Below are 57,671 nucleotides of genomic sequence, written 5' to 3'. Positions count from 1 at the left end.
CCATCACACGCACTGCATCACCATCCGTGGCGGTGACGACACCGCTCGTTTCGGCCGGTTGTCCGTCAACGGGCTCACCGCAGACCGAGGATGCTTCCAGACCGGATCCGTGGCCCGATGTGCAGGATCCACAGCCAGCTCCCGCCTATATGGACTTCGTTCGGACCGGCGTCGTTCCTAGCGAAGTCATTGACGATGTCGATCACGCCGATGCCGCAGGTGCCGATATCGTGTCTGTCACCGGCATCTCCGACGGCATACCGGCAACGGTGCCAGGCAACAGTATGCTTGCCCGCTTGGGCGTTCCTCCGATTGACGATCAGGCATCAACAACTACCGGCATTGCAAAACGACGATTGTCCGTGTTCGCGGTGATCGCGCTCATGCTGGGTATTCTGTGTTCCGTATCGTTCGGCTTCATGGGGTTGATGGCCTCATATCTCCTTGGTATCGGGCACAAGGGCACCGTAAGTCTGTTCGCCCTGTCGACGATCGCATCCACGACATCATCGCTGATCATCCGACCGAGTGGCATCGGTGCGCTGATCGCGGGAGTCGCGGGCATTCTCGAATGCGCCATTCCCCATCCCCGTACCAAACAGCGGGCCCATGGATGGTGGCTGGGCCTCATAGGGATGGTGATCAGCGTGATGCCGATGCTCGCTCTGGCCTTGCTGAACTCTCTGGCGCTGATCTGACCGGCTCCGCCATCACGACTGATCCGTACGATCCTCGTGACGGGTGCGCAGCACATCGAGCGCGTGCTGCAGATCGGCCGGATAATGTGAGGCCACATGCGTCCAGATACGGGTGCGGGGATGCCGGAAATCGAGTTCCATGGCGTGCAGCCACTGGCGTTCGAGTCCCAGTTCTTCGGCAAGTTTCGGATTGGCGCCATACATGTGGTCACCCACCAGCGGGTGCCCGATCGATGAGAAGTGCACACGGATCTGATGGGTGCGGCCCGTTTCAAGATTGATCTTGGCCAGCGTGGCCTCACCGAATCGTTCCAGTACATCCCAGTGTGTGACGGCCGCCTTGCCGCTCGGTGTGACCGTGAACCGGAAGTCGGATACCTTGGCCCGGCCGATCGGCGCCTCAATGGTGGCCTTGTCCTGGGCGAGATCGCCCTGTGCCACCGCGTGATATGTCTTGACGACCTCGTGTTCGGAGAACTGTCGGCGCATCTCCTTGTAGGCGAGTTCGGATTTGCACACCAGCATCAGGCCGCTGGTGCCGACATCAAGACGGCTGACGATGCCCTGACGCCCGGCGGCTCCGTAATCCGTGATGTGCACACCGCGATGCAGCAGACTGCCCAGCACGGTCGGGCCCGTCCATCCCACGGAGGCATGGGCGGCAACGCCCACCGGCTTGTCGACGATCACCACGTCGTCGTCCTCGTAGACGATGGCCATGTCGTCGGCAATCGGCTCGGGCTTGGTCTCCTCCTTGACGAGGTCGAACTCGACCATGTCTCCGGCAAGCAACGTGGTGGAACGGTCGCAGGAGCGGCCGAGCAGTTTCACTTGTCCGGATGTGATCAGATCGCTGGCCTTGGAACGGGACTCCCCCGTCATCTTGGCCACGGCCACGTCGAAACGCTTGCCGATGAGAGCGTCGGGTGCTGGAACGATGGGCATCAGCGTGTCTCCGTCATATCGTCATTGGATGTGGTGTCGGTCGCTCCTTCCCGTGTCGGCCGGAACGGCACGGAAAGCACGATGAGCAGCACGAGTCCGATACCTGCCACCATCAGCCAGATATCGGCCACGTTGCCCACGGACCATCCATAGTTGAGAAAATCGACCACTCTGCCGTCAAGGAATCCTGTGGCATACATGAAACGGTCGATAAGATTGCCCACGGCTCCGCCGAACGCCAGTCCAAGACATACCGCCCAACGCCAGTCCGTGGTGATGACACCGGCAACGAACAGGGCGATCGACGCGACGATGGCCAACAGCGAAATCAGCCACGTGGTGGAGGATCCCATACCCAGCGAGGCACCGGGGTTGTGCAGGAGACGCAACGACAGCAGTCCGGGAATCACACTGATATCGTGATCGGTGGTCAGCGAGGAAAGCGCCATGTTCTTGGTAATGCGATCCAGCACCAGTGCGACAAGGGCCACGCATGCGAAGACGGCCACGCACATACGCGGCCGTCTTGCGACAGTATTCTCAGTCATACAGTCGGAATGATCAGCGGCTGCCGCCGTTGAAGTCCTGCATGGACTGGTAGTTGTTCGTGTCCGAGATCTGCGTGGTCAGCTGGCCGAGGAACTCGGTCAGGCGGCTACGGTACTCGGCCTCGAACTGCTTGAGGCCTTCGATGTTGCCCTCGATGACCTTGGAGTCGGTGTACAGCTTGTCCTTGACCTGCTGAGCGTAATCGTCGGCGGCGCTGCGGGTACGGTGATCGTACTCGTCAGCCACGTCGCGGATCTTCTTGGCCTCGGCCTCGGTGTCCTTGCGCACCTGGGCATCGTACTGCTCGGCGGCGGCACGGGTCTGCTTGCTGTAGGCATCCGCCTCGGAGTGCGTCTTCTTGGAGTATTCGTCGGCCTGCTTGCGGGTCTTGGCGGAGTAGTCGTCAGCCTCGTTACGGGTCTTGGCCTGATAGACATCGGCGTCGTTACGGGTCTTCTTGCCGTAGGAGTCGGCCTCGGTGTGCACACGCTGCGAGTAGGCGTCGGCATCCTGGTGGATACGCTTGGAGTAGGCGTCGGCCTTCTGGATGACGTCCTCGTGCTTGGCCTGACCGTCTGCGATGAGCTGATCACGCTGGGCCTTGCCCTTGTCCACATACTGATCGTGCAGCTGCATGGCCAGCGCCAGCATGGCGGTGGCGCGCTCGGGCTCGGTGGTGGCACCGGCACCGGCACCGGCGATCTTGCGCAGGCTACCGGTCTCGGTGGACGGCTCGACCTTGGCGAGCTGCTGACGCAGCTGCTCCTCGCGGGCCTTGGATGCCTCCAGTTCGCGGCTCAGGGCGGCGATCTGATCATTGCTCTGGCCGTTGGCAGTGTTCTGCGCCTGCTGGAGGGCGGCGATCTGCTGCTTGGCGGCCTGCAGCTGGCCGTTCAGGGTCTGCAGCTGACCATTGGCGGCCTGCAGCTGGTTGGAGACCTCGGCGGTACGACGGCGCTCGGCATCAAGCTGGCTGGCGGCACCATCGCTCTTGGCCGACTGGGCGGTCAGCTGATCGATCTGAGCGTTGAGCTGATCCACCTGGCTCTTCAGCTGGGCATTCTGGTTGGCCAGCGCCTGCACCTGCTCGGAATCATTCGTCTTCGCTTCCGGAGCCGTCTGCTGGGCCTGAACAAGCTGGTCCTTCAGCTGGCTGTTCTCATTGGTCAGCTGGGAGATCTTCTCATTCAATGCGGCCACATCGGGACCCAGCGACTGGGTGGAACCGGACTGAGCGGCCTGACTGCCCAGTGCCTCCACCGTTTCGGTAACTTCATCGAGGAAGTCATCGACCTCGTCGATGTCGTAGCCTTCCTTGAAACGTACCGTCTGGAAAATATGGTTACGAATATCATTCGGTGTCAACAGGGCCATTGCAGATCCCAACCTCACTCTCAGCTCGTAGGGAGCTTATGAAATTACGTATCGGAACCATGCTAGCACGTAGCCCGTGACTGTCTAGGCGCTACGCCGACGACACGCAGTGTTCGGGGGTGTTCATCGGTGCCATATTGCATCGAATTCATACGACAGGCGTTTCGGTCTATTCCCCGCTCTGAATTCGCGCTAAATCCGCAGGCGCTAAATCAGCATTTGCAGCACGACCAGCGCGAAATACAGCACGATAAAACTCACATCAAGGTAGATCGCGCCCAGCGGCAGTGGCTTGATATACCGTCGCAGCCATCTGAGCGGCGGCTCAGTGAGACGATATACCACGTCGATCAGGGAATACACCACGCCCCGGGGATACCATCGGGGTGCCAATACGCGTACCCAATCAAGAATCATCCGCACGAACAGTACGAATATATAGGCATCGATCAGCAGACTCAGCAACAACCGCAGCAGATAAATGAAAGTCATGCATTCACCGTATCAGGGAAGACGTAATACCAGCTGATCGTTCGCTCAATGGGAACGATCAGCAATGGTCTTCGACAACAAAACTCAGGCACCGAAAATATCGGAATTCGATGAGGACGGAGACTCCTCCACCTTGATATTCACCTGAGCGGGGCTGAGCAGGAACACGCGAGGCGTCACACGTTCGATGGATCCTCGCACACCAAATACCACACCGGCGGAGAAATCCACGATGCGGTATGCGGTGCTTTCCTCCACACCGGTGAGGTTGAGTACCACTGGCACGCCATCGCGAATGGCGCGCCCCACCAGCTGGGCCTCCTCATAGGACTTCGGATGGATCGTGGTGATCCGATTGAGCTGCCCCTTGAACGGTGTGGTACGGGAACGGCTGGGTGCCGCCGCCGGCGTGGGCGTGGGAGCGGCGGCCGGCGTCACGCTGCGATCCGAATCAAACGACGGCGACTCGTCCGCGACGGTGTCCTCGGGCACGACCTCGTCATCGTCGTCAACGACATCGGCCATGCCAAGATATGTCATCGCGTTCTTCATGAAACCGGCCATGATAACCCTCCAGTACTATCGATCAGCGCAGGAAGTCGGGGATGTCCAGATCGCCCAGCTCGGAGTCAGGGATCCTGGGAGTGCGCGGGACGGCGGCATGCTCGTTCGTGGCATCGTCATACGACGGAACTGCGGGCATGGACGTGGACGACTGCGTTGCCGTGGGGTTCGTCGATGCGGGATACTGAACCTGCGGCTGCGGCGTGGGATTCACCGGAGTCACGGCCGGTGCCGCCGGCTGTGCCGCCGTCGGAGCGGTGGTCTGATGGGTTGCCGTGGGCTTGCTCGCCGGCTGGGACGGGGTGTCGTCGGTGGCGGGCTGCTGCGCGTACTGCACGGCACCGTTGGTCAGGTGCAGCTCGGGAAGCTGGGGAACCTTCACATCGGAACGATCGGCCGGACGGTAGCTTTCCACACCCTTCTTGGCATCGAAGCCAGCCGCGATGACGGTGACACGCACCTCGTCGCCGTAGGAGTCGTCGAGGGCAAGACCCCAAATGATCTGGGCTTCGGGGTGGATGGCCTGACGCACCAGCTCGGCGGCCTCGTTCGCCTCCTGCAGGGTGAGGTCGGTCGGACCGGCGATGTTGAGCAGGGCACCGTGGGCGCCCTCGATGCTGGCCTCGAGCAGCGGGGAGCTGATGGCGATCTCCGCGGCCTGGCTGGCGCGGTCCTCTCCCCGAGCGGAACCGATGCCGAACAGCGCGGTACCAGCATCCTTAAGAATCGCCGTGACATCGGAGAAGTCCACATGGATGTAGGAGTTCATGGTGATCAGATCGGTGATGCCCTGCACGCCGGCGAGCAGTGCCGAATCAGCAGTCTTGAAGGCATCGATCACGCTGACGGAACGATCGGAAAGGTCAAGCAGACGATCATTCGGGATGATGATCAGGGCATCGACCTCCTTGCGCAGGTTCTCGATGCCGGAGTCGGCCGACGCGGAACGACGCGGGCCTTCGAAGCTGAACGGACGAGTGACCACGGCGATGGTGAGCGCACCCTGCTGACGTGCGGCACGGGCCACGAGCGGGCTGGCACCGGTACCGGTGCCACCACCCTCGCCACAGGTGACGAAGACCATATCGGCGCCCTTGAGCGCCTCCTCGATGTCGGACTGGTGGTCCTGGGCGGCCTTGGCGCCCTTCTCCGGGTCGGCACCGGCACCGAGACCACGGCTGGACGCATCGGAAAGGGAGATCTTGACATCGGCATCGGAGCGTAACAGATCCTTGGCATCCGTATTGATGGCAACGAACTCCACATTCTGCAGGCCCTCGGCGATCATGCGGTTCACCGCGTTGCCGCCGGCCCCGCCCACACCAACAACCTTGATGAGGGTCTTATCGCTGAAGTTCTCAGCCTGGGCAATGTCGCTCACTGTATGCTCCTGTCACTCACGGTTATGTCTAACTCTATCGCAGTATTACCGTCTAAACGTGTTTATTTTATAGCGTGTACGCAGTTTTGATCAGTACGAGGCATCCAACGGGTCCGCACTGATCACATCCCGTCGCTGTTCCTCGGTCAGCTCCTGGGAATCCAGCCATCCGTAGGGAAGATGGACCTTTTTCGCGTAGCGGACCCGGCCTCGAGGCTTGCCTTCCGCGGACTCCGGGAACGGAATGCTCGGATCAAGCTCATCGATTCGTCGACGAACATCCTCCAAGTTTTCACATTCCATGAACGCGCGGCGCGTGCCGCCCCCCACCGGGAACCCTTTGAGGTACCAGGCCACATGCTTGCGCAGATCATGCACGGCCATGACCTCGTCGCCATCGTAGAACTCGGTAAGCAGCTGCGCGTGACGCATCATCACCTGTCCCACTTCGCCCAAGGTGGGATTCACCCGTTCAGGGGAACCGGCGAATGCGTTCTTCAGATCGGCGAACAGCCACGGACGCCCCTGACACCCCCTACCGATGGCCACGCCGGCGCATCCAGTCTGGCGGACCATGGCCAGCGCATCCTCGGCACTCCAGATATCACCGTTGCCAAATACGGGAATATCCAGTTCATCCACCAGTTCGCCGATGCGACTCCAATCGGAGTGCCCGCCATAGTATTCCGCCGTGGTACGCGCATGCAGCGTCACCGCGGCGCACCCCTCCTCCTGGGCGATACGCCCGGCCTCAAGGAACGTCTCATGGTCGTGGTCGATACCCACGCGAATCTTCGCCGTCACCGGAATGTTCTCCGGAGCGCACACCCGCACCACGCGACGGATGATCTCCCGGAACAGCTCGGTCTTCCACGGCAGCGCCGAGCCACCGCCCCGACGGGTCACCTTGGGCACCGGGCAGCCGAAGTTCAGATCCACATGATCGGCCATATGCTCGTCCACCACGATGCGGGCGGCCATCTCCACGATCGCCGGACTCACACCATACAACTGCAGCGAGCGGATCCGCTCACTCGGCGCGAAGCGACACAGTCGCAATGCCTTGGGATTCCGTGCCACCAATGCCCTGGCCGTGATCATCTCGGCCACATACAGGCCGTCGGGACCGTATTCCTCACACAGCACGCGGAACGGCCAGTTCGTCACCCCCGCCATGGGCGACAACACCACCGGCGTCGTCACATGAACGGGCCCGAGATCCACCGGCGGCATGGTCACAGATGGTGCGGACGATGGCATGATGCTGGCGTTTGCTTCCATGGTTCCTTTTCTTGATGATCCCTTGGTAATCCTGATGATCCTGTGGCGTCTCCGACCGCCGAAGCGGCTCCGTCGGGAACTGCCGGTGAAACAAACTGGCGGGAAGCGTCTCAAGGCGCATCCCACCAGTCGAATGTCATAAATGTCATATCCATCGGATTTCATTCCAGACGTTCCAGATGTTTCGGCAACGTCGCAGCGAAATCAGACGGAATCAGGTCATGCCCGTGACCGTAACGACATCAGCCGGGCATGACGGCGTGAGCGATCAGTACAGACCGCCGGCCTCCTGAATACGAACGCTGTCCGGCCATGCCTCGCCGCCCATGGCGACGGGCTTGAGCGGCACATGCGTGCGGTGCTCGCCGATGCGGGCGGCCACGTAGTCGGCCACCTTGTCAAGAGCCACGCGCTCCTGGTTCATGGTGTCGCGGTCACGAATCGTCACGGCCTGATCGTCGAGGGTGTCGAAGTCGACCGTCACGCACAGCGGGGTGCCGATCTCGTCCTCGCGACGGTAACGACGGCCGATGGCGCCGGACTCGTCGTAGTCGATCATCCATTCGTTCTGGCGCAGATCGTTCGCCAGGTTCTGGGCCACGTTCTGCAGTTCGGGCTTCTTGCTGAGCGGCAGCACGGCGGCCTTGACCGGAGCCAGACGCGGGTCGAGGCGCAGCACGGTGCGCTTGTCCACGCCGCCCTTGGTGTTCGGAGCCTCGTCCACATCGTAGGCGTCCACAAGGAAGCACATCAGGGAGCGGGTCAAGCCGGCCGCAGGCTCGATCACGTACGGCACGTAGCGCTCGCCGGTGGCCTGGTTGAAGTAGCTGAGGTCCTCGCCGGAGTGCTTGGCGTGGGCGGAAAGATCGAAGTCGGTGCGGTTGGCCACGCCCTCGAGCTCGCCCCAGTCGGATCCCTGGAAGCCGAACTTGTATTCGATGTCCACGGTGCGCTTGGAGTAGTGGGCGAGCTTCTCCTTCGGATGCTCGTAGTGACGCAGGTTCTCCGGCTTGACGCCGAGGTCGAGGTACCACTGGGTACGGGCGTCGATCCAGTACTGGTGCCAATCCTCATCGGTGCCGGGCTCCACGAAGAACTCCATCTCCATCTGCTCGAACTCACGGGTGCGGAAGATGAAGTTGCCGGGAGTGATCTCGTTGCGGAAGGACTTGCCCATATTGGCGATGCCGAACGGCGGCTTGGAACGCGAGGAGGTCATCACGTTCTTGAAGTCCACGAAGATGCCCTGCGCGGTCTCCGGACGCAGGTAGTGCAGGCTGTTCTCGTCCTCCACCGGGCCGAGATGGGTGCGCAGCATCATGTTGAAGTCGCGCGGTTCGGTCCACTTGCCACGGGTGCCGCAGTCGGGGCACACGATGTCGGCCATGCCGTTCTCCGGCAGCTGGTCATGGTGCTTCTCGGCGTAGGATTCCTGCAGCTTGTCGGCGCGGTTGCGCTTGTGGCAGTTCAGGCATTCGACCAGCGGGTCGTTGAACACGGCGACGTGACCGGAAGCGACCCACACCGGGGTGGGCAGGATGATGGACGTATCAACGCCCACGACGTCGGGACGGGTGACAACCATCGAACGCCACCACTCGCGCTTGATATTGTCCTTGAGCGCCACGCCGAGCGGGCCGTAATCCCATGCGGAACGGGTGCCGCCATAGATCTCACCGGCGGGGAATACGAAACCGCGACGCTTCGCGAGGGATACGACTTCATCAAGTTTGGACTGAGCCACAATGCACCTTCTGGTTTGAACGGTTTGGGGTCTTGTTTTGCGCCCCTGAGTCTATCCGTACACGCTGACAGTCAACGCCAACGACGGAACGACCGGAACACACCATCGAATCGCCGTGCACATGACGACAGCGCAACGACGATGCGACGCAAGTACAAGACGCACAATACGCGCATAGCACTTGAAGTCGCCGAAGTTGTCCGAACGGCGGCATAGCGTCAATGGCACAATGCAGGGGAACCCGTACGACGTACGGCACGATGGTTCGGCCAAGACTCGACCATGATTTCGAGGCGCAACACCATCGGATCGACGCGTAACGGGTTGAGAAAGGCGCCGGCCTGACCCTTGGAACCTGTTGGTCAACACCATCGTAGGGAGGCATTCTTCATATGAGTTCCGATTCCGAAAACCTCGAATCCGGCAACCTCACCGTCGGTGATCCGCTGCGCGCCGAGATCGCGCAGGCCGTGGACGCCGTACGCGAGACCACGCCACTCGCCCAGTCGCTGACGAACTTCGTCACCATCAATTTCGTCGCCAACGCCCAGCTTGCCGTAGGGGGCACGGCGGCCATGCACTACAGCGGCGAAGAAGCCGAGGCTCTGGATTCCGCCGGAGCCTCCAAGGCCACCTACATCAATATGGGCACATTGCTCGCGGAATTCCGCAACGAGTATCCTGCCGCCGCGCGCGATGCCGTGGACCGCGGTCTGCCGTGGGTGCTTGATCCCGTGGGAGCAGGAGCGGGCGAGCTGCGCGGCGAGATTCTTCGCGCCTTTCGGAAGACCCCGCCCACGATCATCCGCTGCAACGCGTCCGAGGCGATTGCGCTGGCCGGGATCTGGGGGCTGGAGGGAGCCGATTCCAAATCACGCGCCGGCGTGGAGGCTCATGATGAAATCGATGCGGCAATCCCCGCGGCCCATGCCCTCGCTCGGTTCACCAAGGGTGTGGTGTCGGTATCGGGGGCCATGGATCTGGTCACCGACGGCGAGCGCGACTTCCGTCTGCCCGGCGGCAGCGTGTGGATGACGAAGATCACGGGCGCGGGCTGTTCCCTGGGCGGCGTCACGGCGACGTACGCCTGTGTGGCCCGCCCGCTGGTCGCCGCGCTGACTGCGGCATTGCATTACAACCGTGCGGCGGATGCCGCCGAACGTGTGGCCGAGGGTCCTGGCTCGTTCCAAGTGGCGTTCCTCGATGCGCTGTGGAACACCACGTCCGATGAGATCGCCCAGTCGCCGATCTACGCCTGATTCCCTGATTCCCTGATTCATTGTCGATTCATTGTTCATACTGCAAGGAGCGAATCATGACCAACCGTTTCCCGTACGCGTCGATGCGCGACATTCTCGATGTATCCGCCTATCTGGTGCTCGGCCCGGATGATACGCACGGCCGCCCGGTCACCGATGTGGTGGCACAGGCCCTGCGTGGCGGCGTAACCATCGTGCAGCTGCGCGCCAAGCATTCCGATGCCGGCGAGATCATCGCCATGGCCAAGGATATCGCGCAGGTGATCGCGGATGCCGGAAAAAGCGATACCGTGCCGCTGCTGATCGACGATCGTCTGGACGTGGTGCTCGCCGCCCGCGATATGGGCATCAAGGTGGACGGCGTGCACGTGGGCCAGACCGATGTTCCCGCCACCGCATGCCGCAGGCTGCTCGGCCCGGACGCGATCGTGGGTCTGTCGGCCAACACCACCGAATTGTTCGACATCATCGAGGAGCTGCCGGCCGGTGTGGTGGATTACATCGGCGCAGGTGCCGTGCATCCGACGACCACCAAGCCGGAGGCCACGCTGATCGAGAAGGCCGCGGATGATTCGGATTCGATTGCGGCGATCGGTCGCCTGTGCGCAATCAGCGATTATCCGGTGGTGGCCGGCGGCGGTGTGAAGCTTGCCGATGTGGCGCCGCTGGCCCGTGCGGGTGCCGCCGGCTGGTTCGTGGTGTCGGCAATCGCAGGCGCCGACGACCCACAGGCGGCGACCAGCGAACTGGTCAAGGCGTGGAAGGATGTGAAGGGGGATGCCGTGCACGCCCCGGCTCCGCATCCGCAGGGCGGGATCCTGACCGGTCCGGACTCCCCTGACTATGTCAATACGATGGCCCAGTTGACGATCTGGCCGACGGGCGTGGGCGAGGAGCTGAGCGAGTATGTGGCGCAGGTGATCCGCGTGATCCGCGAATCCGGTCTGGACAACAGCACCCATGCCATGAGCACCGATATCGAGGGCGACTATGACGATGTGCTTGCCATGGTCAAGCGTGCCGCGTTCGTGCTGTATGACCATGGGTACCGCACCCAGGTGAGTCTGCAGATGGATATGCGGCCGGGGTTCAGCGGACAGATCCGTAAAAAAGTGGAGCTTGTGGACCATATTCTGGACGAAGAGCGGGATTAAGTCCATACCTCGCTACCGAACCCTCGTGCGATGCGGTATAACGTAGTAATTATGACTACGATGAAGGAGATTGCCGAACGTACGGGGGTTTCGGTATCGACGGTCTCTTTGGTACTGAACGATCGCGATGCCGGAAGAGTCAAGCCTGAGATCGCGCAGCGGGTTCGCGCGGAGGCGAAGGCGTCGGGTTACAAGCCCAATCCTTTGGCGAGAAGCCTGAGGACCAGTAAGACGCGGATCATCGGATTCGTCAGTGACGAGATCGCCACCACGCCCTATGCCGGACGATTGATTCTTGGTGCGCAGGATGCCGCACGAGCCATGGGATACATGCTGCTCACCGTCAACACGAACGGCGACAGCGATCTTGAGGAACGGGAGATCGCCACGCTTCGCCAGTACGGCGTGGACGGTTTCATGTACGCACGCATGTACGATCAGCACACGACGGTTCCGGAAAGCCTGCTGAAGCTGCCCACCGTGCTGCTGGACGGCATCGACGACACCGGTCGCGTGCCGTATATCGTGCCCGACGAGGAGTCCATCGGATATGACGCCACGCGGCATCTCATCGACGCAGGCTGCCGTCGCATCGCCTACATCGGTGCGTCGGATCGTGTGTACGTGGCCGATCTGGGACGTCGCGCCGGGTATCGTCGCGCGCTTGCGGAAGCCAACATCGACTATGACGAGGCGCTTGACATCGGTGTGACGTTCAACCGTCCGGCGCTCGACGCCGTGGATGCGATGTTCGATCGTGCCCATCCGGATGGCATCTTCTGCTTCAACGATGCCCGCGCCTGGTACGTCTATCAGTGTGCGGCCAAGCGGGGTCTTGCCATCGGCCGGGACATCAGCGTGGTCGGCGTGGACAATCATCGCGTGTTCGCCGAAACGCTGGCGCCGTTGCTGACCACTGTGGATCTCCCACATTATGAGATGGGATATTGGGGCACGCTCAAGCTGGTATCGATGATCGAGGGGCACGCCCCCAAGCCTGAAGCCATGACCCCAGCCGGAGGTCGTTCTCCCCTGCCGCCGTTGGACGCATCGCCCGCACAGATCCATTGCACGCTGATCAGCAAGGAATCCGTGGCGGTCAAGGGCTGAGCCTACCGACTGGGATTTTATCCAGTCGTCCATCCGCCGTGTTCGTGACACAGTACGTTGTCGTCATGGACACGGCTGCTTCATAAACCACACATAATCGAACAATACTGAATAATCACTGGCCGCCTTGATGTCGTCCACTATAATCGTAAATCGTTTGACGATTGCAGAGAGAAAGGCATTCAACGATGAATGACATCAATCGCGAATTTGTATCCCACGACGAGGCGCTCGCCAGGGCCGAGGCCGGTGTGGCCAAGCTGGCCGCCACGCGCAACGACCGCTGGTACCCCAAGTTCCACATCGCCTCGAACGGCGGATGGATCAACGACCCCAACGGCCTGTGCTACTACCGGGGACGCTGGCACGTCTACTACCAGCTCCACCCCTACAGCACCCAGTGGGGCTCCTGCCATTGGGGGCACGTCTCCAGCGACGACATGATCACCTGGAAGCGCGAACCCATCGCCTTCGCCCCCAGCCTCGAGGCCGACCGGGATGGTGTGTTCTCCGGTTCGGCCGTCACAGGTGACGACGGTCGGCTCTGGGTGTTCTACACCGGCCACCGCTGGGCCAACGGCGTGGACGATGCGGATGACAACCTTGAGGTGCAGTGCGCGGCGGTGAGCGACGATGGCGTGCACTTTGAGAAGCTGGGCGTGATCATAGACAACCCCAAAGGTTTCCGTCACTTCCGCGACCCCAAGGTGTGGAAGCAGGACGGCATGTGGTACATGGTCTTCGGCATGAGCACCGCCGATGCCCGTGGCGAGGTGCTGCTCTATTCCTCCGAGAACATGCGCATCTGGCATTTCGAACAGGTGCTGTTCCGCCATCCGAACCCCGGTGTCTACATGCTCGAGTGCCCCGACTTCTTCCCCGTCACCGACAAGGACGGTAACGAGAAGTGGGTCATCGGCTTCTCCGCCATGGGATCGAAGCCGAGCGGCTTCATGAACCGCAACGCGAACAACGCCGGCTACATGATCGGCACGTGGGAGCCGGGTGGCCAGTTCACGCCGGAGACCGAATTCCGTCTGTGGGACTGCGGCCACAACTTCTACGCCCCGCAGTCGTTCAACACCGTCGCCGGCGACACCGACGACAACACCGACGGCCGTCAGATCATGTACGGCTGGTACAGCCCGTTCGTGCAGCCCATCCCGCTGGACGACGAGGGCTGGTGCGGCCAGCTGACCCTGCCCCGTGAGGTGTTCCTTGGCGAGGATGGCGACATCCACACCGTGCCGGCGGCTGAAATGGCCGGTCTGCGCGAGGATTCCACCGATCTGGGCGTTGTGGAGGTCAAGTCCGGCACCGAAACCGTGGTGGCCGAGAACGCGGAGGCCATGGAGATCGAGATGACGATCGACCTGAAGAACACCACCGCCGATCGTGCCGGCATCAAGGTGCACGCCACCCCCGACGGCTCCTACACCTACGTGGCCTATGATGATCAGATCGGCGGCATCGTGCTCGACCGTCAGGCCAATGCCTTCGGCGATCGCGGCTACCGCGTGGCCCCGCTTACGGCGGACGAGCTGGCGGCCGACCAGCTCACGCTGCGCATCTACGTGGACCGTGGTTCCGTGGAGGTGTACGTGAACGACGGCCATCAGACGATGAGCTCCTACAGCTATGCCGCCGACGGTCCGCGCGCGGTGAAGCTGGTCGCTGAATCCGGTGATCTCACGGTCGCGTCCCTGACCCTGCACAATCTCAAGTCCATCGGTCTGGAGTAGTGGAAGTAGTGGAGTAACGGCGGACCGCTGATATTCCGATCGCGGATATCCGTCACCGTGAATATCAGTTACTCATCATCAGGGCCTCGGTGCATGAATGCGCCGAGGCCCTGTCATTCACATGGAATTCCCGTACTGTAACTACGTACCTTGCGTTTTTATGGACAAACGCCGCATAACCCCTATGAATCAGACGGCATGATCATCTGACGACGCAGCAAAAGCCATTGTCATGAATAAAATGTCCGTTCCCGATACCCCCTAGTGATTACGGGGGTGGTTTATGCACGATAACCGTTGGAATTACGTAGTTTCCTTGGACCTTGTACTGCCCTTTCAACGACAGTAGGATGGGGGGTGGTTGTGGGATTTATCGGTGTGTTGTGTGACGGATAATACCGCGACGCCGCTCGCGAGGTTTGAGAGCGGCCACCCCATCCATAGAGATACAAGGAAGTTCATCACCATGACATTCATGGGATCAAAGACGGGTCTGATCGGCAAGCTGGCCGCAGGCGCGCTTGCATTGGCAACAATCGTCGGCATGGCCGGCTTTGTGGGCCCGACCGCATCGGCGGCGGAGCCCGACACCTACACCTTCGACCTGTCCAAGGTTCCGGCCGAAGCCCGTTCCGGTTTGAGCGGCAGCCTCGGCATCGTGGCCGTCAACGACCCCAAGGACACTCCGAAGGCCGTGAACCCGACCGACTACAACCAGCCGTACACTGTCGAAACCCAGTACGTAGGCGTCAAGCCCGGCAAGTACACCATCACCTACGAAGCTCCGGAGAACAGCAATTACCGTAGGGCCGCCAACGGTGGCTTCTACGCTACGTCCGAAACTGACAAGAACGGCATTTTCCAGCCCGGTCTCAATCACAATTACGAGCCCATCTCCATCTACGCCTCGTGGGCAACGCCGATTGACAACAAGCCTCTCGACAAGAGCAAGGACGTAACACTGCCCGCGGGAGCATTCCTGACCTTCACCGGCGGCCTACCGAACGACACCCTCAAGGCAGGTACCCTCAAGCTGGTCCGCACTGACGGCGGCGACACGCCCAATCCCCCGGCTCCGACCAAGTCGCTGAACATCGTAGGCGCCGATAACAAGGCCTTCGACAACAACGCCACCACGCTGAAGCTGAACGACGAGCTCAAGCTCAACGCCAAGGCCGAGAACCTCGCCAGCAAGGATCTCAAGTGGACCATCACCTCCGAGGGAGCCGACAAGGTGATTGAGCCCGTCGATCAGGGAGCCAACCCGACCGCCGACTACCAGGTGAAGGCGATGAAGGCCGGCAAGGCCACTGTCACGGTGACCGCCGACGGACTTACCGCCACGCTGACCGTCACGGTCCCCGCCAATGAGCAGACCAAGCCGAACGACACCAACAAGCCCGGCACCAATGACAACGGCAACAAGCCCAACAACGGCAACAACAACGGTGCCGTCAAGCCGAACGACACCAACACCAACAAGCCGAACACGAACAAGCCTGCCGCCAGCACGCCGAACACGGCCACCAAGGACGTGAAGAGCAACGCCAAGCAGGACACGAAGAAGTCGCACCTCGCCACGACCGGCGTCAACATCGCCGTGGGCGTGGTCGTGATGCTCGCGCTGTTCGGTGCGGGTGCCGCTCTGGTGCTCCGCAAGCGGGCACAGCGCTGATCGGGCGATAACCCGATACAGCCGCTAGCACGATAGCCCAGATAACCAAAGGACTCCGGTGGGATGCATTCCCACCGGAGTCCTTTATTTGTTCCGCTGCTGCCGCTATCGTTGTTCCGCGACCGTTCCTGACATCAACGATGGCAACGACATCAACGCAAACCCAGCGCGGTGCAGGAGCGCCGGATCGCGGACACGGTACGGTCGATGTCGTCATCGGACAACGGCCGCCGGAACGTCAACCGCAGAGCCGACTTGGCGATGGACGGTTCCAATCCCATGGCCAGCAGCGTCGGAGGAATCTCATGCCGTCCCACCGCGCAGGCCGAACCGGACGAGCATTCGATGCCGCGCGCATCCAGATCCACCAGCAGGGCCTCCCCCGTCACTCCGGGGAAGATGAACGACGCGTGCCCGGGCAGGCGATTCCGCGGATCCCCCGTAAGACGGGCCTGCGGTACGGCGTCCAGCACCGCCTGAATCAGGCGGTCACGCGAGGCGACGAGTTCGGCAGCATGTTCGCGCATGAACGCGATCGACTCATCCAATGCGATCGCCAGTCCCACGGCCCCGGCCACGTTCTGCGTACCCGAGCGCAGTCCGCGTTCCTGCCCGCCGCCGCTGAGCAACGGCTCGATCGGGGTACTGCCACGCACCAGCAGAGCGCCAAGTCCCTTGGGGGTGCCGAACTTGTGTCCGGAAACACTGAGCGCATCCACACCCCATTCCCGCATGCGGATGGGCACCTGTCCTGCCGCCTGTACGGCGTCCACATGCGCAGGCACCCCGGCCGCGTGGGCGATGCGCACCACGTCCTCGACCGGCTGGATGGTACCCACCTCGTTGTTGGCCAGCATGACCGACACCAGCGCCGTACGCTCGGGAGCGACATCCACTGCGCGTTTCAGGGCGTCCAGATCGATACGGGCCGCGTCATCCACGGGAACGCGGACCACGTCGAACCCGAAGAACCGTTCCAACCATGCCGCCGATTCGGCGACGGCCGGATGCTCCACCGCAGAGATCACGATTCGCGGACGACGGCCCGATGCGACGGATTCCGCATACGACGTGTCAAGGAGGAGGTCAGACACCACCCCATCCCGCCGCATGCGTTCCATCCGGGCGAGTGCTATGCCTTTGACGGCCAGATTGTCCGATTCGGTGCCGCCGGACGTGAAGATCACATCATCCGGCCGCGCACCCAGATTCGCGGCGAACGACCGGCGTGCCGCATCCAGCGCCTGTGCGGCGGTCTTTCCCGCCCGGTGCACGCTGGCCGGATTCGCGTACGCGTCGGTCATGAACGGCAGCATGGCGTCGATGACGTCACGGCTCACCGGCTCGGTGGATGCGGCGTCAAGGTAAAGTTCGCCGCCGTCGCGTTCGGATCCTGGCTCACTCATAGTCGAGTCCCAGATCGATGCTACGCACGCTGTGGGTGAGCGCCCCCACCGAAATGATGTCCACGCCGGTGGCGGCCACGTCGGCCACGCGGTCGAGTGTCATGTTGCCGCTGGCCTCCACGATCGCCCGTCCGTCGATGCGCGCCACGCCCGTGCGCGTGTCGTCGAGCGAGAAATTGTCGAGCATGATCGTGTCCGCGCCGCCGTCGAGTGCCATCGGAATCTGATCGAGTCGATCGACCTCCACCTCGATATGGGTGGTATGGCTCACGCGTTCACGGATATGTCGGATCGCACCGGCAAGGTCGATGCCCTGTTCGGCCAGCGCCGCCAGATGGTTGTCCTTGACCATCACGGCGTCGGACAACCCATATCGGTGGTTGAACCCTCCGCCGCATACAACCGCGTATTTCTCGAACGGTCGCAGCAACGGCGTGGTCTTGCGGGTATCGACGATGCGGGTGCGCGCGTACCGGCGAGGGCTCACGGCGTCGGGTCGGGCATTGCCTCGTGCGGCTTCGGCCACGAATGCGGACGTCATGGTGGCGATGCCGCTCATGCGCTGGGTCATGTTGAGCGCCACACGTTCGGCGGTGAGGATGTCACGCACCGGGCCGCTGACCTCGGCGAGACGCTGGCCAGCCTCGAACCGTTCGCCGTCCTTGATGGACGCGTCGACGCGGATGTTCGGGTTCTGGGTGACGAACGTGGCGGCGAATACGCCGATGCCGCTCATCACACCGGGTTCGCGTGCGGTCAGGGCGGCCATACCTACGGCGTCGACGGGAATGGTCGATTCGCAGGTGATATCGCCGGCGGGAGCGTCCTCGGCCAGAGCGGCCTCGATGGTGGTGCGGATGATGTGTTCGGTAAGCATGGGATTCCTGATTCCTGTGATGAGGATTGCGGATTGTGCCGATACCAGAGAGTTCCGATATCAGGCCTGTACCAGGGTGCGCTACGACTACCGCAGCACGTAGGCCGTGGACATGGCCCATTCGTCATGTGCATCCGGATAGTCGGTGCGGGCGTGGGCGCCACGGGATTCGGTGCGGGCCAGTGCGGCGTTCGCGGCCACATAGCCGACGGTGAGCATGTTGCGGTTTTCAAGCCGGATGACCGTATCGGTCGTATCGGCTGCATTGTTCTCATCGGTCGCAGCCGCCGTATCAGCCGTGTTCGCAGCGGTGTTCGCCACCGCAAGCGCATTACCGAGCCGCCCGATGGCGTCTCGTAGTCCTTGGTCGTCGCGTAGCACACCGACGTCCTGCCACATGGTTTGTTCGATGCGATCGCGATCCCAGAGCGACGCGGTCCGTGCCGGTTCCGACATTCGAGGCGTATCCAGCGGGATCGGATTGTTGTCGGTCAGTTGACCGGTCGCCGAGTTCGAGAATGGTACGGGATCCCATACGGTGCCGTCCGGGTCCGAAACCGCGGCGAGACCTGCGCGGCGACCGAACACCAGTCCTTCGAGCAGTGAGTTCGAGGCCAGACGGTTCGATCCCATCACGCCGGTGCGGGCGCATTCGCCGGCCGCATACAGGCCGGGGATGCTGGCACGACCGTTGAGATCGGTGCGGATGCCGCCCATGTAATAGTGCGCGGCCGGTGCCACGGGAATCGGCTCCCGGCTCCAGTCGAAGCCAAGCGAGCGCGTATAGGCGTCGATGGTGGGGAAACGATGCTTCAGGAACGCGGCGAGATCGGGGTTGTCCTTGCGCATCGGGGAGACGTCGAGCATGACCGGACGTCCCTGCTGACGTTGCATCACGCGGAAGTTCTCGCGGGCCACCACATCGCGTGGAGCGAGTTCGGCGCGCGGATCCACGGCGGTCATGTAGCGGTCGCCGTGCTCGTCGAGCAACACGGCCCCTTCGCCGCGCACCGCCTCGGATATGAGGAAGTGCTCGCCCACCGCAAGCGCCGTGGGGTGGAACTGGTAGAACTCGAGATCGGCGGTCTGGGCTCCGGCGCGCAGTGCTGCGGCGAGTCCGTCCGCGGTGGCCACCTGGGGGTTCGTGGTGTACGGGTACAGGCGTCCGGCACCGCCGGTGGCGAGGATCACACGGCTCGCGGCGAGGTCCGTCGTGGTCGGATTGCCGTTGGAGTCCTCGACCAGCAGGCGTACGCCGCTGATCGCACCGTCGCGCAACAGCAGGTCTTTGAGGAAGGCATGCTCCATGATGTGGATGCGTGGGTTGGAGCGCACCATGGCGGATACGTCGAGTTCGAGGATCCTTCCCGTGGCGTCGCCGCCGGCATGCACCACGCGGGCGCGGGAGTGGGCCGCCTCCAGACCGCGGAGCATGTGGCCTTCGGCGTCGCGGTCGAATCGCACGCCCGCCTTGGCGAATTCACGGACGCGGTCGGCGCCTTCGCGGGTGAGGATCTCCACGGCCTTCGGTTCGCACAGACCGTGTCCGGCGGCCATGGTGTCCTGGGCGTGCAACTTCGGGTCGTCGTCGGGGAAGATGGCCGCGGCGATGCCTCCCTGCGCGTGGTAGGTGTTTGATTCCACGAGTTCGGTTTTGGTCACCAGGACCACATCATGACCGGTGCCGGCCACGGCGAGCGCGGCGGACAGTCCAGCCACGCCCGCGCCGATCACGACGATGTCGGCGCTGTTGGCGCTGTTGGCATTGTGAGGATTCACGGTTTCACTTCCCTTTGGCCCGCCATCGGCGGGTGCTTGCGACGGTCTGGAATGACGTCGCCTTGTTGCTTGCTGCTTGCTGCCAGTTGTCTGCTGCCAGCGGCATCTGTTTGCCGCCCGTGGATTCGCGGACACGGTTCACGGGCGGTTCACGGATGGACGCGCAGCATGCGCTCGAGCGCGACCTTGGCTTCGCGGGCGGTGTCGTCATCCACGGTGATGCGGTTGACGATGTTGCCTTGTTCGATGTTCTCCAGAGCCCAGGCGAGGTATGCGGGGTGGATGCGGTACATCGTGGAGCACGGGCAGACCACCGGGTCGAGGCAGAACACGGTCTTGTCCGGGTACTGTGCGGCCAGTCGGTTCACAAGGTTGATCTCGGTGCCCACAGCGATGACGGATCCGGCGGGGGCGTTGGCGATCTCCTTGACGATGTAGGCGGTGGAGCCGGTACCGTCGGCGGCGTCGACGACCTGCATGGAGCATTCGGGGTGCACGATCACCTTCACGCCCGGGTACGCCTTGCGGGCGCGTTCGATCTGGTCCACGGTGAAGCGCTGGTGCACCGAGCAGAAGCCCTTCCACAGGATCATCTTGGCCTTGGCATAGTCGGCGGGGTCGCTGGCGCCGCCCTGCGGCTTGTACGGGTCCCACAGCGGCATCTGGCTCAGCGGGATGCCCATGGCACGGGCGGTGTTGCGGCCGAGATGCTGGTCGGGGAAGAACAGGACGCGCTTGCCGCGGGCGAAGGCCCATTCGAGTACGGCTCGTGCGTTCGATGATGTGCAGACGATGCCGCCGTTGCGTCCGCAGAAGGCCTTGAGCGAGGCCGCGGAGTTCATGTAGGTCACGGGGATGATCTGCTGCAGTCCGTCGGCGTCCGGCTTGGTGCCGCAGATCTCGCCGAGCTGCTGCCAGCAGTCCTCCACCTGATCGATGTCGGCCATGTCGGCCATGGAGCAGCCGGCGGACAGGTTCGGCAGGGTCACGCTCTGTTCGGGCTTGGACAGGATGTCGGCGGTTTCGGCCATGAAGTGGACGCCGCAGAAGACGATGTGTTCGGCATCCGGACACTGGGTGGCGTTCTTGGCCAGCTGGAAGGAGTCTCCCACGTAGTCGGCGTGCACGATGATCTCATCGCGCTGGTAGAAGTGGCCGAGGATCAGCAGCTTGGATCCGAGGCGCGCCTTGGCGTCGCGGATGCGCTGCTGCAGTTCATCGTCGGAGGCGTCGCGGTATTCCTCCGGCAGCGGCTGCTGACGGGGGGCGTTCCTCGGGATCATGTCGAGGGCGGATGCGCCGGGTCCGTAGGAGGGCCGTGTGGTGTCGAATGCCCATGGATCCTTGGTCAGTCCGGCGTCGCAGGTGCTGGTCGCGCCGAGTCGTTCGATGATGTCATTGACGGAAGCCACGCTCATGGTTGGTTCCTTCCTTATTCCTTCAGTCACGTCTGTGGTCGACGCGGGTCGGCGGACGTGTTCCAAGGCATGTCCGAATCATCGCCCGCGCGAAATCAGATAAGAGCATACCACATATAGTCACAATGACTATATGTGATGCGGCGCGTCACCCGACACGGCTTCTTCACCATTCGGATAAACGAAATCAACGTGAGTCGATTACTCTGAGTAACGCCTGTATCATCATCTCGAATAAGGAGTGCCATGAGTCTGTTGGACAGGTTATTCGGCAAAAAGCCCTCGGCGGAGCAGGAAGGGCTGGCCCACGGAATTCAAAACCCCATCGATGCATCCGTCACCGGCATCCAACGGGATGAAGCCTATGCCGACACCTCACTCATACCGCAACTGAGTGATTACGTGGCGCAGATGATCGTTTCCATGCTCAGACACTCAACCGACGCGCCCATGATCGAGCTCGACGCGTCCGATACGCCACCGAATGTCCTCGACACCAAGATCGGCGGCGAATTCTACGTTCCGTCGGGCATGCGCCCGCCGCGCAACCACGAGACCGGCAAGCCGCTGTATCTGCTCGCACAACTCAACTTCGACGAACTGCCCCACCTTCCGGATTTTCCCGAGCACGGGCTGCTTCAGTTCTTCATCGCCGGTGACGATCCGCTGTACGGCATGAACCTCGACCACCCGCAGTCGCAGAAGAAATGGCGGATCCGGTACATCCCCACCGTGCCGGACACCGTCCCGCCGACCCACGTGGCCCATCCATCCTGGAGGGCCGACACCGATCTGCCGCTGCCCGACAAGAACTACGCAATGAAACTGGTCCCGACGCTCACCGCGAAAGTGATCAACACGACGGATTATCGTTTCGACGGCGCGCTGCAACGCTGCCTCAGCACGATGAACGACCGAGATCGTGACTTCTATCGCACGCACGAGGGCGAGATCCTCGACACGATCAACGATATGCTCGCATACGGTGGTCATCAGATCGGCGGATATCCGTTGTTCACGCAATGGGATCCCCGTCCCAATGGCCCATGGCATGGTGCCGACACATTGCTGCTGCAGATCGATTCGATCGACGACGTGATGTTCGCCGACTCCGGTGTGGCGAACTTCTTCATTCGCCCTGATCAGCTTCGTCGTCTTGATTTCTCCCAGGTGCTCTTCCACTGGGACTGCATGTAGGCCCGAACAATCAAACTGGGTGGCCGACTCTCCTTTGAAATCCGGTCACCCAGTCTCGTTTCACGCCGACCCGGTCAGCGCGGACTGAGTCAGCGCTTCACGCCGCCGAAACGACGGTCACGGTGAATGTAGTGGTCGATCGAACGCCACAGCACCTCGCGGCCGCAGTCGGGGAACAGCTCGGGCACGAAATCAAGCTCGGCGTAGGCGGCCTCCCACGGCAGGAAATTACTCGTGCGCTGCTCGCCGGACGTGCGGATCACCAGATCGCAGTCGGGAATGTCGGGATTGTACAGATGCTGGGCGATCATCTTCTCCGTCACACGATCACCGGAAATACGACCATCACGCACCTCACGGGCAATGGCGGCGCAGGCATCGGCGATCTCGGCACGACCGCCGTAATTGATGCAGAACACCACATCGATGGTCTTGTTGTTCTTGGTGCGCTCCATGGCCACCTCAAGCTCGTCGATCACCGACTTCCACAGCTTCGGACGGCGACCGGACCAACGCACACGCACCCCCCAATCATCCATCTGCGCCACACGGCGGTGAATGATCTCACGGGAGAAACCCATCAGGAACCGCACCTCCTGCGGCGAGCGCTTCCAGTTCTCCGTGGAGAACGTGTACAGGCTCAGATAGCGCACACCGGCTTCGATGGCACCGGCGATGGTGTCGAAGACCACGGGTTCGGCGGCCTGATGCCCGTTGGTGCGGATCAGTCCGCGCTGCTGCGCCCAACGTCCATTGCCATCCATGATGACGCCGACGTGACGGGGGACCTTGTTCTTGGGAAAATCGGGGATGATCGAAGGATCGGAGAACGGTGCCGCGGGAATGGAGAGCGACGTGTAATCGACGTTTTCAAAAGCCATGATTACGAATGTAGCAAGCGAGCGGAACGAATCGGCCGTTCCAGATAGTATTCGGCCCATTTTTCCACCAGTTCCGCCACCTGATCATCGCCATCATGCGCGTCGACGGCATTGACGTCCGCGGACGCAGCGGATGAATCCGTTCGCGCATCGAGTGCATTCCAGTCGCCGGCGAGCAGCGCGCGCAGTCTCGTCACGCCCCTCTCCCCCACGCGGTACGCCTCGGGGGTGCGATCCATGGCGCACATCACCCCACCGGCGGGAATGGAGAACGCCACGGGACTGCGGTGCTCGCCGCACACCACGCATGCGTCGAGTCGCGGACGCCATCCGGCAAGCGCAAGCGCTCGCAGGACATAGGACTCGCTGATGTCGCGCGGACTGTGCAAATGCCGCGACAACGCCGATATGGCACCGACGGCTAAACGATACTGCTGCGGAGACGGCTCCTCGAGCGCACTGAAAATACGGTCGGCGGTTTCGACGATCACACTGGCATTGAGATAGGCGTCGTAGTCGCATACGATGCCGTCGGCGTACGCACCCAACGTGGACGCCTGCGAGACCACATCAAGCGACCGTCCCGTGGCGATGAGCAGCGAGGCGCGCATGAACGGTTCGAGTCGTGCGCCGAACCGTGACTTCAGCCGGCGCACCCCCTTGGCCACGGCCCGGATCTTGCCATGATCCCGGGTGAGGATCATGATGATCCGGTCCGCTTCGCCGAGTTTCACGGTGCGCAGCACGAGTCCCTCGTCCTTATACAGTGGCATCAGCTCTCCCGTCCAGTAAACCTAGTAGACGAAAAATCTAGTAGACGAACAGTCCCCAGAAGGCGAACACGAGCAGCACGCAGAACATGGCGAGCGTGGTGGCGACGAACAGCGTCACGCCGAGTCTGGTGGATGCGACGACCGGGCCTGTATGGACGCCGCGGATGCGCAGCACGGGTTTGCCGGTGAGCCGTTTGATCTCGAAGTCGGCACGCCATTCGTCGGGAGTCCGCAGCAGACCCTTTTGCGAGGCGGTCTCCAACAGCTGGCAGAACACGCGCGACCATGCCCAGACGACCAGTACGCAGACCACCTGAATCGCGTACCAGCTCCAGTAGATCATGCCTGGCGATTCGGGCGCGGCTCCCCAGATGAGCGTGACGACACGCCAGACGATCTGGCCGATGCCGGCGAAGAACAACAGCAGCGTCGCCAGTGTGGTGGCGGATATGGTGATGAGCACGCGCTGGTATCCGCGCACGAATCCGAGCGCCGGCCCCTGACCACGGATCATATAGCGGATTTTGCGTTCCAGAGCGATAAGCGCCAGCACGAACGCGATGAGCAACGTGACCACCGCGGCCACATGCACGCCCACGCCGTAGACGGTGAGTTTCGGATGCCCATACAGGTTGGTGGGTACGGCGATGGACTGATAGATGGTGGTTCCGGCGATGGACGCCGATGTCTCCTGAAGGCCGCGCGACGTGCCCACCGCCCAGTCGACCATGTCGCGTTCGTACCGATCCACCAGCGGAGTGCCCTCCTCCGCCTCGTCGCCGAGACGCATCACATGGTTGGCCACGGGATAGTTGCGAACGGTCACGTTCCAGTTGCCGCTCCGATGCGCCATGAGCTCGATGTCGCGCACACCGTCCACCTGGGCGGTCATCACATCCTTGGACCCGTAGGCCACGAATGTGGGGATGGCGTAGCCTTCGGCGATCATGGGATTGAAATCAAGATTCGTCAGGCCAAACTGCGCGGTATCGGCGCTGAACACACGCCTCACGATGGATTGATATCCCGGGTTGGCGCCCACGATGGCGAAATCCTGCGCCACGAAGAATCCCAGCGCATGACGAGGCGTCTGCACCATGGGCGACAGCAGGATCTGGAAGGCGATGTCGCCGTCGTCACGGACCAGATACGGCGATATCCACGTGCTTTCCGACGTGGCGTACAGGCCGACCTTGTGAGGATCGACCATGTCCATGGATCGCAGATAGTCCACCACCTGACCGTAGGCGTGCGCGGATCCCGGGTAGTCGCGGGTGATGTCGTTGGTGGACCAGACCGGCTTGTCCACGGTGGCGGTGACGAATCCGGCCGAGCTCAGATCCTCGGCCACGTCGCCGAACGAATTGTCGGCGGTGCCATAGCCGGCGCCATGCATGAACACCACGCCGGGCAGTTTGTTGGTGGCGTTGGTATTGTCTTCGTCCGTGCCGCCCGCGTTCTGCGGATAGCGGATCAGTACGTGGGCGCGCTGCGTCTCCCCCGTGGACGGCCGTTTGAGATCGATCCACGCGTTCTTTGTCGCCACCTTGTAGGTGTCCAGCGCCGGCAATGCTTCCCCGGGATTGTTGAACGTGACGGCGGTGTCGGATGCCAGCGTGTCGACGCTCTGATCGATGGGATTGTTGTTCCACGGCACGGTGGTGGCATGGGACACGAAGATCAGTATGCCCATCAGGATGATGAAGATGGGCACGCTGACCTTCATGCGTTTGACCCAGCCCCATTCGCCGGGCTGCGGCACTCGTGTTTTCCGACGTTTCAGCACGACACGCATTCTATACGCCCAGTCCGAAGACGCATGTCGGAGGCATGGGCGCACGACGACACATGCAGCGCGCGCCCGCGCCTCCGATGACCGGAGGTCGGCGCGTCTCTGCTCTCCCGCACCCACCCCTCGAACAGGCATCTGTGCACGTTTTTGGAGGATTTGTCGCATGTGTAGGGGCGTAATGAAAAGAACCCGCCTGTCAGCGGTTACAGATACGAGTCCACTTTTTCGAGAAAGTGCTGCACATTCGTCGAATAGTTCGGATACGCAACGGCAAGTTGCTCAGCATCATGGGCATATGCCAATACGATATTGTCGTACACGACATCCATTGCAGGATATTCTCCTGTTCCAAGGGCATCGTTCATGGAACATTCCATGCCGTCATATTGTCGAAGCGCTTCGCTTAATTCACTCATAGGAAACGCATCGACATCAAGGTACTGGTCCTCTCGGGAAAACTTCATGAGAAACAATTCACCAGTGTTTTCTGGCACGTCTGCGCTGAAAACACTGTCAACAGACGCTTCTAGATCGGCCAGCAACCGGTCAGTACAGGAAAGCTCCTTGAGCTGACGAACCAACGATGCCTGATCACCCTCAAAATCCGGTATCTGCGGAGTGTGTTCCTCCAACGCGAACAGGCTGGAGACTATCTTGAAAAATATTAGCCGTTCCTTATCAGCGCCTTGCGCCGCAGCACTTACCGTGGGACTTTTGTACTCGGTTCCGTAAATCTCCCCAACCGTCTCCACTGCCGTGGACCAATAATGCTGCAGTCTCGTACGAATCTGCACTTCCACATGATACGAAGCGGAACCGGCTTCGGCCTTGCAGAGGAGATGCCGGGAACGATATCCACTACGTTGCGGATGAGCAATGTAATCCTTGTCGCCCGATCCATTCTTTAACGACAATCGCGAAATAAGCCAGTCGGCAGCTTCATTGACTTCTTCGTTCGTTTCCACGATCAGCCGGCATCCGCCAATATCGTCAAGCTCGCCGAGTTTGAAATGGGCATTCGGACGCTGAAGCTTACGAATGATGGAAATCATACGCTTCAGTCGGTAAGTCGCCACGGATTGCGGTATCCGCTTTGAACATTCCAACACCTGTTTGAAGCATTGCTGAGTCGGATCAATATGCTGGGCTCGCCACCGCTGAGCGATTTCTCTAGCCTGAACATACTCCGCACCGTCCTGCCCCTGATCGGCACGAAGGATCTTGCCAGCAGTATTGGCACGGCTTCGGCTGATGAAAGGCACGACGTTGTCTGAACTCATGTTCTACAATATAACCCCGGAAAGGAGGATAATCATGGCAGGAATCGTGGACGTAGCCGCCTACATTCTTAGCGAATATGGGCCGATGACCACTATGAAATTGCAAAAACTGGCATTCTATTCACAAGCGGAATCATTGTCCCGCCATGGTCGTCCTCTTTTTGACGAGGACTTTCAGGCATGGCGTGGCGGGCCCGTATGCAGCCCCCTGTATGCGCAACACCGGGGGAAGTTTCTGATACGCGATGGTGAGCTGAACGGCGATATTGGCGTATTGAACGACAGCGAACGTGCCATCGTGGACTCCGTTTGTCAATCACTGTCGAACCTGACTGGCAATCAGCTCAGCGCTCGAACCCACAGGGAATCGCCGTGGAAGGACGCCCGTAACGGACTGTCCGGTACTGCTACAAGTAGCACCATAATCAGCAAAAGCTCCATAGCGGAGTATTACCGGAATAATCCCGTCATCTCTGATATTTACTGATCAATTCTCGTCCTCAATCCCAGTATCTGTACCATTGCTCGTTGAACGAGCATGTGGTTGCAGCGGAATCGATGATCTCGCTGCCGGTACCGCCATCGGCCGTGGTGTAGAACAAGTTGATGGCATCGTCTCCTAGGGGCATGGCGGCCACCACCGTAACCGATTGATCCGGCATGATACCGGCAATGGCAACGCCCTGCTTGATGTCATCAAACGTCAACGCCATATCGGTCATATCGTCCATGCCGTTCCTTCCGCCAACTCACCGGATAATTCAACGGTACCCGGTATGACGGCCGGTATGGCGTATTGTCCGGCCTCGGACACGCAACGTATCGTACGGAAACGGCATTTTTATAGTTGCCACCGTCCGCAGTCAGTAATCGTCCGCGGCGATCGCCCGTCAGGCGTTGTGGTGCTTGCCGTCGGAGGTGATGGGCACGACGACGGGTTCGGTGCCGTCGAGCGTACGACCTTCGGATTCGGCCTGGTCCTTCATCCGTTCGGCGATCTCGTGGGCCTTGTCGAGCAGGGTGTCGACGATACGATCCTCGGGCACGGTCTCGATGACCTTGCCCTTGATGAAGATCTGTCCCTTGCCGTTGCCGGATGCCACGCCGAGGTCGGCTTCGCGCGCCTCGCCCGGACCGTTGACGATGCAGCCCATCACGGCCACGCGGATCGGGGCGGTGATGCCCTTGAGTCCGTCGGTGACGGCGTTGGCCAGCTGGATCACATCCACCTGCGCACGGCCGCAGCTCGGGCAGGAGATGATGTCGAAGTGACGTGCGCGCAGGCCCATGTATTCGAGCAGCTTGCAACCGACCTTGACCTCTTCCACGGGCGGGGCGGACAGGGACACGCGGATGGTGTCGCCGATGCCCTCGGCCAGCAGCGCACCGAACGCGAGGCACGACTTGATGGTGCCCTGCCATGCCGGGCCCGCCTCAGTGACGCCGAGGTGCAGCGGCCAGTCGCCCTTGGATGCGAGCAGACGGTAGGTCTGCACCATGGTGATCACGTCGTGGTGCTTCACGGAGATCTTGAAGTCGTGGAATCCGACGTCCTCGAACAGTCGCGCCTCCTTGAGCGCGGACGCGACCAGAGCCTCGGGGGTGGGGCCACCGTACTTGGCGTACAGCTGCTTGTCGAGCGAGCCAGCGTTCACGCCGATGCGCAGGCTGATGCCGGCGTCGGTGGCCGCCTTGCAGATGTCGGGACCCACCTGATCGAACTTGCGGATGTTACCCGGGTTCACGCGTACCGCCGCACAACCGGCGTCGATGGCCTGGAACACGTACTTCGACTGGAAGTGGATGTCGGCGATCACGGGGATCGGCGACTTGGCGACGATCGACGGCAGCGCGTCGGCGTCGTCCTGGCTCGGCACTGCCACACGGACGATGTCGCAGCCGGCCTGGGCAAGCTCGCCGATCTGGCGGAGCGTGTCGTTCACGTTCGCGGTCACGGTGTTCGTCATCGACTGCACGCTGATGGGTGCGCCGCCGCCAACGGGCACGGGGCCCACCATGATGCGACGGGACTTGCGCCTCGGGTGCAGGGGGGATTCGGCGATGGACGGCTCCCCCGTCTTGCGGAACGGCTTGGCACCGTCCGCGGTCGTGGTGTTCTGTTCGTTCACGGTTACGGTCGTATTCGTTTCAGTCACGTCAGTCACGGTTGTTGTCTATCAGATGATCGGCCAGTCGGCGGGCGGTTTCCTCGAGTCGGCTCATTTCCTCCACGGACTCGAACAGGGGTGCACTCCTCAATTCGGCGTCCATCTCGTCGAGCACCTCGCGAACGGTGTCGACGATGCCGAGGTAGGGCAGTCGATGGTTGAGGAACGCGTGAACGGCCTGCTCGTTGGCCGCGTTGAGAACGGCCGTGTGCTTCTCCGACGCGGACAGGCAATGCCGGGCGAGGCTCACCGCGGGGAAGGTCTCGTCGTCCAGCGGCTCGAACGTCCACTGGGCGGCCTGCGTCCAGTCACACGGTTTGGCGATATCGCCCAGACGGTACGGCGCGGACAGGCCGAGCGCGATGGGCAGACGCATGTCGGGCGGCGACGCCTGGCTGATCGTGGCACCGTCGCGGAACTCCACCATGGAGTGCACGATGGACTGCGGGTGCACGGTCACACTGATGCGGTCCGGTGGCACATCGAACAGTCGGCTCGCCTCGATAACCTCAAGTCCCTTGTTCATCAGCGTGGAGGAGTTGATGGTGACGACCGGTCCCATGTTCCACGTGGGGTGATGCAATGCCTGTTCCGGAGTGACGTCGGTCAGTTCGCTGCGGTGCTTGCCGCGGAACGGACCGCCGGATGCGGTGACGACGAGTCGTTCCACCTCGCCGTGCGTGCCCGAGCGCAACGACTGCCAGATGGCGGAGTGCTCAGAGTCGACGGGATTGATCTGCTTGGCACGGATCTGCGCGTCGAACAGCAGATGGCCGCCGGCAACCACGGATTCCTTGTTCGCGAGGGCGAGCTGCGATCCGGCCTGCAGTGCGGCGATGGACGGTTCAAGACCGATCGATCCGGTGATGCCGTTGAGCACCACGTCCGCGCCGATGCCGGCGATATCGATGACCGCCTGATGTCCCGCAGTCGTTTCGACCCCGCTTGCCCCTTCTCGGGCGAGCGCCTCGCGAAGGGCGGGCAGTGCGGATTCGTCGTGCACGGCCACGTGACGGACGTGGAACTGCACGGCCTGACGGGCCAGCAGCTCCACATGGGCACCGCCGGCGGCAAGCGCCACGACGTCGAATCGTTCGGGATGCCGTGCGATGACGTCGAGTCCTTGGGTGCCGATGGAACCTGTGGAGCCGAGGATGGCGACGGTGCGATGCCAATCGTCGTTCTCGTTCGGCAGGGTCGGATCGGGGAAATCGGTTGTTGGTGTCATGATCTGTGCACTCCTGTCAGACACGTCCTATCGCGTTTCCTTGTCGTCGTCCGGCGAGGGGAAGGTCAGGTTCGGAATATGGAAGTCCACCGCCGGGATCGAGCTTGTGTCGAGCAGGGTGGAGAAGTAGTCGTCGGGTGCGGATGCGGCGTTCGTTGAATCGGCGGACGTTCCGGTGGACGCAGGGTTCGATGCCGCCGCCGGGGTCTGCGTCGATGCCGTTGCCGCGGCCGGAGTCGACACCGAAGGCGTATGCGGCGTGAATGTCGATTCGACGGGCGCGGTTCCGACGACGCCGGATTCGATGGGCAGATAGCTGGTATGCCGTCCGTGATGGGTCTCTCCGGACTCCGATACGGGTGTGGCATCATATGTCGGATATGCCGGCGCGGTGTATGCGGCGGGTGCGGATTGCACGGGCTGGACCGGTGCAGCCGTTACGGGGGCCGGGGCGGCGTACTGTTCCGATGCCGAAACCGGCTGGGGCTGCGTCTGCGCGTGGAAGAACGGCGGCGTGGATGCCGTTCCGTCGAAAGTGAACTGTGATGCGGCCGGTTCGACCGGACGCGGAATCGCAGTGGTCGGCGTTTCGTTGACCGACGCGGTTGCGTACTGCGCGTTCGTGGGGAACAACGGCGTCGATGTGGGGGCCTGTACCGGCGTCTGGCTTCCCACTGCAGCATTTTCCACTGCGGAATTCATCAGTCCGTTGAGGGATCCGGCAACCGCTGCGGCAGGCGTGTCCGCCGCGGGTGCGGTGTCGGCCAGACCGCTGAAGATCTCGGTTTCCGCCTCACGCAGGTTGGTGAACGAATCGTCGCGCTTGCGCTGCTGTTCCTCGCGCGCCTCGTCCACAACGGGTGCCACGGGGGTCGCGGCAACAGGTGCCGGAGTCGCCGGGGTGATGATCGGAGATGCGGCGGATGCGGCCACGGTAAGCGGTTCCGGTCCGGACGGGGTCACCGGGGCCACAGGTGCCGAAGACACCGGGAATGCTGGCGCAGGCTGTGCTGGGGTTGCAACGGGTTCGGTTGCAACGGGCTGGGAAGCCGGCAGCGATGCACCACTCGATTGGAACAGCGCGCCTTCCAGACGGGAGAATGATTCGAGCCTCGCCAGCACCTGAATCGCACGATTCAGATAGGCGTCGACCTGACGTTCGCTGTATCCACGCTTGCCGATGCGCTGGGTGAAGATGATGTTGGACACGCGGGTGGACGTCAGTTCGGCATCGAGCTTGCGCACGGCGTCGCTTTCGTGTTCCTCGGATTCCCCGAGTTCACGCCTGATCTTGCCGATCACCTGATTGACCAGACGATCGACCTGCTTGCGATCGTAGGAGGGATGACGGGATGCACCGGGCTCGAATCGGTCCTTCTCCGGACGGTCGGCACGACCGTAGAGGCTGTGTGCCAGCTGTTCCGTGGCGGCCCTCCATGCCACGCGACCGAAGTGGGTCACATCCCATTGGGTCTGCTTGTCGACCACGGCCTTTTCCAGACGGTTGAGCGCCGCGTCGACCTGGGAGATCACATAGCCGTCCTTTTCCAAGGCGAACGACACGTTCTGGATGTCTTCCTGGCTCATCTTCGGCTCGTCGTCCTCATACAGGGTGTGGGCGCGTTCCAGAAATGCATCCACCTGCCCGACGTCATAGCCCCACTTACGCTTGCCTGCGCGAGCGATCGTCGCGCTATTGCGCTCTGCCGCGGGCTTCCGTGCCATAGTATCGACCTCCTTGGCCGCATGATCATCCGGTTTGACTATAAGCCACCTTACGTGACTGCGCGGTCAATTGCGACGGGCGTTGCCGGCAAAACCGTAGGGAAAACGCCCGAAAACACAAAGAACCGTTGAATTCTCAACGGTTCAATCGTGGGTGATGAGGGACTCGAACCCCCGACATCCACCGTGTAAAGGTGGCGCTCTAACCAACTGAGCTAATCACCCGATCAGGCATCCACGCACTTCGGCGCGGCATGCCTTAAAAGAATACCATCCCGCCGGACAAAACCGAACATTGTCCACGCTCGCATGTCCGACGGGGATGTTTTCCACGTGTTACGTGGTATTGGGGACTACTGTCGTCCCTTGCCGAAGGCACGCAGACGAACGGCGTTCCAATCGGAATTCAGCGTCTGCGGAGTGGCGGCGTTCATGCCGGAGGTCTTTGCGGCGTTCTCAATGGTGGTGGCGGCAGCGGCTCCCTCACGGCCGGGCTTCGGAGTGAGCACCCAGAAGGGGCCACCCTCGTTCAGCACATCCACTGCATCCATGATCGTATCGGACAGCGCATCCTCGTCATCGCCGTCACGCCACCACAGGATCACACCGTCGACAGGGGAATCATAATCCTCGTCGACCAAATCCTCGCCGGCGACGGATTCGATGCTTTCACGCACGGAGTCGTCAACGTCGTCATCCCATAGCCACTCCTGGACGATATCGCCGGAATGGAACCCAAATACGTCAGCCTCTTGCCTAGTAGTTTCAACCACGAGAACAGCATAGCAACATACGACGAACAATGCGGTAACGAATCGGCACGACACGAACGGGGTTGTCGACCATGATCATCCGACCGTGCAATGCGGAAGGGTATCCCCCTTGCCCTGACCGATCTTCACCAGCGCCTCGTACGCATCCGCAAGCGTGTCGACACGTACGTCGCGAATGCCGTCGGGCACGTGGCCGACCACCTCATCGCAGTTGTCCTTCGGGGCGAGGAACCACGTGGCACCGTCGCGTTTGGCGCCGATCATCTTCAGTCGGATGCCGCCGATGGGACCGACCTTGCCCTTGTCGTCAATGGTGCCCGTGCCGGCGATCGTCGCCCCACCTGTCTCGTCCGCCTCCGTCAGTTTGTCGATCGCGCCGAGCGTGTACATGAGTCCCGCCGAAGGGCCACCGATCTCGTCGACGTTCATGGAAACCTTCACATTTGAGGTGTCCATTCCTTGAGACGACAGGAACGCGAGCGCCTGCGACGAGGCCGAATCCTGCGCGCCGGTCATCTCCTGCTTCGCGTTGTCCGTGTACTCCTTGACGCTCTGTCCCGGCGGGATCACCGCCTCACGGGGCAATACTCCGGCCTGGGGATTGAACCATGCGACCAACACCTGCGCATTGACGGCCGGGGAGTTCACGCCGTAGCTGTTGACCGTGGTCAGCAGCAGCTTTCCCGAGTCCTTATACGTCTTGGCACCCGAAACCACGATCATCTGCTCGGCCTTGCCGTTCTCCACCGTGACCGTGCCAAGCACATCACGCGTGGGGCCGGGACCTTCGGTCACGAACGCGCTGGGCATGCACAGCATGACGATGCACAGCAGGGCACCGACCAGCCCCAGGTGATACCGCAGTCCACGCCATTCGAGGCCAACATACGACGCAGCACGCTTCACCATGGTGCTTAGCGTGAACTTGCCGTGTCTGAAGTGCATGTTCGGCATACCTCCAATACTATGGATGAAAAGACTTCCCGAATGCCTAGGGTACCCGGGCTGTCTTGACGATAATGGCCCCGGCGCACATCACGCGCCATGCGAATGATGGTGAAGGTATGGAAGACAACGAATTGCATCAGTGGCTTATCGAGGCCTTCGGCCCGATTCAGGGAGAGATGGCATGGAAGCAGTTCTCGTCACTGCCGGATTCGATTCGTGAGCAGATCATGAGTCAGGGCGTGGAAGGCCTGCCCAAGCCGTCCGAGGTACGCTCCCTGGCCGAGGCGCTCACCGCCGGTGGTCTCAACTCCGTGGGGGACGTGCACCGCACGATGGAGGAGGGACCCATCAACGTCAAGCTCGCCCAATCCATCGCCCTGAACAAGACCCGCGACGCCGGATCGCAGACCATGGTCAGCGCCGAGGACGGCGCCGCAGCCCGCCGCGCACTCAGCGAGGCGAACCTGTGGCTGGACTCCGTGATCGAATTCGACCCGGTCAAGGGGCAGCCCGACGTGCTCACCCGAAGCGAATGGGTGGAGAAGACACTGCCGTCATGGGCGTCGTTCGCCGCCCCGGTTGCGGAATCCATGAACGACGCGCTCGCCGCCGTACTCACCGAACGACTGGGCGGTGCGCTGAACGGCGAGATCTCCGGCATGTTCGCCGGTCCGGTGCCGATTCCGATCCCCGATGATCTCAAGGACCCGTCCACGCTGATGAAGCTGCTGGGCAACACGTCGTTCGCCATGCAGCTGGGCGGTGCCGCCGGCAACCTGTCCACCGAAGTGCATGGCAGCTTCGATCAGGGCATCGCCTTGCTGAAGAATCCCGCCGGGGCGCTGATTCCCGAGAACATCACGGCATATGCCAAGGAGCTGGAGATCGACCGCAACGAGGTGATGAGCTTCCTCGCGCTGCATGAGGTGGCCCATGCCCGTCTGTTCGCCTCCGTGCACTGGCTCATGCCGCGCTTCGAGGCGCTGATCGGCAAGTACGCGCGCGGCATCTCCATCGATCTGGATGCCATGGAGGAACAGCTGCGTGAGGCGGAGACGATGAATCCCGAGTCGATCGCCGGAGCGGTGAATCTGACCAAGGTCGGTCTGTCCGACACCCCGGAGCAACAGGAGGCCTTGGCAGGATTGGAGCGTCTGCTCGCCCTGGTGGACGGCTGGGTGGATTGCGTGGTATGGCGCGCCGGCATGGCGCACATCCCGCATATCGAACAGCTGCGCGAGATGATGCGCCGCGAGCGCGCGGTGGGCGGACCCGCCGAGCTGACCTTCGAATCGCTGCTGGGACTCAAGCTGCGTCCCAAGCGTCTGCGCGAAGCGGCCGATGTCTGGGAGTCGATCACGTTCGCCGAAGGTTCCGAGGGACGCGATGGCAAGTGGAGTCACCCCGACTTGCTTCCCGCGCTCGTCGACAAGCCCGCAACGGACGCTGCCGAGTCCGGCAATGGTTCCGATGATACCGGCACGACCGCTGGCGGTTCCGATACGAAGATCGATTGGGATGCCGAGCTGAGCAAGCTGCTTGACGAGGACAGCGGCAAAGACGACGGCGATCCTGACGACAACGCCCCCAGCGCCAATGACGATCCGTCCGACAACGACAAGTAGTCAGCACAGGCGGTCGTGACCGTATTCCGGCATTGGCATTCGAAAACGACGATCAATATCACCGGATATCATCTCACCAGAATGGGCTGGTGTTCCGCCATTGTCGCGGAACACCAGCCCATCGCCATATTCGCCTTTCCCGCCTATCGCGGGAAGACTCGGGAAGGCTATCGTAGGAACCGGCTTGGTGTACGCCGCTGCCCGCTGGCGGCCTCCTTGCCGTAGGCGAAGGACACGTCGACGGTGTCCTCGCCGCGGGTCACCGCCACATAGAACAGTCGGCGCTCCTCCTCGAGCAGCGGACCGGCGGACGGCGAACCAAACGGCATCAGTCCCTCCGAGCATCCGATGATGAACACGTGCTTCCATTCCAGACCCTTGGACGCGTGGATCGTGGATATGCTCACCTGACCGGCCCGACGCGCCGTCAGATCATCGGCGGCTGCCTGCGCGGCGGCGGATGACGAATCGATCAGCGTGGCCTCGGTCTGCGCATACTCGGCACGGATGCGCGAATGAATGCCGAGCTTGCCGAGCGCGGTACGGATCAGCGGCCCCTGCGCGTTGATGCGCATGAGCACGGCCACATCATTGGGACTCACTCCCCTGTCGATCAGCGCGGCGATCCGTCGGGCGACGCTGGTCGCCTCTTTCTCGTCATTGTCATACGCGGTGACCATCATGCGTCGGCCGGTGTCACGGCCGGAATGAAGCACCAGATAGTCGCGGGCCTGCGGAGAGGCGGACAGTACGCGATTCGCATAATTGACGATCTGCGGCGTGGACCGGTAATCGGTATCCAGCCGGACGTCGGTGCACGGTCTGCGCCACTCCTGTGCAAAATGCAGCAGATAGTGACTGGTGGCTCCGGCGAACGAATAGATGGTCTGTGCGGGATCACCCACCACGCACAACGAATCACGCCCGCGCATCCACAGATTCAGCAGACGATGCTGCAACGGGGATACGTCTTGATACTCGTCCACGGTGATCCAACGGATCCGTGAGCGAATCGAGGACGCCTCCGGGTCGAACCGTTCGAGAACATGACAGGTCATGAGCAGGATGTCGTTGAAATCCATCTGATTGCGACCGGTCTTCTCCCGCTCGTAGGCCTCGATCACGTCGGCCATGGCATCCGGTTCGAGCCCGGCCGGCGGCTGCCGATGCGTGGCGGCGCACACGCGCGCATAATCCTGCGGCGCGATCAGCGACACCTTGGTCCAGTTGATTTCGGCGAGCAGGGCGCGAACCGTGGCGGCGTCGGGTTCGGCCTGTCCGCTCACCCGTGTCAGCGCGATCGTGGCCAGCTGTCTGGGATCCGTGACGATCGACGGGAAGTATGCGTCGCTCAGATCGGGCCAGACGCGCCTGAGCTGATGAAGTGCGGCCGAGTGAAACGTGGCGGCCTTCACCATGGGCACGCCGAGCGCGGCAAGTCGGGAGCGCATTTCGGTGGCCGCCTTGACGGAGAACGTGACGGCGAGCGTACGCATCGGATCCCATTGGTCCGTCGCGCATGCGTAGGCGATGCGTCGGGTGATGGTGCGTGTCTTGCCGGCGCCCGCACCCGCGATGATGCGCACGGGCCCTTCGATGCTCGTCGCCGCGGCCAGTTGGGCCTCATCAAGCCCTTCGAGGATTTTCTCGCCATTCGTGTTCACACGTCCCATTCTGTCAGGTTTCCTGACCGAATTGAACGCCATCGTGCATTAGAGTGGAAGACGTGAGTAAACGTTCAGTATTTACCTTGGCGGCTCTGGCGTCCGCAGCCATGCCCGAACTCGCCGTGGCCAGCACGCGCGAATCCGAGCAGTACCTGCTCTCCGGTCCGGACGATATCGACGTCGCCGTGGTAACCGATACCGCAGGCCGTGAATTCGACGTCAGCGTGTCCAGCAGCGACACCGGCAAACAACTGCTGACCTCCCGCGCCAAGGCATCATCGGCGTTGATCCGCGCCAAGGAGCCGGCGGGGCTCGGCTTCGCACTGGAACGCACCGTCGCGTTCCAGCCCGGCGAGAACGATCGTGGCCCCACAGGATCCACCGCCGTACTGATCACCATGCACAACGATGGTGCCGCCACGCCGCTTAGCCAGCTGACCGAAAGCCAGTGCGTATCGGTGGGTACCGCCATTGGCGCCATCCACCGTCTTCGCCCCGCCTTTCTTGAAAAGGAAGGCTATCCCGTGTATTCCGCCGCGCAGATCCGTCAGCAGCTGGTGGCGTGGATCGCCCGGCTCAAGGAGGCCGGTCACGTGCCGGACGAGATCACGTCGAGCTGGGAGCGCATCGTATCCACCGAAGGCCTGTGGTCCTTCCGTACCTGCCCGGTCCACGGTGGGTTCGACGACGGCGACATGATCTTCTCCAGCACCGGACTGAACGCGATCTACCGCTGGAGCGACATGCAGGTCAACGATCCCGCCCGTGATCTGGCCTGGATCTTCGACAAGCTCGATTCCAAGCGCCGCAATAACGTACTGTCCGCCTACGCGCGTCTGATCGGCTCCCGTCTGGATGATCTGATCATGCTTCGGGCCAGTCTCTGGCTGCAGATGGAGCAGGTGGGCGAATTCATCCGCGCCCTCGACCGCGCCGACAACGACAGGATCCTCGAATTCAAGGCCCATGTGGAGCGGCTTGCACACCAACTTTCCGTACGCACCTCCAAGGCGAACGCATCCAAGGGGCGGAATGGACGCAATCCGTCGACGATTACGGTGGGCACATTGCTTGATGATGGCGACAGCCGCAACGACGGTCGAACCAATCGTGATGACGACCGTCGCGTCAGCGAATCCACCAAGCCTCATCAGACGATCCCCGACGAGATGTCTCCCGCCCCCGCCGCTATTTCCCCGGTCTCGGACCGCTGGCGGCGTGACGACGAACATGCGGCGACGAACGAATCCGCCGGCGCTCGATTCCAGCCGCACACATCGCCACAGCGCGTGGAGTCGAACACCATTCCCGTGGAGCCGCCGAACACGCAGTCCAATGACGAGGAGACCATGGCGTTGCCCAAGCTCAGGCCCGAGGACTTCGACGATGACGGCAACCTTGTGGACACCAATCGTGCCGCAACGGAAACGGATTCACAGGAGACCACCGGGCAGACCACCGATACCAAGTCCGACAAGGAACAGGAACGCCCGGCAGGATACGTCTCGCTCATCGACAAGGACAGCGTGAACGCGGCGTCTGACGATGACTCCTCGACTGACGCCCAGAGCGAAGATGCGGACGGCTCGACCGGAGAACAGCAGTCCGCTCGCTAGAATCCCCTAGTAGCGAAACGTTCGCATATCCACAATTCCAAGGAGGAATCACATGGACGTTGAAATCGGCATCCGCAACGTGGCCCGCGCGGTCAATTTCGCCACCGACAAGTCGGCCGACGAAGTCAGCGACGCGATCAGCAAGGCCGTGGCAGACGGCACCGTGGTCGATCTGACCGACACCAAGGGCCGTCGCATCGTCGTCCCCGGCAGCGCCATCGGATACGCCATCGTCGGATCCGAAACCTCTCATCCGGTTGGTTTCGGCGCTCTGAACTAGCAGGGCAACTCGGCCACATACGGAAAACGGCTCTCCTCATCACGAGGGAGCCGTTTTCTCGTTCTCCGCTCCGCTCCCATCCAAGAAATCGGAGCACGAGCCGAACCATTACCACCGTCAGAACAGTGCGGGTCCTTCCTTGACCACGATGATCGCGACCAAAGCCAGCACCCACACCACGTCGACCATGAGATCGGCGTTGAGACGATAGTACGTATCGAGGCCACGACGCAACGATCCGAATCGTCCATCCAGCCTCGGCAGATCCTGCACCACCACGCTCGCATGCGTCAAGGCCATGAACTGGATCGTGGTGGAGAACATGAGTATCAGGCACCACGGGCACAGCGCGTGGATCACGAACACGGACTGCGTGAACAGCCAGTACGCATATGCCAACGCGGCCAGACCTCCCAGCCACGTGCACACGGCGAACCAGCGCGGTACGATCACGCGTGCCAGACCGATCACGGCTACGGTGATGAACACCGCCTCGGCGGCGATGCCGAAGAACGCATTCGGATAACTCAATCCGTTGAATTTGATGATCTCCGCCTGCCAGCTCTGCGCCACGGTGGAGCAGGAGACCACCGCGTTGAGATCGCAATCGAGCTTGGTTCCCGGGTCACGAGCGAGCTGCAACGTCTCCGCCGACAACACGAACGAAACGACGAGCGCCACTGCGGATGCCAGCAGCATGATCAGATACGTCCATCCGGCCGTATGGCGACGTCCCTGAGGCGCGCCAAGATATTCGTTCTCACCCATGTCGATGGTTCCCCTTGTATTTTGCCATCACAAACGACACGCATATGCCTTTGCCGACGATACGGCACACGTATATGCCGCACTCAGCTTACGATAGTCATATGACTGCTAACGAATCCGCTCCCGGTTGGGACCTGCACTGCCATACCGTATACTCCGACGGCACGGAAACCCCGGAAGCCCTGATCCTGGAGGCGAAGCGCCGAGGTCTCCATGGCGTGGGCATCGCCGACCACGATACCTGGGCCGGATGGGATGAGGCCGTCACCGCCAGCCGCAAGCATGGCGTTCCGCTCATGCGCGGCACCGAAATCACCGCCGACATGGACGGCATTTGCGTACACATGCTTGGATTCCTCTACTCCCCCGACGATGAGGTGCTACGCGATCTGTTTGAAACGACACGGACGAACCGCATCCGCCGCATGAAGAAAATGGTGGAGAACCTGTCCGCTGATTTCCCGATCACCTGGGACGACGTCGTCAACCAGGTCAAGGAGGGCGAGCATACCACCATTGGACGCCCGCACATCGCCGACGCCATGGTGGCGATGGGCTTCTTCGCCAATCGTTCCGAAGCGTTCGCGAAGACGATCAACAAAAACGGACCGTATTACGTGCCGATCGTTTCGCCTAGCGCGAAGAGCGTGGTGGAAGCGGTGAAGCACGCCGGCGGCGTGAGCGTCATCGCCCATCCGGCGGCCACATCGCGCAACAAACGCATCCTGTCCGATCAGAACATCGCCGATCTCGCGGCGGTCGGTCTTGACGGACTTGAAGTGTTCCACCGCGACAACTCCCCCGAACAACAGCAGCGTCTGCTGGGTCTGGCTTCCGACCTGCATCTGCTCACCACCGGCGGATCGGATTGGCACGGAGCCTCGGGCAAGCCGAACATCGTGGGCGAGAACGTCACCAGCGACGACGTGGTGGCGCAGATCGTGGAACGCGGTGCGATCGGCCTGATCGACTGATCATACGACCGGCTGCGTCGAACGAGCCGCCGCAGCCGGTCGTGATTACAGCAGTTCCACCTTGCCCACGATCGCGGCATCGCCGGTGAGCTCCACATGCGCATCATCCACGGCCACGCGCAGAGTGCCGCCACGCACGGTGATGGTCCAATCGCCGATGCCGGTGAGCTGACGCAACGTCACGGCCGTGGCGCACAGACCCGTACCGCAGGACAGCGTCTCGCCCACGCCGCGTTCGTTGACGCGCATGAAGGCACGGCCCGTCCCCGATTCCTCGTCGATGGCGTCCACGCGCACGAATTCGGCATTCTGGTCGGAGGCGAGAACGGGATCGACCACGGGCTTACGGGCGAGGTCCAGATCCTCCACGGCGGGCAGGGTCGCATCATCGGCAAGACCGCGACCGGACCGATCCTCAAGCACGGCGACCACATGCGGATTGCCCATATCGACGAACGTGCCCCGGGCGGCACCCTCATGATCGGGAATCGTCACCACGAAGGCACGGGACTCACCCGCCTTCCACGCGCCCATGTCGATGCAGAACACGTTGCGGCCCAATCCGGGGACTTCGCCGAGCGAGGTGAGCACCTTCACGCCGGCACGCGTTCCCAGCCGCAACGGCTCGCCGCCGGGGGCATCCATGTAGCCCAGTCGCTGGGCGAACAGGGCCGTGGCGCGCGTGCCGTTGCCACACATCTCGGCCAGCGAACCGTCCGCGTTGCGATAGTCCATGAACCATTCGGCGCCCGCTGCCTCAAGATCGGCCACCTGCTCCGCACTCAGATCGGAGACGTATCGGGGGTGGGTCAGACGCAGCAGACCGTCGCCGCCCACACCGAAATGACGATCATCCAGGAACCGGATCTCATCCTCCGTCGGCTCGTACTCGCCATCCGGATCGGCATACATCACGAAATCATTGCCGGTGCCGTGTCCTTTGTAAACAATCTGTGGAATGCTCATGGACACCTAGCGTATGTCAGCGAACAGACGAATCGACCGCGGAGGACTACGCTATGGTGTGGCTGTGGCATGAATATCCGTACCACGGCCTGACGCACACGACGAATATGCGGAACGGAACCATGCGAAGCGGAAAAGGAGTTGGAGCATGACGTCGAACGCACCCATCGGAGTGTTTGATTCCGGACTTGGCGGACTGTCCGTGGTCCGTCAGATCAGACAGGACCTGCCGAACGAATCCGTCCTGTATTTCGGGGACAGTGCGCATGCGCCATACGGCATCCGCGAACCGGAGCAGATCAAAGGATTCTGCTTCGACATCTGCGACCGGTTCATCGATCAGGGGGTCAAGGCCATCGTGGTGGCTTGCAATACGGCCACGTCGGCGGCGGTTAACGATTTGCGCGCACGGTATTCGATTCCGATCATCGGCATGGAACCGGCCCTCAAGGTGGCCTGCGACCGCGGTCATGGCGTCCGGCAGCACATCATCGTGGCGGCGACGCCGCTGACGCTCAGGGAGCGCAAGTTCGAACGGCTGGTCCGCCGGTTCAACGACGATCATGAGATCTTCAAGCAGCCGTGCCCCGATCTGGTGCGTATCGTGGAATCCGGCCAACTGTCCGACCACGATCTGGTGATGGACACGTTGCACGGATACTTCGACCGCTACGATCTCGCCGGCATCGACAGCGTGGTGCTCGGCTGCACCCACTTCGTGTTCTATCGCGACTACTTCCGCGAGCTGCTGCCGGACGACACCGCCATCATCGACGGCAATGCGGGCACGGTGAACCATCTCGAGGTCATTCTCGAATCGTTGGGCGCACTGGCCGAGGAATCGCACACGGGTACGGTAGCGATCTCGAACTCCGATCATGATCCGCGGGTCATGACGCTGTCGCATTCACTGCTTGGCGAATGACCCGATGATCATACCGGCGCGTATCGGCAACCATCGCGTATCGGCAACCATAAGGACGCCCTTCGCGCCTACAATGAACTCTTAACGAAAAGGAACTCGTAATACAAAGGTCCTGACGTAGCCATGGGGAGGCACATATGAAAACGGGAATCATCGATGTCGGGGGCGGATTCCGAGCGATCTACGGCGCTGGCGTGGTCGATCGTCTGCTGGAGGACGACGTTCATCTCGACGCCGCGATCGGCGTATCCGCGGGCAGCGCGAATCTGTCCTGTCTGCTCTCCAGGCAGAAGAACCGCTGCTACCGCTTCTACACGACCTACGCGTTCCGCCGCGAATACGCCAGCACGTACAACTTCATGAAGGATCGCAATTTCGTGGATCTCGACTACGTGTACGGCACGTTGTCGAATCATGACGGCGAGGATCCGTTCGACTATCAGACCGCGCACGACAATCCGATGGATTTCCAGGTGGTGGCGTGCGAGGCGGAGACGGGCGAACCGCATTACTTCCCCAAAAGCCGTTTCCGTCAGGACGACTACGACATCTGCAAGGCGTCGAGCGCGGTACCGGTGGCGTGCGAACCGTATGTGGTGGATGACGTGGCCTACTTCGACGGCGGCATCGCCGATCCCATTCCGGTGCAGAAAGCGTTCGACGACGGCTGCGACAAACTGGTGGTGGTGCTCACCCGCCCCAAGGACGTGCTGCGCGAACAACGCAAGGACAAAGGACCGGCCGCCATTCTCAAGCGCACCTACCCGGCGTCGGCCGAACGGCTGCTCAACCGGTATGCGCTGTACAACGAGGAGGTGGCGCTGGCCAAGCGGTACGAGGCCGAGGGTCGTGTACTGATCCTGGCACCGACCGATCTGTTCGGCCTGTCGACGCTGCACAAGAGCTACGAGGGACTCAACCGCATGTACCGTCAGGGCTACGCGGACGCCGCCGTGGTGGCCGAGTTCCTGGCCGAATAGGGCACGCGCGCACGCAGGCACGCAACATAACGACGGCGTTTCACGCGCGGCGCATCCCCGATTCCCCCGTATAGTGGTCTCTGGTACACACACAACAAAACATAGGAGTTTTGCCATGACCACGGTAGCCATCGTCGGTTGCACCCATGCCGGAACCTTCGCCGCGCAGTCGATCCTGCAGGCACATCCCGACTGGACTGTGCACGTCTACGAACGCAACGACACGCTGTCGTTCCTGTCCTGCGGCATCGCGCTGTGGGTGGGCGATCACGTCTCCGACCCCCAGCGCATGTTCTACTCCTCCCCCGAGGCGCTGGGCAAGCTCGGTGCGCGCATGCACATGCGCCACGACGTGCTCAATGTGGATGTGAAGGGCCGCACGCTGCTGGCGAAGGATCTCGAAACCGACGAGCAGACCACGCTCGCGTTCGACAAGCTGGTCGTCACCACCGGGTCCAAGCCGGTCATTCCGCCGATCCCGGGCCTTGCCGAAGGTCTGGAGGATGGCCGCGTGAAGCTGTGCAAGAACTGGGGCCATGGTCTGGCGATCAAGGAGATGGCACGCAACGCGAAGTCCGTGGCCGTGATCGGTGCCGGATACATCGGCGCGGAGCTGGCCGAGCAGTTCAGTGAGATCGGCGTGAAGACGGTGCTGATCGACGGACTGGATCGTGTGCTCGCGAAGAACTTCGACAAGCCGATCAGCGATGTGGTGGAGCAGGCGTTCACCGATCATGGCGTGACGCTCGCGCTGGGTCATATGGTCACCGAGTTCCGTCTTGGCGCGGACGGCAATGGCGTGACCGTGATGACCAGTGAAGGCGAGTTCACGGTGGACTGCGCGATCATGGGTGCCGGGTTCCTGCCGCGCACCAACCTGTTTGACGGACAGCTGGACATGCTGCCGAATGGCGCGATCACCACCGACGAGTACATGCGAGCGACGATCAGCGGCGAATCAGAGCCGTCGCAGGATGTGTTCGCGGCCGGTGACTCCGCCACGGTGTTCTACAATCCGACCGGCACGTACGATTACATTCCGCTGGCCACGAACGCGGTGCGTCAGGCGCTGCTGGTGGGCGCGAACATTGTGGAGCCGACGCAGAAGTACATGGGCACGCAGGCCACGAGCGCGGTGCAGCTGTACGATCTGTCGATGGCCGCCACCGGCCTGACGCAGGGCGGTGCCGAGGCGCGTGGCGTGACCACGCGGTCCACCACGCTGACGCAGGACTTCCGCCCCGACTTCATGCTCACCACCACGCCGGTGACGTGCACGCTGACGTGGGATCCGGAGACTCGCGTAATCAAGGGCGCGCAGTTCCTGTCCCGTCAGGCGGATGTGGCGCAGGCGGCCAACGCGGTGTCGATCGCCATTCAGGCCGGGTTCACGATCGATCAGTTGGCCAATGTGGATCTGCTGTTCCAGCCGAACTTCAGCCAGCCCGTCAACTACATCGCCGCGGTGGCCATGCAGGCCATTGCCGAGTCGTGAGCGCGAGGCATGGCTGACAGTAGCGCAGGCTGACAGCAACGCAGGCTAATAGCAGCGTGACGTAATACCAGTAATACGAAGAGGGCGGCATCGGTTAGTATCGATGCCACCCCCTTGTGTCCCTTCGCATTGCGTGTATCGCGCGTATCACGTACTGGTTGAATCAGTACTGCGCCGCCGAGACGTCGGCATCCGTTGCAGCCGACTCGTTTCGTGCCGCCGACGGCACGCCATCGGATTCCAGACCGTCCTGTCCGAACGCCTTCTGGAACGAGTCGGCGTCCACGGCGATGCGGTTGCGTTCCGTGGTGCGTACGGCGTTGCGTTCGGCGAGATCCAGCGCCTGGCGCAGATCCTCCACGAGGTCGTATTCGTCCTCGATGCCCACGGCCAGGCGGATCAGCTCGTCGCTGATGCCGAGCTTGAGCCGCTCCTCGCACGGCACTTCGAAGTGGGTCATGCGTGCGGGGAACTCCGCGAGGCTTTCCACCGCGCCCAGGCTGACGGCCAGTCGGAACACGTGCAGGTTGTTGAGCACGTCGGCCGGGTTTACACCCTTCTTCACCTCGAACGAGAGCACGCCACCGCAGCCGTGGAGCTCGCGCAGGGCCAGATGGTAGTACGGCGAGTCGGCCAGTCCCGGATAGTGCACGGTGGCGACGGCCGGGTGGTTCTGCAGGAATCGGGCGATGGCCAGCGTGTTCTCCTGCTGACGGTCCATGCGCAGCGCCAGCGTCTGGATGCCGCGGCGCACCGAATCGCATTCCGTGGGGGCGAGGATGCCGCCGATGCGGTTGAGTGAGTAGTAGAGGCGCTCGGCGACGTCTCGGGTGCGCGCAACGGCGAGTCCGGCGTTCACATCGGAGTGGCCGGCGAGGTACTTGGTGGCCGAATGCAGCACGATGTCCACGCCGAGATCGAGCGGACGCTGCAGGTACGGGGTGAGGAACGTGTTGTCCACGATGGAGAGCGCGCCGTGACGCTGTGCCAGTTCGGCGAGCGCGGCGGTGTCGTTGACCTTGAGCAGCGGGTTGGTGAGCGTTTCGAAGTAGATCGCCTCGACGTGGTCGCCGGCGGCTTCGATCTGGTCGAACACGGCGGTCACGGCGTTGAGATCGGTGGTGTCGACCGGATGGAATTTCAGTCCCCAGCGGTTGAAGTGTTCGTTGACGAGCGAGTAGGTGCCGCCGTAGATGTTGTCGCCGACGATGATGTGATCGCCGGGCTTGAAGATGGCGAGCGCCGCGTGGATGGCGGCCAGTCCGGAGGAGAATGCGAAGCCTTGACAGCCATGTTCGAGCTGGGCGATCTGCCGTTCGAGGAATTCACGGGTGGGGTTGCCGGATCGCGCGTAGTCCCAGCGCGGGGTGTCCTCCACGGAGGAGAACGTGTAGGTGGACGAGTTGTAGATCGGCGGGTTGACCGCACCGGTGTTGTTGTCGTCGACGGTGACTCCGTGTACGAGCTGGGTCCTGAATCGTGCCATTGTTCGCTCCCTTCGTCGGTGCGGTGCCTGATCGGTTGGCACCGTGCTGGTTGGTGTATTGGTGTCGTTCGTTTCGTCGTGTCCGCTGGTGTGCGGGAAAGTGTTGTGGTTTCTACATAAGCGCATGTGCGCACGGCTTTCAACCGTGTCATATTCGGGAAAATTTATATGCCGTTGCACGGGTGGTCGTGCTGCCATGCGCGTTGGGGGCTTGATAGCGGGGTATAGAAAAAACTGATGGGGATGTCGTCGTGTATCGAACACGCCAATGGAGGCGGATGATGAAGCGTGCGATTGGGCGCCGCGAACGGTGGGGTCATGAGTCGGCGGAGCGGCGTAGGTTCGGATGACATGAATGACGTGAACAACGACGCTGTGTACAACAACGATGTGAAACGCGCCGACGGTATGATCATCCGGCACGCGACGATGGCCGACCTGGATGCGCTGGCCGGCGTGGAGGCGGAATGCTTTCCACCCGCGGAGGCCGCCACCCGCGAGGACATCCGCAATCGTCTTGCGGTATATCCCGATCATTTCTGGCTGTTGTTTGACCGTAACGGTACCGTCGACGGGAATATCGGCGCGGATTCCGCGGACGGCCGACTGGTGAGTTTTGTGAACGGCATGACGACCGATACACCCGATCTTGCCGACGGCATGTACGCGGATGCGTCGTTGCATGACGATCATGGCGCATGGCAGATGATCTTCGGTGTGAACACGATCCCCGCGTATCGACGTCGTGGCTGCGCATCCCGTGTGATCCGTCACGCCGCCGACGAGGCTCGTGCCCAGGGACGTCGCGGGATGGTGCTGACGTGCAAGACCGGGAAGATCGCGTTCTATGCGCGTCTGGGTTTCGTGGATGAGGGGCTGTCCTCGTCCACGCATGGCGGCGTTCCGTGGCATCAGATGCGTCTGACGTTCTGAATGCCCGGCCAACGAATCCGATTCCGCAAACGATCGCAATACATCGCAATGCCACATACCAACAGTGGTCCAAACGCGGCGGCGCGAACACGATACCATCGTTCGCACTGTTACGTTTGGACCACCATCAGAACCGAATCCGGTCGGACTGCAGGACCGTATCCGGTCCGGATCACCGCATTCGGACCGCCTGACCGTCCGCAGAATCCGCTGATCCCCTAGCTCTTGGCTCCGCCGAGATAGGCCTCCTGCACCTGCGGATTACCGAGCAGATCGGACGCCTTGCCATGCAGTCGAATACGACCATTCTGCAACACGTACCCGTAATCGGCAATCGTGAGCGCCAGTTCGGCCTGCTGCTCAACCATCAGCACGGACAAGTCGAGCTCGTCACGCAACCGCGCGATCTGCTCAAGCACATCCTCCACCAATTTGGGCGACAGACCCATGGTCGGCTCATCCATGCAGATGATCTTCGGTCGACTCATCAGCGCGCGGGCGAACGCCAGCATCTGCTGCTCGCCGCCGGACATCGTACCCGCCTGCTGACCGCGACGCTCCTTCAGACGCGGGAACCGCTCGTACATGGAATCCAGATCCTCAGCGATACCCGCCTTGTCGGTACGCGTGTACGCGCCGGACAGCAGATTCTCCTGCACGGTCATCTGCGGGAACACGCGACGCGCCTCCGGCACGGACGCGATGCCCGACGCCACACGACGACGAGTGGATTCATGCGTGATGTCAGCGCCCTCGTAATGAATCGTGCCGCTCTTCGGATGATTGATGCCAAGAATCGTCTTCATGGTGGTGGACTTGCCGGACGCATTGCCACCCAGCAGGGAGACGATCGCACCCTTGGGAATGGTGATCGACACATCCTGCAACGCATGCACCTGCCCGTAGAACACGTTGATGTTGTCCAACGACAGCAGCGTCTCCGTGCCGGAAAACGGATCGGCAGCCGCGGACGATTCCGCACCGCCAGACGATTCCGGTTCGTTCACTGTGGCGACGCCGTCATGTTCGATGGCGTTCTGCATGGCGAGCACGTTCACCTGACCATGGCTGCGCGTCTGATTCGTCTCCTTGCGCTTGCCCAGATACGCCTCGACCACCTGCGGATTGGTACGTACCTCATCAGGGGAACCCTGCGCGATGATCCGTCCGCCATCCATGGCCAGCACACGGTCGGACAGTGCGGTCACCAGATCGATCTTGTGCTCCACCAGCAGAATCGTATGACCCTGCGCCTTGAGATGCTGCAGCTGCTCAAGCACCTCCGCGGTCTCCGACTGGTTCATGCCGGCCGTAGGCTCATCCAGCAGCAGCAGTTTCGGCTCGGAGATATGCGCGCGGGCGATCTCCGTACGACGACGGTTCGCATACGACAGCGTGTAGGTCAGATCGTTGCGGCGATCACCGAGGCGCTCGCGGAACCGATCGATCTCGCGGCCGACGCGCACGTCGACCTCCTTGATCTCGCGGACGGTTTTCGGCCCGTGAATCAGGGCCACGCCGGTCTCCGCAAGCAACGGGATCCAGCGGACGATCGGATACTTCTGCAGGTTCTTGAACGGACGCTGCGCCTGCAGTTTCTTGTGGTAGCCAAGGTTGATGTTCTCATCCACCGTCAGTCCGCCGAACACTCGACCGTTCTGGAACGTGCGCGACAAGCCGCGTTCGGACACCTCGGTGGCGGGCAGCCCGGCCACGGGATCGTCATCGATGTCGATGATGCCCGAGTCGGGTGTGATGAATCCGGAGATCAGATTGATCGTGGTGGACTTGCCCGATCCGTTCGGGCCGATGATCGAGATCACCTCGCCCTTGTGCAGGTCGAACGACACCTTGTTCACGGCGTGCAGGCCGCGGAACGACTTGTCAAGCTCGCGCACGCGCAGCACCACGGGAGCCTCGAGCACCTTGCGGCGATGCTCCTCGGGGCTCATCACCACATCGGGAACGTCATGCCCGTCCGGGACGACGGAAACGGAGTCAATTGCGGAATCGTGTACCGAAGTCATGATCTAGCCTCTCAAACCTTGCGCGCGAAAAGTCCCTGCGGACGGAACAGAATGATGACGACCAGCAGCACACCGTAGAGCAGCACGCGGGCGTCGGACGCCACACGCAGCAGTTCTGGACCGCCGATGAGCACGATCGAGCCGAGTACGGCACCGAGCGGCGAGTTCATGCCGCCGAGCACGATGATCGTCAGGATCAGGATCGACATGTTCGAGTTGAAGATGGTCGGATCGATGTACGTGTACTGGTGGGCGAGTAGCGATCCGGCGAGTCCGGCGAAGAATGCGGCCAACGCGTAAGCGAGCGCCTTGTAGGCACCGGTGCGGATGCTCAGCGCCTCGGATGCCTCCTGATCGGAGCCTACGGCCTCGAATACGCGGCCGAGGTGCGAGGAACGGATGCGACTGACGATGACGAGGGTCAGCAGCAGCACGATCACGTCAAGCAGGTATTGCATCTGCTGCGTGTACAGGGACTGGCCGAATATCTTGGGGAACGGAATACCCTGGATGCCGAGCGAACCCTTGGTCAGCGGCTCCCAGATGCGGATGATGGCGACCATGACCGCGCCCACGCCGATGGTGGCGATGGCCACGTAATGGCCGGACAGCTTCCACACGGGGAAGGTAAGGATGCTTGCGGCGATGGCGGCGACCACGCCGGCGACCAGGAACGCGGCGAGGAACGGCCAGTCGAGACGGGTGGAGAGGATGGCCGATGCGTACGCACCCACGGCGAACGGTCCGGCCATGCCGAGAATGGTCTGTCCTGCGGATCCGGAGATCAGCGTCAGGCCCACGGCGGCGATCGAGTAGATGGCGATCTGCGTGCCGACACCCGACAGGTAGTCGGAGAAGAAGAACGGCGTGGCGAGCGCGAGGATGGCGAGGCCGAGATTGCCCCACCACGGTAGGGCGATGGGTCGCCCACCGCCGAGGAATGTGCCGGTCAGCGGTTCGGATTTCACATCGTCGCCGCCGAGCAGTCCCTGCGGACGGATGATGAGGATGATGAGCAGTGCGCCGAAGGTGATGAGATCGTGTGCACCATCGCCGAGGAACGAAATGCCCACGGATTCGATGAGACCGAGGGCCAGGCCGCCGACCACGGCACCGGGGATGGAGCCGAGACCGCCGATGGTGGCCGCCACGAAGGCGGTCATGCCGATCGTGCCGCCGTTCATCGGGTTGATGTTGGTGTTGAACAGGCCGACGAAGATGCCGGAGACACCGGCGAGCACGGCACCGATGACGAAGGAGAGGTTGCGGATGGCCTTGACGGGGATGCCCATCTGGCTGGCGGCCTGCGGATCCTGCGAGGTGGCGCGGATGGCCTGGCCTGCCTTGCCGTATTTGAGGAACGCCCACAGACCGAGCATGGACAGGATGGCGAAGATGATCATGACTACGTCCGACGTGCCGAATCGCACGCCGGCGAGCTGCAGGTTATAGGTGGGCAGCAGTTCGGGGAATCGTCGGGTCTGTGTGCCGAAGATGATCTGCAGGCCGTTGTCGAGGATCTGGCCGACGCCGATGGTGGCGAGCAGTGCGGCGATGGGCTTGCGACCTTCAAGCGGGGTGATGACCAGCGCGTTCATGATCAGGCCAAGCAGGCCGGTGACCACGATCACCGCGATGGCCGTGGGAACGATCCCCCAGCCGAGGGAGGTGCCGAGCCACCATGCGGTCATCATGCCGACCGCCACAATGGAGCCCTGGGCGAAGTTGGCGACATTGGTGACGCCGAAGATCAGCGACATGCCGACCGCCACGAGCGCGTACGCGCTGCCGTGGATCAGACCGGCGAATATGGTATCAAACATGTGATTTCAATCCTCGTAGGGGATGGTTGGAGTGACGGGATTGTACGTATTGTGCGTGAGGAGGAATGGGATGGAACGTGGCGGCTCCCGATCCGGATATCCGGCTGAGGGGAGCCGCCACGTCATGTGGTTATGGATGTTGGGCGTCGGGCAGACGGTCACTTGACTATTCGACTACCCGGATACCCGACTACACAGCTACCCGACTATTCGACTACTCGACTACTCGGTCACTCGCCGTCGTACTGGACGAACTTGCCGTCCTTGACGATCAGCAGGATCGGGTCGATGTTGTCGGCGCGACGGGTCTGCGTGTTGAACTTGAACGTGCCGCCGTTGCCCTGATAGAGCGGGAAGTCGGTCACGGTCTGCAGGGCCTTCTGGATGCCTTCGCGGGTGGGTTCGGTCTTGTTGGCCGCGTAGGCGAGATCGATGATCGCCTGGTAGGCGGTGACTTCGAAGTTGCCCGGGTTGTTGCCGTACTTGGCGTTGAAGTCCTTGACGAACTGCTGGGCCTTCTCATCCTTGGTGCCGGTGGCGGAGAAGCTGCCGGTGATGATGGTGCCTTCGGCGTTCTTGCCGGCGTTGTCGAGGAACTCGGAGGTCTCCTGTCCGCCGAAGAACGGACCGGTGTAGCCGAGCTTGTCGCGCAGGGTGTTGACCACCAGGGCACCGTCGGGACCGTAGCCGATGTTGACCACGGCGTCGGGCTTGGCGTCACGCGCGGGGATCAGGATCGGGGACAGATCAGTGGAGTCGGGCAGGTAGGAGGATTCGTAGGCGATCTGGGTGCCGTTCTTCTCGGCCTCCTCCTTGAAGTACTGGTAGGCCTGCTTGCCCCAGTCGTTCTCGATGTAGACCACGGAGATCTTCTTGGCCTTCTTTGCCACGATGTCTGCGTTCGCCTTCTGGTAGATGTCCTGGCCGATCTGCGGCGTCCACACGTGATCGCCGGTCTCGGTGAACGTGGGTGCGGAGTTGTTGAATCCGTAGTGGACCAGTCCGGCCTGCTGGAAGATCGGGCTGGCGGCGGACGAGGCCGGGGATGTGTAGTCGCCGACCACGGCGATGATGGACTTGTCGGACACGAGCTTGGGTGCCACGGCGGCGTCCTGCTTGGCATCGGACTGGGTGTCGTAGTACTTCAGACCGAGCTTCTTGCCCTTGACGCCGCCATCCTTGTTCACCTTCTCGACGGCCAGATCGAAGCCCTGCTGGAACAGCTTGCCATATTCGGCGTACTGTCCGGTCTTCGGATAGATCACGCCGATGTTCACGGTGTCGGAGTCGGCGGACGACGATGACGATGCGGCGTCACCACCCAGACCGCAGGCGGAAACGCCCAGCAGAGTGGCGGCCACGGTGGCGGCCACGGCCGCGTTGCGCAGTGTTTTCTTCCAGATGTTCATGATTCTTCCTCTCCTGAACAGTGTTGACGAATGATGTTGACGAGTGACGAGTTTTGGATGAGCGCGGCGGATGGCCGATCGGGTCAGACGGTGTAGCGCACTCAAATGGCACGACAGACTCAGACGGCACGATGGGCCGCGAGCGCCTTGAGCGCATCCTCCCCCGCCGGCGTGAACACCGTACAGCTGGGGGCGAGCAGGAACGGCTTGCCGTCGCGCAGTGCGATGGTTTCGTCAAGCTCACGTTCCACGGCCTCGGGATCGCCGTCCACGTTGAACAGCAGCACGTTGGCGCCGCCAACTGGCACGGCCTTGAGGTCGGCGTCGATCTTCGGGTTGCCGGGCAGATACTGATCCCAGTGGATCAGGTCCACACCGAGATCGTCGAACCAGTCGGGGTGGGATTCGGCGCGGCAGGTGTGCAGCAGGATGGCCGCGTCGGGATTGGCCTTGCGGATGGCGTCGATCACGATCCGGTCGTACGGCTTGGAGAACTCCTCGTACTGTGCCTTGCTGAAGTAGCCTTCGCTCACGGTGCCGGTGACCGCGTAGAACACGCCGTCCACGCCGGCGCCTCCCTGGTCGGCCGGTGTGACGAGCGCGGTCGCGTAGTCGGCGAGCGTCAGGGCGATGTTGTTCAGGGCCTTCTTGGCGCGTTCGGGCTGGTCGAGAATCAGCTCCTTGACCGTGGTGTTCGGCGTGGCGTACTCATCGCCCGGGTAGAGCGGTAGGTCGGCGATCTGCAGCAGGGCGGACAGCGGCGAGAACACGGTCTGCAGCACGGCACGATCCTGCAACTGTTCGCGGATCAGCGTCGCACCCTTGATGTGCTCAGCGAACGGGGCGCTTTCATGCACATCAAGTCGGGTCACCTTCTCGATGTCGTCCGGAACGTCGATACCGTTGGTGAGCTTCTTCGGCAGGACGAAACCGTCGTAGCGATTCCGGTCGTACGTGGAGCCCCACGCTTCGGAATAGTAGACGGCACGAGGATTGATCTTCACCCAGTCCCAATCCCAAGTCTTGACGAAGTCCACGTAGGCTGCGGCGAACTCCTCGGCACCGTACTCGTGGCCGACGAGATGCTGCCAGGCGGCGGTCAGATACGGTACGGTTGCGGTGCCCTTGACGATGTCATGGAAGACTGCGCGACGATCGGTCATGATGGTTGTCCTTCTCTTGGGATGGCATGCCGTGACGAACCGCTCACGGCATGAGTGTTGGAAACGAGAGAATATCCGTTCCGATCCGAGGTCTGCAGCTCCCGGTCGATTGGATGGTTTTAAGAAAAGCGCACTTGATGTTTCAGCGCAAGCCGTGAAAGGCGTGTTGATTACAGGCTTTTCTTATAGCCATTCATCGATGCGAACGTTTTCCATAGGTTTTGCAGACCCTATCGAAAACGCTTATATGGCAGATCGCAGAAAATGCTGTCGGATCGACGCGCATTCGGGTATGAAGGGAATGACACAACATGTTCGAACTGCCGCATCCGGTCGATCTTCGATATCACCGTTGAAACTATCGGGGTGTGGCATCCGCAAGCGTAAGGGGACCGATTTTGGCAGCCAAACTGTACTTCATCGTCGGCGGCAACATGCCGACCGCGATCATCGAGGCGGTGCGCCGCAAGGCCGACGCCTACCCGGTGGATCACATCTACGTGGAGGAGATCTCCTCCGAGCGCAGTGATTATCTGGCCAGGATGTACGGCACCGAAACCGCCACGCCAACCAGCCGTGTGGATGCGGACATCGTGGTAATCGCCGTGCGCCCGCAGGACGATGTGGCCGGCGTGGCCAAGTCGATCTCCGAACGATTCGATCCGGCGAAGACCGTCGTCGTATCGATCGTGGCCGGATATACCATCGCCAAGCTGCAGGCCGTGCTGGGCGCGGACTGGCGTGTGGTACGTATCATTCCGAACACGCTGACCACCGTCGACTACGGCTATAGCGGAGCCGCACTGGGTGAGGGTGCCAACAAGGATGACGTGGACACGTTCCTCACCACGTTCGGCAAGGTGCTGTACGTGGAGGAGCGTCTGATCGACATCATCACCGGCTTCTATCCGCCGAACATCGTGTACCACTTCATCGACGCCTACGTGGACGCCGGCGTACTCGCCGGACTGCCGCGCGACATCGCCAAGGCCATCGCACTCGACACGCTGATCGGCGGCACCGAATTCCTCAAGCAGAAGGACGTATTGCCGCAGGTGCTGCTCAACATCAACAACTCCCCTGGCGGCGTGGGCATCACGCAGGCGTACACGCTCAACAAGACCGGGTTCGCGGCGGCCATCCAGTCGGCCGTGCTCGCGGCGGTGGAACGCACCACCGCGCTGGGATCGAACTCGAAGTAGCGGAGGATCGTCGCGGATAAGCGGCGAAAGGAACCGGAAGGGAATCCGAAAGGAAAGGGGTAAACGATCATGGCACAGCAATTCACATGGGATCATACGGTCGAATTCGTCAACGACCTCAAGCAGGCCGAGCAGGCGTTCGCCGAACAGGGACTGACCGCCAGCTACGGTGGCAAGCACGTGGGGCACGGCACCGAGAACTCGCTCGCCTACTTCAACGACAACTACCTCGAGTTTCTGACGCTGTACAGCCGTAGCGAGGCGTTGGCGGAAACGCTGACACGCGGTCAGATCTTCCACGAGGCGGGCGAGCTCCTGCCCGAGTTCGAGGGCTTCTACCGTCCCGCGTTGCATGTGCACGGCATCGAGGCGGCCGCTGAACGACTGCGGTCCAAGGGCGTGGAACTCGGCGAGATCGTGCCGGGCAACCGCACCACGGCCAACGGCGAGGAGATCCGCTGGCAGCTGCTCTGGCTGCAGGGTGACGATCACGGACTGCGCTACCCGTTCGTGATCGACTGGAATGCGGACGAGGCCACGCAGCTGGAACGCTACGAGCAGAGCGGTCTGCTGCATCGTCATGCGATCGGCGAGGTGAACACCCGTCGTGCGATCTTCGAAGTGCCCGATCCGGCAGAGGTTTCCGCGCACTGGGCGGACCTGTTCGATCTGGAACGTACAACCGGCGTTGACGCCGATGGACGCGAGTATTTCGACCTCGCCGTCGGCGGCGGACGCGACTGGCGTTTCGTGACCGGCGAGCGCAACGGCATCACCGAACTTCAGTACACTGCCCCGGCCGGCAAGTCCTTCGACATCACCGTCGGTCAGGCCCGCTACCGCAGCGTAGAGGCGTGATCGACGGATTATTCCGGTTTTCCCGTACTCCAAAACAGGATCTGGGTATTTCCGTATCATGAACACCCCGTCGTCAACTGGACTGCGGTCGTTGGACGACGGTGACTATGGGAACTATGCCCATCGAGACTGATGGCCATGGCGCATGGATAGAATGTGCATGCAAAGGAGGAAAGTCGCATGCCGGAATCCGTCAGGCTCGTCACTTGGCTACAGCGTGAACGCGAACAACGTGTTGACGGGGGCCTCTACGCCACCACGCAGATCCTGTTCTCATACAACTCGAATCACATGGAAGGGTCCACGCTCTCGCCCGAACAGACCGCGCAACTTTTCGATACGGGTGCATTGCTACCATCTGACGCGAACAATGAGATCAAGGCGGACGATGTCATCGAGACGACCAACCACTTCCGTGTGTTCGACTGGATGCTTGACCACGTTGACGAACCCGTGAACCGGGGCATGATCTGCACGATGCATGCCATGCTCAAACGCGGTACACGTCAGGAGCTCGACCCCGACAGGAACGTTGGCGGCTATAAGATCCTTCCCAATGTCATCAGTCAGCTTGTCGGCATCCATACCGCGTTACCTGAGGACGTACCCGCCGCCATGGAACAGGTCTTCCGCCTGTATGCGAGTCTCACGGATGATCCATATGCCATTGCCAAAGCGCATTGGATGTTCGAATCCACCCATCCGTTCTCCGATGGCAACGGGCGTATCGATCGACTCGTTATGTTCAAGGAGCTGCTCAGACTCGATACGATCCCTGCATTGATCCTTGACCAGCATCACAACCTGTATACGCTCGCATTGACGAACTTCCCCGACGAACCCGGGTATCTCGTTGACCTACTGCTCTCCGAGCGTGATCATTACCAACAGCTCGTCAGGCAGCTCGCGCCAGAACGCATCTCCTAACACCTACAACGATCAATGGGATCGGAGTAGTGTCACCGCGTCGGTTCGAAATCCCTATGTCAAGGACCGTTGGGACGAAGAAGAACTTCGTCGCGGGACGCGCTCCTAGCGCTATGGGTATTTCCGGACTCCAACAATCGGCTCTGGGTATTTCCGTATCATGAACACCCCCAACACAGGGTCTTCGTGATACGGAAATACCCAGAGCCGGTTATCTATACCGGTTCGACCCAGACTTATCATCCGGGAATACCCAGACCCATGTCCGGAAACACCCAGATCAGAGTCCATCGAGTCCGGAAACACCCAAACCCGTGTCCGCCGTGTCCGGAAA

General features: G+C 61.8%; 48 protein-coding genes, 1 tRNA gene, 1 pseudogene and 1 riboswitch (1 of these 51 running past the window's edge). Of the genes and pseudogenes, 19 read left to right on the top strand and 31 right to left on the bottom strand.

Features of this window, described 5'->3' with window-relative positions:
- Nucleotides 1–698: the 3' portion of a hypothetical protein gene (locus tag EP30_RS08125; RefSeq protein ID WP_140557689.1), read on the top strand. 10 nt of this gene lie to the left of the window's left edge; 698 of the gene's 708 nt are visible here — the last part of the coding sequence; its start codon lies beyond the left edge, outside the window; its stop codon occupies nucleotides 696–698.
- 12 nt (nucleotides 699–710) lie between these two features.
- Here the strand turns inward: EP30_RS08125 and EP30_RS08120 are convergent, their stop codons facing one another.
- The 8 genes from EP30_RS08120 to EP30_RS08085 form a co-directional block, all read right to left on the bottom strand.
- Entirely contained in the window at nucleotides 711–1,646 is a 936-nt protein-coding gene (locus tag EP30_RS08120; RefSeq protein WP_140557686.1) for an RluA family pseudouridine synthase, read from the bottom strand.
- Nucleotides 1,643–2,191, bottom strand: coding sequence for a signal peptidase II (locus tag EP30_RS08115; RefSeq protein WP_140557684.1), 549 nt, complete (start codon nucleotides 2,189–2,191; stop codon nucleotides 1,643–1,645). The genes EP30_RS08120 and EP30_RS08115 overlap by 4 nt, the downstream gene beginning before the upstream one ends.
- Nucleotides 2,192–2,204: 13 nt before the next feature.
- The gene (locus EP30_RS08110) at nucleotides 2,205–3,566 is read right to left on the bottom strand and encodes a DivIVA domain-containing protein (RefSeq protein ID WP_140557682.1); all 1,362 of its coding nucleotides are present in this window, start codon (nucleotides 3,564–3,566) and stop codon (nucleotides 2,205–2,207) included.
- Nucleotides 3,567–3,773: 207 nt separating this feature from the next.
- Entirely contained in the window at nucleotides 3,774–4,058 is a 285-nt protein-coding gene (locus tag EP30_RS08105) for a YggT family protein (protein ID WP_140557680.1), read from the bottom strand.
- Nucleotides 4,059–4,142: 84 nt separating this feature from the next.
- Nucleotides 4,143–4,622 carry a cell division protein SepF gene (locus EP30_RS08100; protein WP_140557678.1) on the bottom strand — a complete coding sequence of 160 codons (480 nt, stop codon included), beginning with the start codon at nucleotides 4,620–4,622 and terminating at the stop codon, nucleotides 4,143–4,145.
- 22 nt (nucleotides 4,623–4,644) lie between these two features.
- Entirely contained in the window at nucleotides 4,645–6,003 is a 1,359-nt protein-coding gene (gene ftsZ, locus EP30_RS08095; protein ID WP_140557676.1) for a cell division protein FtsZ, read from the bottom strand.
- Nucleotides 6,004–6,093: 90 nt separating this feature from the next.
- Nucleotides 6,094–7,284: a tRNA dihydrouridine synthase DusB gene (gene dusB / locus EP30_RS08090; RefSeq protein WP_140557674.1), complete on the bottom strand. Its 1,191-nt coding sequence runs from the start codon at nucleotides 7,282–7,284 to the stop codon at nucleotides 6,094–6,096.
- A 268-nt stretch (nucleotides 7,285–7,552) separates the two neighbouring features.
- Entirely contained in the window at nucleotides 7,553–9,028 is a 1,476-nt protein-coding gene (locus tag EP30_RS08085; RefSeq protein ID WP_094663323.1) for a glycine--tRNA ligase, read from the bottom strand.
- Between the two features lie 223 nt (nucleotides 9,029–9,251).
- A riboswitch (TPP riboswitch) is annotated at nucleotides 9,252–9,426 on the top strand.
- On the opposite strand from EP30_RS08085, the gene thiM reads away from it, so the two are divergent.
- The 5 genes from thiM (at nucleotide 9,421) to EP30_RS08060 (ending at nucleotide 15,968) form a co-directional block, all read left to right on the top strand.
- Complete coding sequence (gene thiM / locus EP30_RS08080) at nucleotides 9,421–10,287, top strand: hydroxyethylthiazole kinase (protein ID WP_140557671.1); 867 nt, start codon at nucleotides 9,421–9,423, stop codon at nucleotides 10,285–10,287. (Overlaps the previous riboswitch by 6 nt.)
- 56 nt (nucleotides 10,288–10,343) lie before the next feature.
- Nucleotides 10,344–11,441 carry a thiamine phosphate synthase gene (thiE, locus tag EP30_RS11155; protein WP_140557669.1) on the top strand — a complete coding sequence of 366 codons (1,098 nt, stop codon included), beginning with the start codon at nucleotides 10,344–10,346 and terminating at the stop codon, nucleotides 11,439–11,441.
- Between the two features lie 51 nt (nucleotides 11,442–11,492).
- Nucleotides 11,493–12,551 (top strand): LacI family DNA-binding transcriptional regulator, encoded by a 1,059-nt coding sequence (locus EP30_RS08070; protein WP_140557667.1) that lies wholly within the window; start codon nucleotides 11,493–11,495, stop codon nucleotides 12,549–12,551.
- A 188-nt stretch (nucleotides 12,552–12,739) separates the two neighbouring features.
- The gene (locus EP30_RS08065) at nucleotides 12,740–14,293 is read left to right on the top strand and encodes a GH32 C-terminal domain-containing protein (protein ID WP_140557665.1); all 1,554 of its coding nucleotides are present in this window, start codon (nucleotides 12,740–12,742) and stop codon (nucleotides 14,291–14,293) included.
- 466 nt (nucleotides 14,294–14,759) lie between these two features.
- Nucleotides 14,760–15,968, top strand: a complete 1,209-nt coding sequence (locus EP30_RS08060; protein WP_140557662.1) for a hypothetical protein — start codon at nucleotides 14,760–14,762, stop codon at nucleotides 15,966–15,968.
- Nucleotides 15,969–16,120: 152 nt separating this feature from the next.
- Here the strand turns inward: EP30_RS08060 and EP30_RS08055 are convergent, their stop codons facing one another.
- The 4 genes from EP30_RS08055 to nadA form a co-directional block, all read right to left on the bottom strand.
- Nucleotides 16,121–17,374: a cysteine desulfurase family protein gene (locus EP30_RS08055; RefSeq protein ID WP_140557660.1), complete on the bottom strand. Its 1,254-nt coding sequence runs from the start codon at nucleotides 17,372–17,374 to the stop codon at nucleotides 16,121–16,123.
- Complete coding sequence (nadC, locus tag EP30_RS08050) at nucleotides 17,367–18,251, bottom strand: carboxylating nicotinate-nucleotide diphosphorylase (protein ID WP_140557658.1); 885 nt, start codon at nucleotides 18,249–18,251, stop codon at nucleotides 17,367–17,369. Before nadC ends, EP30_RS08055 begins: the two co-directional genes overlap by 8 nt.
- 87 nt (nucleotides 18,252–18,338) lie before the next feature.
- Nucleotides 18,339–20,030, bottom strand: a complete 1,692-nt coding sequence (gene nadB / locus EP30_RS08045) for an L-aspartate oxidase (RefSeq protein WP_140557655.1) — start codon at nucleotides 20,028–20,030, stop codon at nucleotides 18,339–18,341.
- A gap of 149 nt (nucleotides 20,031–20,179) precedes the next feature.
- Nucleotides 20,180–21,448, bottom strand: coding sequence for a quinolinate synthase NadA (gene nadA / locus EP30_RS08040; protein WP_094663301.1), 1,269 nt, complete (start codon nucleotides 21,446–21,448; stop codon nucleotides 20,180–20,182).
- 246 nt (nucleotides 21,449–21,694) lie between these two features.
- Between nadA and EP30_RS08035 the strand changes: the two genes are divergently transcribed.
- Complete coding sequence (locus EP30_RS08035; RefSeq protein ID WP_094663299.1) at nucleotides 21,695–22,645, top strand: YwqG family protein; 951 nt, start codon at nucleotides 21,695–21,697, stop codon at nucleotides 22,643–22,645.
- Nucleotides 22,646–22,734: 89 nt separating this feature from the next.
- Here the strand turns inward: EP30_RS08035 and EP30_RS08030 are convergent, their stop codons facing one another.
- The 4 genes from EP30_RS08030 to EP30_RS08015 all read right to left on the bottom strand — a co-directional run bounded on the left by EP30_RS08030 (nucleotide 22,735) and on the right by EP30_RS08015 (nucleotide 27,371).
- The gene (locus EP30_RS08030; protein WP_094663297.1) at nucleotides 22,735–23,526 is read right to left on the bottom strand and encodes an isoprenyl transferase; all 792 of its coding nucleotides are present in this window, start codon (nucleotides 23,524–23,526) and stop codon (nucleotides 22,735–22,737) included.
- A gap of 2 nt (nucleotides 23,527–23,528) precedes the next feature.
- Nucleotides 23,529–24,299, bottom strand: coding sequence for a DNA repair protein RecO (recO, locus tag EP30_RS08025; protein ID WP_140557653.1), 771 nt, complete (start codon nucleotides 24,297–24,299; stop codon nucleotides 23,529–23,531).
- A gap of 37 nt (nucleotides 24,300–24,336) precedes the next feature.
- Nucleotides 24,337–26,025: a S9 family peptidase gene (locus EP30_RS08020; protein ID WP_140557704.1), complete on the bottom strand. Its 1,689-nt coding sequence runs from the start codon at nucleotides 26,023–26,025 to the stop codon at nucleotides 24,337–24,339.
- A gap of 269 nt (nucleotides 26,026–26,294) precedes the next feature.
- Nucleotides 26,295–27,371, bottom strand: a complete 1,077-nt coding sequence (locus EP30_RS08015; protein WP_140557650.1) for a RelA/SpoT domain-containing protein — start codon at nucleotides 27,369–27,371, stop codon at nucleotides 26,295–26,297.
- Nucleotides 27,372–27,405: 34 nt separating this feature from the next.
- Between EP30_RS08015 and EP30_RS08010 the strand changes: the two genes are divergently transcribed.
- On the top strand, nucleotides 27,406–27,858 hold the full coding sequence (locus EP30_RS08010; protein WP_140557648.1) for a Panacea domain-containing protein: 453 nt from the start codon (nucleotides 27,406–27,408) through the stop codon (nucleotides 27,856–27,858).
- A gap of 13 nt (nucleotides 27,859–27,871) precedes the next feature.
- Here the strand turns inward: EP30_RS08010 and EP30_RS08005 are convergent, their stop codons facing one another.
- The 7 genes from EP30_RS08005 to EP30_RS07975 all read right to left on the bottom strand — a co-directional run bounded on the left by EP30_RS08005 (nucleotide 27,872) and on the right by EP30_RS07975 (nucleotide 34,219).
- The gene (locus EP30_RS08005; RefSeq protein ID WP_140557645.1) at nucleotides 27,872–28,093 is read right to left on the bottom strand and encodes a hypothetical protein; all 222 of its coding nucleotides are present in this window, start codon (nucleotides 28,091–28,093) and stop codon (nucleotides 27,872–27,874) included.
- Between the two features lie 168 nt (nucleotides 28,094–28,261).
- Nucleotides 28,262–29,500 carry a flavodoxin-dependent (E)-4-hydroxy-3-methylbut-2-enyl-diphosphate synthase gene (gene ispG / locus EP30_RS08000; RefSeq protein ID WP_169713086.1) on the bottom strand — a complete coding sequence of 413 codons (1,239 nt, stop codon included), beginning with the start codon at nucleotides 29,498–29,500 and terminating at the stop codon, nucleotides 28,262–28,264.
- A 28-nt stretch (nucleotides 29,501–29,528) separates the two neighbouring features.
- Entirely contained in the window at nucleotides 29,529–30,767 is a 1,239-nt protein-coding gene (gene dxr / locus EP30_RS07995; RefSeq protein WP_094664940.1) for a 1-deoxy-D-xylulose-5-phosphate reductoisomerase, read from the bottom strand.
- 27 nt (nucleotides 30,768–30,794) lie between these two features.
- Nucleotides 30,795–32,492, bottom strand: a complete 1,698-nt coding sequence (locus tag EP30_RS07990; RefSeq protein ID WP_140557643.1) for a DivIVA domain-containing protein — start codon at nucleotides 32,490–32,492, stop codon at nucleotides 30,795–30,797.
- A gap of 151 nt (nucleotides 32,493–32,643) precedes the next feature.
- Nucleotides 32,644–32,717: transfer RNA gene (locus EP30_RS07985), tRNA-Val, on the bottom strand.
- 128 nt (nucleotides 32,718–32,845) lie between these two features.
- Complete coding sequence (locus tag EP30_RS07980) at nucleotides 32,846–33,265, bottom strand: DUF3052 domain-containing protein (RefSeq protein ID WP_140557641.1); 420 nt, start codon at nucleotides 33,263–33,265, stop codon at nucleotides 32,846–32,848.
- 75 nt (nucleotides 33,266–33,340) lie between these two features.
- On the bottom strand, nucleotides 33,341–34,219 hold the full coding sequence (locus EP30_RS07975; protein ID WP_375137747.1) for a PDZ domain-containing protein: 879 nt from the start codon (nucleotides 34,217–34,219) through the stop codon (nucleotides 33,341–33,343).
- A 110-nt stretch (nucleotides 34,220–34,329) separates the two neighbouring features.
- Here EP30_RS07975 and EP30_RS07970 point away from each other — a divergent pair, with 110 nt between their 5' ends.
- Nucleotides 34,330–35,838, top strand: coding sequence for a zinc-dependent metalloprotease (locus EP30_RS07970; RefSeq protein ID WP_140557638.1), 1,509 nt, complete (start codon nucleotides 34,330–34,332; stop codon nucleotides 35,836–35,838).
- 167 nt (nucleotides 35,839–36,005) lie between these two features.
- On the opposite strand, the gene EP30_RS07965 is transcribed toward EP30_RS07970, so the two are convergent.
- Nucleotides 36,006–37,511, bottom strand: coding sequence for an ATP-dependent helicase (locus EP30_RS07965; protein ID WP_140557636.1), 1,506 nt, complete (start codon nucleotides 37,509–37,511; stop codon nucleotides 36,006–36,008).
- 53 nt (nucleotides 37,512–37,564) lie between these two features.
- On the opposite strand from EP30_RS07965, the gene EP30_RS07960 reads away from it, so the two are divergent.
- Both EP30_RS07960 and EP30_RS07955 read left to right on the top strand, forming a co-directional pair.
- On the top strand, nucleotides 37,565–39,121 hold the full coding sequence (locus EP30_RS07960; protein ID WP_258185432.1) for a phosphotransferase: 1,557 nt from the start codon (nucleotides 37,565–37,567) through the stop codon (nucleotides 39,119–39,121).
- Nucleotides 39,122–39,173: 52 nt separating this feature from the next.
- Nucleotides 39,174–39,401, top strand: a complete 228-nt coding sequence (locus EP30_RS07955; protein ID WP_094664952.1) for a DUF3107 domain-containing protein — start codon at nucleotides 39,174–39,176, stop codon at nucleotides 39,399–39,401.
- Between the two features lie 117 nt (nucleotides 39,402–39,518).
- On the opposite strand, the gene EP30_RS07950 is transcribed toward EP30_RS07955, so the two are convergent.
- Entirely contained in the window at nucleotides 39,519–40,169 is a 651-nt protein-coding gene (locus EP30_RS07950) for a vitamin K epoxide reductase family protein (protein WP_094664954.1), read from the bottom strand.
- A gap of 101 nt (nucleotides 40,170–40,270) precedes the next feature.
- Here EP30_RS07950 and EP30_RS07945 point away from each other — a divergent pair, with 101 nt between their 5' ends.
- Nucleotides 40,271–41,143 carry a PHP domain-containing protein gene (locus EP30_RS07945; RefSeq protein ID WP_094664956.1) on the top strand — a complete coding sequence of 291 codons (873 nt, stop codon included), beginning with the start codon at nucleotides 40,271–40,273 and terminating at the stop codon, nucleotides 41,141–41,143.
- A gap of 45 nt (nucleotides 41,144–41,188) precedes the next feature.
- Here EP30_RS07945 and dapF read toward each other — a convergent pair whose 3' ends face one another.
- Entirely contained in the window at nucleotides 41,189–42,109 is a 921-nt protein-coding gene (dapF, locus tag EP30_RS07940; protein WP_140557634.1) for a diaminopimelate epimerase, read from the bottom strand.
- Nucleotides 42,110–42,257: 148 nt separating this feature from the next.
- On the opposite strand from dapF, the gene murI reads away from it, so the two are divergent.
- The 3 genes from murI to EP30_RS07925 all read left to right on the top strand — a co-directional run bounded on the left by murI (nucleotide 42,258) and on the right by EP30_RS07925 (nucleotide 45,509).
- Nucleotides 42,258–43,034 carry a glutamate racemase gene (gene murI, locus EP30_RS07935; protein ID WP_140557632.1) on the top strand — a complete coding sequence of 259 codons (777 nt, stop codon included), beginning with the start codon at nucleotides 42,258–42,260 and terminating at the stop codon, nucleotides 43,032–43,034.
- 137 nt (nucleotides 43,035–43,171) lie between these two features.
- Nucleotides 43,172–44,014, top strand: coding sequence for a patatin family protein (locus tag EP30_RS07930; protein WP_140557630.1), 843 nt, complete (start codon nucleotides 43,172–43,174; stop codon nucleotides 44,012–44,014).
- 115 nt (nucleotides 44,015–44,129) lie between these two features.
- A complete protein-coding gene (locus EP30_RS07925; protein ID WP_140557628.1) occupies nucleotides 44,130–45,509 on the top strand; it encodes an FAD-dependent oxidoreductase in 1,380 nt (459 codons plus the stop codon).
- A gap of 316 nt (nucleotides 45,510–45,825) precedes the next feature.
- Here the strand turns inward: EP30_RS07925 and EP30_RS07920 are convergent.
- Nucleotides 45,826–46,995 (bottom strand): annotated as a pseudogene (locus EP30_RS07920) (trans-sulfuration enzyme family protein); the annotation flags it as partial.
- 351 nt (nucleotides 46,996–47,346) lie between these two features.
- Between EP30_RS07920 and EP30_RS07915 the strand changes: the two are divergent.
- Complete coding sequence (locus EP30_RS07915; protein ID WP_258185431.1) at nucleotides 47,347–47,928, top strand: GNAT family N-acetyltransferase; 582 nt, start codon at nucleotides 47,347–47,349, stop codon at nucleotides 47,926–47,928.
- Nucleotides 47,929–48,146: 218 nt separating this feature from the next.
- On the opposite strand, the gene EP30_RS07910 is transcribed toward EP30_RS07915, so the two are convergent.
- The 4 genes from EP30_RS07910 to EP30_RS07895 all read right to left on the bottom strand — a co-directional run bounded on the left by EP30_RS07910 (nucleotide 48,147) and on the right by EP30_RS07895 (nucleotide 54,350).
- On the bottom strand, nucleotides 48,147–49,880 hold the full coding sequence (locus EP30_RS07910) for an ATP-binding cassette domain-containing protein (RefSeq protein WP_211279452.1): 1,734 nt from the start codon (nucleotides 49,878–49,880) through the stop codon (nucleotides 48,147–48,149).
- Between the two features lie 86 nt (nucleotides 49,881–49,966).
- On the bottom strand, nucleotides 49,967–51,778 hold the full coding sequence (locus EP30_RS07905; RefSeq protein WP_140557623.1) for an ABC transporter permease: 1,812 nt from the start codon (nucleotides 51,776–51,778) through the stop codon (nucleotides 49,967–49,969).
- A gap of 230 nt (nucleotides 51,779–52,008) precedes the next feature.
- Nucleotides 52,009–53,187, bottom strand: a complete 1,179-nt coding sequence (locus tag EP30_RS07900) for an ABC transporter substrate-binding protein (RefSeq protein WP_140557621.1) — start codon at nucleotides 53,185–53,187, stop codon at nucleotides 52,009–52,011.
- Between the two features lie 119 nt (nucleotides 53,188–53,306).
- Nucleotides 53,307–54,350, bottom strand: coding sequence for a uroporphyrinogen decarboxylase family protein (locus EP30_RS07895; protein ID WP_140557619.1), 1,044 nt, complete (start codon nucleotides 54,348–54,350; stop codon nucleotides 53,307–53,309).
- A 398-nt stretch (nucleotides 54,351–54,748) separates the two neighbouring features.
- Between EP30_RS07895 and EP30_RS07890 the strand changes: the two genes are divergently transcribed.
- The 3 genes from EP30_RS07890 (at nucleotide 54,749) to EP30_RS07880 (ending at nucleotide 57,337) form a co-directional block, all read left to right on the top strand.
- Nucleotides 54,749–55,552, top strand: coding sequence for a pyrroline-5-carboxylate reductase (locus EP30_RS07890; protein ID WP_140557617.1), 804 nt, complete (start codon nucleotides 54,749–54,751; stop codon nucleotides 55,550–55,552).
- Between the two features lie 69 nt (nucleotides 55,553–55,621).
- On the top strand, nucleotides 55,622–56,410 hold the full coding sequence (locus tag EP30_RS07885; protein ID WP_140557614.1) for a VOC family protein: 789 nt from the start codon (nucleotides 55,622–55,624) through the stop codon (nucleotides 56,408–56,410).
- Between the two features lie 180 nt (nucleotides 56,411–56,590).
- Nucleotides 56,591–57,337, top strand: coding sequence for a Fic family protein (locus EP30_RS07880; protein ID WP_258185430.1), 747 nt, complete (start codon nucleotides 56,591–56,593; stop codon nucleotides 57,335–57,337).
- The last annotated feature ends 334 nt before the right edge of the window (nucleotides 57,338–57,671 follow it).

This window comes from Bifidobacterium sp. UTCIF-39 (assembly GCF_006408715.1).
GTDB classification, from domain to species: Bacteria; Actinomycetota; Actinomycetes; order Actinomycetales; family Bifidobacteriaceae; genus Galliscardovia; species Galliscardovia tissieri.
This window is presented reverse-complemented; position numbering and strand designations above follow the sequence as displayed.

Excerpts from the sequence above, each read along its gene's own strand:
- EP30_RS08115 (WP_140557684.1), bottom strand. The coding sequence starts at position 2,191 with ATGACTGAGAATACTGTCGCAAGACGGCCGCGTATGTGCGTGGCCGTC.
- EP30_RS08110 (WP_140557682.1), bottom strand. The coding sequence starts at position 3,566 with ATGGCCCTGTTGACACCGAATGATATTCGTAACCATATTTTCCAGACG.
- EP30_RS08105 (WP_140557680.1), bottom strand. The coding sequence starts at position 4,058 with ATGACTTTCATTTATCTGCTGCGGTTGTTGCTGAGTCTGCTGATCGAT.
- EP30_RS08100 (WP_140557678.1), bottom strand. The coding sequence starts at position 4,622 with ATGGCCGGTTTCATGAAGAACGCGATGACATATCTTGGCATGGCCGAT.
- dusB (WP_140557674.1), bottom strand. The coding sequence starts at position 7,284 with ATGGAAGCAAACGCCAGCATCATGCCATCGTCCGCACCATCTGTGACC.
- thiM (WP_140557671.1), top strand. The coding sequence starts at position 9,421 with ATGAGTTCCGATTCCGAAAACCTCGAATCCGGCAACCTCACCGTCGGT.
- thiE (WP_140557669.1), top strand. The coding sequence starts at position 10,344 with ATGACCAACCGTTTCCCGTACGCGTCGATGCGCGACATTCTCGATGTA.
- EP30_RS08070 (WP_140557667.1), top strand. The coding sequence starts at position 11,493 with ATGACTACGATGAAGGAGATTGCCGAACGTACGGGGGTTTCGGTATCG.
- EP30_RS08065 (WP_140557665.1), top strand. The coding sequence starts at position 12,740 with ATGAATGACATCAATCGCGAATTTGTATCCCACGACGAGGCGCTCGCC.
- EP30_RS08060 (WP_140557662.1), top strand. The coding sequence starts at position 14,760 with ATGACATTCATGGGATCAAAGACGGGTCTGATCGGCAAGCTGGCCGCA.
- EP30_RS08055 (WP_140557660.1), bottom strand. The coding sequence starts at position 17,374 with ATGAGTGAGCCAGGATCCGAACGCGACGGCGGCGAACTTTACCTTGAC.
- nadC (WP_140557658.1), bottom strand. The coding sequence starts at position 18,251 with ATGCTTACCGAACACATCATCCGCACCACCATCGAGGCCGCTCTGGCC.
- nadA (WP_094663301.1), bottom strand. The coding sequence starts at position 21,448 with ATGAGCGTGGCTTCCGTCAATGACATCATCGAACGACTCGGCGCGACC.
- EP30_RS08035 (WP_094663299.1), top strand. The coding sequence starts at position 21,695 with ATGAGTCTGTTGGACAGGTTATTCGGCAAAAAGCCCTCGGCGGAGCAG.
- EP30_RS08030 (WP_094663297.1), bottom strand. The coding sequence starts at position 23,526 with ATGGCTTTTGAAAACGTCGATTACACGTCGCTCTCCATTCCCGCGGCA.
- recO (WP_140557653.1), bottom strand. The coding sequence starts at position 24,299 with ATGCCACTGTATAAGGACGAGGGACTCGTGCTGCGCACCGTGAAACTC.
- EP30_RS08020 (WP_140557704.1), bottom strand. The coding sequence starts at position 26,025 with ATGAAGGTCAGCGTGCCCATCTTCATCATCCTGATGGGCATACTGATC.
- EP30_RS08015 (WP_140557650.1), bottom strand. The coding sequence starts at position 27,371 with ATGAGTTCAGACAACGTCGTGCCTTTCATCAGCCGAAGCCGTGCCAAT.
- EP30_RS08010 (WP_140557648.1), top strand. The coding sequence starts at position 27,406 with ATGGCAGGAATCGTGGACGTAGCCGCCTACATTCTTAGCGAATATGGG.
- EP30_RS08005 (WP_140557645.1), bottom strand. The coding sequence starts at position 28,093 with ATGACCGATATGGCGTTGACGTTTGATGACATCAAGCAGGGCGTTGCC.
- dxr (WP_094664940.1), bottom strand. The coding sequence starts at position 30,767 with ATGACACCAACAACCGATTTCCCCGATCCGACCCTGCCGAACGAGAAC.
- EP30_RS07990 (WP_140557643.1), bottom strand. The coding sequence starts at position 32,492 with ATGGCACGGAAGCCCGCGGCAGAGCGCAATAGCGCGACGATCGCTCGC.
- EP30_RS07975 (WP_375137747.1), bottom strand. The coding sequence starts at position 34,219 with ATGCCGAACATGCACTTCAGACACGGCAAGTTCACGCTAAGCACCATG.
- EP30_RS07970 (WP_140557638.1), top strand. The coding sequence starts at position 34,330 with ATGGAAGACAACGAATTGCATCAGTGGCTTATCGAGGCCTTCGGCCCG.
- EP30_RS07965 (WP_140557636.1), bottom strand. The coding sequence starts at position 37,511 with ATGGGACGTGTGAACACGAATGGCGAGAAAATCCTCGAAGGGCTTGAT.
- EP30_RS07955 (WP_094664952.1), top strand. The coding sequence starts at position 39,174 with ATGGACGTTGAAATCGGCATCCGCAACGTGGCCCGCGCGGTCAATTTC.
- EP30_RS07950 (WP_094664954.1), bottom strand. The coding sequence starts at position 40,169 with ATGGGTGAGAACGAATATCTTGGCGCGCCTCAGGGACGTCGCCATACG.
- EP30_RS07945 (WP_094664956.1), top strand. The coding sequence starts at position 40,271 with ATGACTGCTAACGAATCCGCTCCCGGTTGGGACCTGCACTGCCATACC.
- dapF (WP_140557634.1), bottom strand. The coding sequence starts at position 42,109 with ATGAGCATTCCACAGATTGTTTACAAAGGACACGGCACCGGCAATGAT.
- murI (WP_140557632.1), top strand. The coding sequence starts at position 42,258 with ATGACGTCGAACGCACCCATCGGAGTGTTTGATTCCGGACTTGGCGGA.
- EP30_RS07930 (WP_140557630.1), top strand. The coding sequence starts at position 43,172 with ATGAAAACGGGAATCATCGATGTCGGGGGCGGATTCCGAGCGATCTAC.
- EP30_RS07925 (WP_140557628.1), top strand. The coding sequence starts at position 44,130 with ATGACCACGGTAGCCATCGTCGGTTGCACCCATGCCGGAACCTTCGCC.
- EP30_RS07915 (WP_258185431.1), top strand. The coding sequence starts at position 47,347 with ATGAATGACGTGAACAACGACGCTGTGTACAACAACGATGTGAAACGC.
- EP30_RS07910 (WP_211279452.1), bottom strand. The coding sequence starts at position 49,880 with ATGAGCCCCGAGGAGCATCGCCGCAAGGTGCTCGAGGCTCCCGTGGTG.
- EP30_RS07905 (WP_140557623.1), bottom strand. The coding sequence starts at position 51,778 with ATGTTTGATACCATATTCGCCGGTCTGATCCACGGCAGCGCGTACGCG.
- EP30_RS07900 (WP_140557621.1), bottom strand. The coding sequence starts at position 53,187 with ATGAACATCTGGAAGAAAACACTGCGCAACGCGGCCGTGGCCGCCACC.
- EP30_RS07895 (WP_140557619.1), bottom strand. The coding sequence starts at position 54,350 with ATGACCGATCGTCGCGCAGTCTTCCATGACATCGTCAAGGGCACCGCA.
- EP30_RS07885 (WP_140557614.1), top strand. The coding sequence starts at position 55,622 with ATGGCACAGCAATTCACATGGGATCATACGGTCGAATTCGTCAACGAC.
- EP30_RS07880 (WP_258185430.1), top strand. The coding sequence starts at position 56,591 with ATGCCGGAATCCGTCAGGCTCGTCACTTGGCTACAGCGTGAACGCGAA.